Here is a 57,671-nt window from a genome sequence, read left to right as displayed (position 1 = left end):
CCCGCGCAAGCAGCAGGCCGCCTGCGGCACTCGTGGTAATGAGGCTGCCGTCCCGGACGATTTTCTCATTGCGGTAATAGTCCGCGCCCCGATAGTCCCCACCGAACTGCTTCAAATATTCAAGCGAGTTGCTGGTATGGGGACGGTCATTCAAGAGCCCCTCTGCCGCCAGGGCTGCCGTCGCTGCGCAAATGGCTCCCACCGTAATCCCCCTCGCCAACCAATCTCTCGTCAACTCCAGTACGGGCTTATGCCGGACTTCTCTCCAAGTATCCGCACCAGGCAGAAGGAGAACCGCCGCTTGGTCGTGAGTCAGCTCGTCCACGGTAAGGTCGGGAACGATCGTTACACCTCCCTTGGTGACAATCCTCTCCTTGGAGATGCCAACCGTACGGACCGGAAAGGCCTCTCCCCTCTTCTTAAAATATTGGCCGGAGCCGAGTTCAGCCGTCACATGCCCGAGCTCCCAATCCGCCATGGTATCCAGCACATAAACGTACGTATAGGTCATGCCGTTCCTCCTTACGCGGGTAAGCCGCTTTCCTCCCTAACGGGGTCTATCCGAATGCTTACCCCGAACTTCTTAAGCAAAAACCTCCCAGAAATAAGTGGAATCTTTTACTGGTTGTGGAAATGTGTTGGTGGACCCGATTAAATCTCTCATTTTTGGTTGAAAATAGATGATATAACTTGAGAAGGCGAAAAGGTGGGACCCATGGAAAATAAAATAACTTTCAAGGCTTTGGCTCTCACGAATGAGATCGATCTAAACAAAATCGCCATCCAATGCGGTATCCCCAAAAAATATACGTGGGAACAGCCTCTCATCTTGAGAAACAAAACACTGGAAAAGATTTATCGCACCAAACTAGAGGATGATCTGCAGCAGGTCATGATCTTTTCTTTTGGTAGTGCGGTCTTTGTCAATCATGCACGCTCCGACCAAATCAAGGTCTGTCTGAATTTTATTCAAACCTTTGAGCCTGAGATCGATCTGGTAAACGTAAATCGGTATTCGGATGATTATAGTCTTCATATCGGAGAAATCGATAGGATAAACCTGACAGACGAGTATGTGGTCGTGAAGGAATATGAATATTTTTTCCCCGAATTAATCTCTACGGTCCTGGCTAAATCGGTAGCACTCGAGAGGACGGAAGAGCAGCTCGGGGTCATTCAAGATAGCCTTGAACACATGATAGACCGGCTGGAAAAAGGAAAGCTTCGGATCGGTAACAAAGAATTGGCCCAAACGACGGCCAAGGTGGTTCGCCATGAATATAATACGCTAGCCTATATTATGATTCTGGATAAACCGGAATTGACCTGGACGCATAGCTCCGCAAGCGAGTTCTATGATAAGATGGTGGATTTCTTCGAATTGAACGATCGCTATAAAATACTAAAAAGCAAAACGGATATTTTGTATCACATCTTAGAAGGGTTCTCCAACATCAGTCATTCCATCCGGGGGCTTTTTGTCGAGTGGATTGTCGTGATTCTGATTGTGATCGAAGTGCTCCTGACCCTCCTACAAATCTTGGGATGGCTTCCCTCTCATTGATAAAGGAAACAAAAAAAATGACTTGATCCACCGGGCTTCCCCTTTTCCGAGGGTAACATCCCGTCATTTCAAGTCATTTTTTGGGTTGGTAAATGGATGAATCCAATGGCGTCAATCTCCGACCCGGATCACTTCCACCTGCTTCTCTCTCAGCCGGGCAAGGAAGGATTCTTCCGTCCGGGAATCCGTAATGACCGTGTGAAGGCTCTCCCAGCCGGCGATCCGGGTGAAGGCTTGAACGCCGAACTTGCTGTAGTCGGCGAGCAGGAAGGCCCGGTCGGCAATGGCGACCATCTTCCTTTTGACGATGGCATGAAGCTCGCTGCTCTCGCTTATTCCCTGCTCATGAACGCCTTTGGAGGAGAGAAAGGCTTTGTTGACGTGATAAGGATCCAGCGCCCTCTCGGCCTGCGGGCCAATGTAAGAGAGCGTTTTGGAGGAAAGCGTCCCTCCGGTGGAGATCACCTCGATCTTCTCCTTGGCGCTGAGCTCCATGGCCACCTTGATGGAATTGGTCAGGACGGTCAGAGGGAAGTCCGGCAGGAAGCGGGCCATGTACCAAGCAGTGGTGCTTGCGTCCAGAACAATCCGGTCGCCTGGCCGCACGTGCTGAACGGCTTCCTCCGCAATCCGGATTTTCTCCTGGGCGTTCGTGGCTTCCCGGACCGGAAACGGAACATCCGGCTGGCTTTCCTTGATGCTTACCGCGCCTCCATGGCTGCGGGCCAGCTTGTTCTCCCCTTCGAGCTTATCCAGATCCCGGCGGATCGTTTCTTCCGTCACCTCGAACAGCTCACTGAGCTCGGATACCCGGATGCTCCCTCTCTCGTTGACGAGGGTGACGATTTTCTGAAGCCTCTCCGCTGCCAGCATGGCCTACTCTCTCCTTCGGTTCAGTTAATGATGGTTTCGGCAAACCGGCGGTAAGCTTCCTCCCAGACTGCCGGCTCCTCCGGCAAGTACGTGTCGACGGGAAAGGACCGTCGGATGATGTCCCGGGCTTCCTGGATCCCGCTTATTTTCCCAAGCGAGATCAGCTGGACGGCCGCGTTGCCGATGGCGCTGCCCTCCGCCGGACCGGCCCACACGGGACGGCCGATAGCGTTGGCCGTATATTGGCACAATACGGTGTTGTGGATGCCTCCGCCCACCATATGCAGGCCGTTGAAGCTCCGGCCGGACAGCTCCTCCGTCCGCTGCAGCACGGAACGGTATTGAAGAGCGAGGCTCTCCATGACGCAGCGGATGATCTCTTCCTTCGACTCGGGCACCGGCTGTCCCGTCTCCCGGCAGAAGCTTTGGATCTGCTTGGGCATATGGGCCGGGTGGATAAACATCCGGTGATCGGGGTCTATCAGACTCCGGAAAGGCTTTGCCTGCGCAGCCGCCTGCACGAGCTCGGCGAACGAACGGGAGTCCCCTTCCTTCTCCCAGGCGCTTCGGCATTCCTGTATGAGCCACAGCCCCATAATATTTTTGAGCAGGCGGAAGGTGCCGTTCACGCCGCCCTCATTCGTAAAGTTCCACTCGAGCGCCTGCGGGGTAAGCACCGGCCGGTTTAGCTCGGTGCCCATGAGGGACCAGGTCCCGCAGCTCAAGTAAGCGAATTCCTCGCTCTCGGCCGGAACGGCCGCAACAGCGGAGGCCGTATCGTGCTCCGCTACCGCAATGACCGGAAGCGGCGGCACGCCGAGCTCCTCCGCAACGGAGGCCTGCAGCGTACCGGCTGGGGTACCCGGCTGAACCGGAGGAAGGAAGAGGCTCGCCGGAAGCCCGATCGCCTCCAGCAGCTTCAGCTCCCATTCTCCGCTAGCCGGATTCAGCAGCTGGGTGGTGGAGGCGTTCGTGAATTCGGATTTCATCTCCCCGGTCAGGAAATACCGGAGCAGATCCGGAATCATCAGGAGCTTCGACGCCTGCTTCAGAGAGGAGGAATCCGTTTTTCTCGCGGCATAGAGCTGATAAATCGTGTTGAAAGGAAGAAACTGAATCCCCGTCAGACCGAATATCGTGTCCTTCCCCAGAAGATCGCCCAGCTCTTCCATGCAGCCGTCCGTCCGGGAATCCCGGTAATGGTAAGGATTGCCGAGCAGCTCGCCGTCCGGGCCGATCAGGCCGTAGTCCACGGCCCAGGAATCGATGCCCAGGCTTAAGATCCCCGGCTCTTCCCGAAGAGCTTTCCCGATCCCTAGCTTGATTTCATGATACAACCGAAGAATATCCCAGTAAACCCCGCCGCCGGCTTGAACCCGGTCGTTCGGGAAGCGGTGGATCTCCGTCAGGCTGAGGGTACCGTTCACCAACCGGCCCAGCATGGCCCGGCCGCTGCTGGCCCCCAGGTCAAAGGCCAGGACACAGGACGATTCCGTCACCAGCTGGCCCCTCCCTTACCCCGGGAAAGGATGCTCTGGCCGTACCCGCTCTCCAGGTAAGTCTTCATGGGATCAACCGGCACGCCAATCTCTTCCCGAACGGCCCTAAGCAGAGGAGCGACATCGAATTCGAAAGCCCGGCGCACCGCATCCTCGGCGCCCAGCACGTCCTGCCGGTCCTGGGCTTCCTTCACTTCGTCCAGGTTAATCAGCAGAGCCTTGGCATATTGGGTATGAACGTTCAGCACGGAACGGAGCATGGCCGGAATTTTGGGCTCGATGGCATGACTCTGGTCGATCATGTAGGCAATATTCGCGGCATTGTTCCGGACGCCCTCCGAACCCGTCGCTTCCGCATCCAGAATCTGGTAGAAGATAAGGAAAAGTTCATAAGGATTAACGGAGCCGACGATCAAGTCGTCGTCCGCATATTTGCGGGAGTTGAAGTGGAACCCGCCCAGCTTCTCCTCATCAAGCAGATACGCCACGATATGCTCGACATTCGTGCCCTGGGCATGGTGGCCGGTGTCCACCAGCACCTCCGCCTGCGGTCCTAGCTTGTTCGCCAGATTGAACGCCATTCCCCAATCCGCCAGATCGGTATGATAGAAGGCCGGCTCGAAGAACTTATACTCGATGAGCATTCTCATCTCAGGCGTCATGGCCCGGTACATGCGGGTAAGGGATTCCTGCATCCAGTGCTTGCGCTTGCGGATGTCCGCCTGCCCCGGATAATTCGTTCCGTCGGCGAACCACAGGCTGAGCACATCGGAGCCGACGGTCTTCGCAATATCCACGCATTCGAGCAGATGCTCCTCCGCCTTCTGACGAATGGCCGGGTCGGAGTTGGTTACACTGCCGAAGATGTATTCGTCCTCCTGGAAGAGGTTGGGGTTGACCGCCCCGATGGACACGCCCAGATTGGCCGCGTGCTCCTTCAGCTTGTCGTAATCGTCCGTTTTGTCCCAAGGAATGTGGATGGCGACGCTTGGGCAGATGCCCGTCAGCTTATGGACCTGGGCGGCGTCCTCGAACTTCTCAAAAGGATTCCGCGGCACGCCCTGCTGCTTGAACACCTTGAAACGGGTTCCGGAATCCCCGTACCCCCAGGAGGGGGTCTCTACCTTCAAGGCCTTCAGCTTCTCCTTCACCTTCTCCAAATCGATGCCTCTTGCCTTCTGCTGCTCCTCGAATACCTGATACGCGCGGTCGCTCATGTGTACACCTGTCCCTTCCTCGGTATGGTTGGCCGCTGTGCGGCCGGTTGCCTTTCCAATACGGGTGTTACCGGGTGAAAGCCGCCGGAACGCCGCCGTCGATCGTCAGCATGCAGCCGGTCGTCTTGGAGGCTTTCGATGAAGCGAAATACACGATGCCGTCGGCGATATCCTGCGGATAAATGTTGACGAGCAGCGTGGTTCTCTTGCGGTAGTACTCTTCGAGCTGATCCGGCTCGATTCCGTAAGCCGCCGCCCGCTCGTTGCGCCAGCTGGAGTTCCAGATCTGGGAGCCTTGAAGAATGGCGTCCGGCAGCACGGTGTTCACGCGGATGCCGAACTCCCCGCCCTCTGCCGCGATACAGCGGGCCAGATGGGCCTCCGCCGCCTTGGCAGTGCTGTAAGCGGAAGCGTTCTTGCCGGCATAGACGGAATTTTTGGAGCCTACGAATACCATGCTGCCTCCGGTGGCCTGGGCCTTCATCTGCTTGAACGCTTCGCGGGCTACGAGGAAATAGCCGGTCCCGAGCACGTTCATATTCAGATTCCATTCCTTCAGGGAAGTCTCGTCAAATGGGCTGGAGGTGGCAAGGCCGGCATTGTTGACGAGAATATCGACGCCGCCGTAGGCCAGCGCCGCTTCGCGGAACGCCTCCTCCACCTGGGCCTCGTCCGTCACATCCATCTTAACTGCAACCGCCCGGCCTTCGCCAAACTGTTCGTTGATTTCGGCGGCCGTCTTCTGTGCCCCTTCCAGGTTAAGGTCGGCGATGACCACGTGGGCTCCCTGGGCGGCAAAGGTCCGGCACGTAACGCTGCCGATTCCGCCCGCTCCCCCGGTGACGAACACCGTTTGACGCGAGAATTCCGCTTCCTTAGGGGCGAGGGTAAGCTTATACAGCTCAAGCGGCCAATATTCCACGTTATAGGACTCGTTCTCGGACAGCGAGACGAATTCGCCAAGTGCCGTCGCTCCCCGCATAACGGCAATGGCGCGGTGGTAGAGGGCTCCGCTTACACGCGACATGGCGTGGCTCTTGCCCGTGTTGACCATTCCAAGACCCGGGATCAGGATAACGCGGGGAGCCGGCTCGAACATCTTGTCCCCAACATTCCGGTTGCGCTCGAAGTATTCGGTGTAAGACGCTTTAAACTTCTCCATTCCTTGACGGATGCCTTCGATCAGGGCTTGCACATCGCCGGTGGACGGATCCCACTCCACGAACAGCGGTGTCATCTTCGTGTGAACGAGGTGATCCGGACAGGCCGCCCCTACCTGGGACAGCTTAGGGGAATTCTCCCCGTTGACGAAGGCCAGCACGTCGTCGGAGTCATCATAGGTGAGAATCGTCCGGCTGTCCTTGCCGGCTTCCCCGCGGATGACGGGGAGGATAGCGGCGAAAAGGCTGCGGCGCTGCTCGGGCGTCAGGGACTGGTACCTTGCTCCTCCGAACAGCTTCTCCGGGTTAACCCGGGCCTCAATGAAGCGCTCCGCCTCACCAATGATCTCGAGCGTTTTCTGGTAGCTTTCCGCGGACGTCTCCCCCCAGGTGACGAGCCCGTGCTTCTCCATCAGCACCAGCTCGGCCTTCGGGTTGTTCCGCACCCCTTCGGCGATCATCTTGGACAAGGTAAAGCCGGGACGCACGTAAGGCACCCAGACGTACCGGTCGCCGTAGATTTCGTCCGCCAGCTGCCGGCCGTTATCGGCACAGCAAAGGCTGATGATGGCGTCGGGATGAGTATGGTCCACATGCTTAAACGGCAGGAAGGCATGCAGCAGCGTTTCGATCGAAGCGCGGGGATGGCGGGAATCGATCATGCAGTGTGCCAGATACGCGACCATCTCCTCGTCCGACATCGACTCCCGCTCCATCAAGGGACGGATGTCCTCCAGGCGAAGCCCCGTAAAGTTCCCCGCCTTCATCGTTCCAAGATCGGAACCGCTTCCTTTTACCCACATGACTTCGACATCACGTCCGCGGAAATCCTTCTCCACCGTCTTCATGGAAGTGTTTCCTCCGCCCCAGTTCGCTACGGACCGGTCGGTTCCGAGCAGGTTGGAGCGGTAAACGAGCTCCCCCAGCCCTTTCTCTACTGCGTTGGCCTTATCCTTGTCCCACAAATTCGCCGGCATGCCAAATTCCTCCCATATGTTTGTTTGCCTTCAGTTTATCACCTTTGATTATTTTTGTATATCTTTATTTATGTCTGTTTACAAAGAAAAATGCCGGGAACGGACCTATAGACAAGCTCTTATACGAACGTTACTAAGGACGGGAAAACGCTCTCTTGGCGTTTTTTCCTTGCCTGCCCCTATGGACGGGTATCCGGATGGCCCCATCCAGCCTCCGGCCGCCTTATTCCAGACAGCCAATCCCGCGGTAGTCTACAACCAGAGGAGGTAAAACGTAAATCCATGAAGAAAGTACCTGTCTTATTGTCTGTTTGTGCCTGTGCCCTCGGTATTCTCGGTACGGCTGCCCCGGCATCCGCCCAATCCGTCGGCTACGGCTCCCAAAGCGCCGACGCAGCCGCTGTTCAGGACAGTCTGCGCAGCCTCGGTTACCTGAAAGTCGGAACAACGGGTTATTACGGGACCCTGACGACGGAAGCGGTCCGCAGCTTCCAGCGGGCCTATGGCCTTCCGGCGGACGGGGAAGCCGATTCGGTTACGTTCTCGAAGCTTAAACAAGCGGCTCCGAATCAATCCGTTTCCCTCGGGCAGCTGGCCCGGATCATTCATGCGGAAGCCCGCGGAGAGTCCTTCCAGGGCCAGGTCGCGGTAGGCGCGGTGGTCCTGAACCGGGTGCAGTCGAATTCCTTCCCGGATTCCATTTCCGGCGTGATCTTCCAGCCGGGGCAGTTCTCCGCCGTTAGAGACGGGCAATACCAGCTCGCTCCGGACAGCTCTGCCTACGAAGCCGCCCGGACGGCCCTTAACGGCTACGATCCGACCGGCGGTGCGTTGTTCTACTATAACCCGGCTATCGCCACATCCTCCTGGATGAAAGCAAGACCGGCCAAGCTGACCATCGGCAATCATGTCTTCACGAATTAAGACCGGAACGGGCTCAAATGAGTTCGTCTTCTCCTAAAGAAGTAAGAAAGCCCTCCTGAAGCTCGCAAGAGCTCAAGAGGGCTTTTTGGTTGGAGTTGTGATCGTTTTTGATAGAGTCGGGACAGGTACCTCCGCTTATGGCAAGCCCCTTCCCGCCTCATCGACGGATCAAAAACCAGGTTCCAGGGAGCCTGGACTCCCGTTTATCCGACTTGTTAACGGCTGCCGGCGTACTTCTTCTCGGCTCCGGAGGAGGCGTTGGGATCAGGCTTGCCCAAGAACTTCCAGAACGAGCCCCCGAACAGATCCGCGCAGTCGCGCGCGATTTCCTCCCGGGTGATCTTCCAGCCCGTATCCATCACGTCGCTGTATTTGTCATACAGCACCTTCGCAATGATGATGCGGGAGTGGTCCCATTTGTAGAGGAGCTGATCGAGCACCCGGCAGTCCGAATGCTGGGGAGTGACGCTTGCTCCAAGCAGCTCGAAGCGCATCCGCGTCATTTCTTCGATGATGCTCGGGTTGTTCAGGAACCACCAGCATCCGAATACATGAAGGTTGCGGAATTTACGCGCGGCCACGGTCAGCTCATGCTGGTCGTCCCGGGAGAGGATGGTGCACAGGAATTTGTTGTCCGGGTTCTGCGCGCAGATGTTCTCCACGGCGCTTACGTCGGATTTGCCCACGCTGTCCCCTGCATCCCCAAGGGCGGGATTTACTTTTTTGCGCACCCCGATCATCATGGCAAAAGGAATTCCGGCCTCACGGGCCACCGGAAGGATGCATTCGTCGATCAGCCGTCCTCTGACGGAAGCTTCCGGATAAGCGAAGGTCGGTGGCAGCGAAACCGCCATATAGAGCGGATTCATGCGCTCAATCCAGTCCTTCAGGAAAGAGCGGATGCTCTTCAGCGTAGTCTCCGTCAGCTCCTGCTCCACCTCATAGCCCCACTCCTTCAGCCGGGCCCAGGTCGTTTCCCATTGGTTAAGCAGCGGATCGATCCGAAGGGCGGTATGGAACCTCGGGTCGGCCTCCGTCCCCTTTTCCCAAACGGCTCGCTCGGCGTCGGCGAACGGATCATTGGTCATGCATACGTTGGTGACCCCGCTCAGCTCGAACACCTTGTCGATGTATTCCCCTGTCGTCAATTTCTTGAAATACTCCCGGTAAGAAGCCAGGTCGCGGCTTTCCACGTCCAGCCCAAGGCGGTTAAGCACGGTCAATACCCCGCGGCAAGCTTCGCTGTAAGGCGTATGGTCGAGGAACAGCGTCTGCCAGATGAGATCGGCCTGCTCCGTTTTGCTCATAGCCCAGAACGCATCGTAGGAGAGCTCCGGGTGGAAACGGAAGGTTTCCGCCACCAGGTAGTGATACGTCAGAAGCTCGTCGATGCCCCACAGCAGAATCGAACCGAAATCTTCTGTGAACAGATGGGTATGGATATCCGAAATCGGGGTGGTGTTTACCGTTTCCTGAACGACTTGGCGAAGCTCTTCCTTGGTTTGAATCGGCATGGTTGGTCCTCCCTGTTCTATTATTTGCCCAGCAAATCCAGATGCTTGCCGATATGGCCGATGAGCGAACGCTTGTAGTCGTCTTCATGTTCGCTCAGCGTGCGGTAAAATTCGTCCTTAAAGAGGAATTTCCCCTCCCCGTCCTTCGCTTGAAGAAGCAGCCCGTACGTAATGTGCAGCAGCTGGCGGGCATTGTCCTCGTTCATGTAGGTATCCGCCAACGCTTCATCCGATACTTCGTTCAGGGGAACGATCTTGGACAAATCCGTCGTCACGTGATAATACGCCGCCGCCTCGTGGAAATGCTCCAGGGCGAACGCGTGCATACGCCGGTAGAGAGAAGGATTCACCTGGGCCACCGTGCGGACGGCCTCCAGCCAGTTGGTACCGGCCGTCTTGACGTGGAAGCGGCCTTTCGTATACTTGGCGATGATCGGGAATACGCTGAATTTATCACTGCCGGAGTGAATGCTGAGCTTATAGCCAAAATCGTCCGCGATCCGGGCATGAAGGGCGAGTTCCTGTTCAAACTGGCCAATATCGCCGATATAGTCGATTCCCTTCTGGAACTCACCGCAGAACCGGGGAGCCATGCTGAAAATCTCCACACCGCGGGAGTAGAGCTCCTTGGCCACCAGATAGTGAGATGCCGGATCGGTCGGGGTTTCCGTTTCGTCGATGGAAATCTCAAAATCTACCGGGCGTTCCGCTTTCTGAATATAGGTGTTGTAAATGGTCTCCATGAAATCGATCGCGGCGGAATAGATCAGCACATTGCGGATCAGGGTATCGCGGTCGAAGCGGATGCTCGTATCTCCGATCGAGAACGATTGGTCGAGGTAGCGCTCTTCATAATGACGGCGCAGCTCCTCCGGCAGTTGGGAATACTTCTCTTCCCGTTCTTCAGCCGACGCCTTCTCCACCGTGTTGTCGATTTTCTCTGAACAATCGAGCGTCAACATCGTGAAGCCGAGACGAAGAGCCATTTCGATATCGGGCTCGACTTTCAGGTGATCACCGTCCGCCCCGAACCCGTCCTTGTAGCCTTCCTGAAAAGCGGCGAAGCAGGCGGCGTCGAGCACTTCCTTATAGTCCCGGCCGGTGAGATTCAGCTCCCGGATGCTCTGCTGGGCAAGAATCGGACGCACGTCGCGGCCGCGGATCGTCTCCAGATGACCCGGGGATGCGAGTCCCAGCCGGTCGCCAAGCCCGAAGGTGGCGATCTGGGTACCGAACGCTTGTGGTGCCGTATACTCAAAGTAGCGGTTAAGCACCAGCCGGTTCTCATGCGTGAGCGGGCACCACTTGAACTCCTCCTTCACGTTCCCCTGCAGATCCTCGAATAAAGGGCCGGAGCCTGCTGCTACCAAATACTTGGTGTGATCTTTCTTCACCATGACAAGCCGGGTGCCGCCGGTCTCGTTATAGGAGCGGGGATAGATGCGGTCTTCGGGCCCGAGGCCCGGTATCGATAAAGCGCTTTCTTTATGTCCAGTCTGAATATCCATATGGATCCCTCCGTCGTCATTAATCTCCGGCCATTTCTTACCTTTCGGTCAGAGCGCCGGGGCTCTCTACTTCTTTATACAACAAAATAAAGCGATCATCTTCGCGTTTATTGCCGATTTTGCCCTAAAGTATGCATATTTTGCTGTTGAACCGCTTGCAGGTTTGCTACAATGAAGGCAAGGACAGGTGAAGCCTATGAAAGAGCAGGTATGGCTCCGTTACGGCAAAGAAGAGGAAGATTTCCACTTCGATCATGTTACCCGGACGGAACCGTTCGGAAGAAACAATCATTTTCACAGTACCTATGAGATTTATTATCTGATAGCCGGCCATAGGGCCTACTTCATCAAAGACCGATCGTACCTTGTCACCCCGGGAAGCCTTGTCTTCATCAACAAGCAGGAGGTTCACAAAACCTCGGATGTTGAGGTGCCCGGCCACGAGCGCATCGTCGTCAACTTCAGCGACCGCATGCTGGAGGGAGGCTCTCCTCCTCCCCGGCTGCTTCTCTCGGCCTTTCACTCCGTTTCCCGCGTCCTGCCGCTCAAGCTTGCCGAGCAGGGCTTCGTTCAGTCCCTCATGGCCAAGCTCTCCAGGGAGCTGTCCCTTCAGAAGGAAGGCTATGACTTGTACATCCGCCTTATGCTTGCCGAGCTGCTGCTCTTTGCGGGCCGTCTTGCCGATGAGACGGGAAGCCCCGAGGAACCGGTCGAAATCGACAATCCCGTTCACCGCAAAATCACAGAGGTCGTCCGTCACCTGAACACAAGATTCCACGAACCGATCCGTCTGTCGGACCTTTCGGACCAGTTCTATGTAAGTCCTTATTACCTGAGCCGGATGTTCCGCAAGGTAACCGGCTTTACGCTGATCGAATACGTGCATACGATGCGCATCAAGGAAGCCCAGAAGCTTCTTGCTGAAACGCCGCTTAAGGTGATCGAAATTTCGGAAGCGGTCGGCTTTGACAACCTTGCTCACTTCGGGCGGGTGTTCAAGAAGCTTAACAAGGTTCCTCCCCACCAGTATCGGAAGCGGCATAGGGCGGACAAGCTATTGGAATAAAGGACAAGGGGGCGGCAGATATGGAGTGGAGAACGACGAAGGTCTGGGACGAATCGTTATGGAACGACGTGGAAACCATTTACCACCGGTCCTTCGAAGCAGGCGGCCGCAAGAAGGACAGCATTCTGCGCGGCGTTCTGAGGGAAGGGTTGGGCTATTTGCATGCGGGATACCGGGAGGGAACGCCTGCCGCCATGGCCTTCAGCGGACGGACGCAGGATCCAACCGTCCTCGTGGTGGACTATTTGGCCGTCCGGGAAGACCTCCGCGGCCAAGGGGCGGGAATGGAATTTGCCCGCCTCCTGGCCGGATGGGCGGGCAAACAAGGGTACAGTCTTCTCGTTATCGAGGTGGAGGCCGAGGAAACGCCGGTTAACCGCAGCCGGATCCGCTTCTGGGAGAGGTGCGGCTACCGGCCCACCGGCTATGTTCACCAGTACATCTGGGTACCGGAGCCTTACCGGGCCATGTATCTTCCGCTTCGGCCGGAAGCGGACCGGCCCTACGAAGGGGAAGACTTGTTCCGGTTCATCAACCAGTTTCACCGGAAGGCTTACCGCCTCCGGTAGCCTTCGTCACAACACGGGGCGCACGGTTTCTTCCCTGTCCGCCGCTTTGGCAGCCCCCGACTCCTCATGGACGTCCTCCGTTCGGAGATCCGCCAATTCCTTCAAGCCCTTGCGGATGATCTTCAAGGCGATGGCCCAGGAAAGGACCGTCAGCCCGATCTGCACATAGGGAAGAGCGAAGCCGTTCGCGATTGGAAGATCCCAAGCCGCGTGGAGCAGGACCACGACGACGAACATGCGGACGAAGCGGGTATCCCGCAGCATCGTCCACTCAAAGGGGCGGCTGCCTTTTACCTGACACAGCACCGCTCCCGCGAGAGCCGCCCATACGATATGCCCGCCCGGGGCGAGCACCCCGCGCCAGAAAATGGTCGACAGCATGGAGACCAGGTCGCTCGTAAGCGCCACCCGAAGAGCGTAACCGGCCGTCTCAAAGGCCGCGAAGCCCGTTCCTACCGCCGCGCCGATTAGGAGGCCGTTCAGCATATAGCGGTATTTGCGGTTGCGGAGAAACCAGACGACGGCGAGAACCTTCGCCACCTCTTCCGCTATCCCCGTCACGAGCACGCTGTCCTGGTCCCCGAAGCCCTGGTACAGAAAGAGAGCCAGGATGAGAGACAGGATCCCTCCCAGAAAGACCACATTGACCACCTTGTAGATGGCTATATTTTGCGGAGCGTTCATTTCCCAGAAGAAGACCAGAATGGTAAAAGGAACGATAAACGCCCCCATCACGATCAAGCCGGGCAGGAAATTCAGATTCCCGAACAGAAGCAGGCCGGCGATCAGCATAAGGTAGGACAAGGCCGCTACGAGAAACACCCGGGCGAACAGCCAAGGCTTCGGCCAGGTAGCCGCCACTTCCTCGAGGCTTGGCGTGGTCAGTGCCGTTCCAACGATGAATACCTTCTCCGCTTCCTCCTGCGTATGCCGGCGGAAAACCTCCGAAAAAAGATTGGTTCTCTTCAGCTCCTCGGTCTCCCGATGGCTTACGCCTTCTTCGTCCCGATGGGTCATCCGGTAAAAAGCACTGTGCCGCTCCCGTTCCTTCGTCTCCATGCCCTTCTCCTCCCTGCCCGCTTGCTGCGGACGCCCGTGCTATTGAGCTTAGTTCCTTTTACCCAGCCCGATTTCCTTTCAATCTCAGGGGGTTGGGTTTGGGCCGTTGCGGGGGACCCCTGCCTTTCATCAACGTGCTTGACTGACGGCTATAGTAAAGCCCCGCTTGAAGCCTCCGGCTGTCCCCATCATACGAAAAGCTGCCCTCCGGGTAGAGTCTTCTACCGGAGGACAGCTTCAATGGGGGGATCTTATTCATTTTGATTCTGGTGCTAATGAATCATGAACTTCTTATGACGCGGAACAAGGGCCTTTTAGGATCTTCACGAACCGGGGTAATGCTAACCGGTACTCCGTTCATAGGGTCAGCGGAGATCGGCCCAGTCCACCCGGGGGACCAGTCCCTCTTCGGCCGCACGGCTAAGGAGAGCGTACACGGCCTGGTAGCCGCTTTCGCCTAAGTCCTCCGTATACTCGTTTACGTACAGACCGATGTGCGAGCGGGTCACCTCGGGCGACATTTCCTGCGCATGGGCTTGTACATAACCGGCGGATTCCTCGGGATGGGCCCAGGCGTACCGGACGGAGTCGCGGATCCAGCCTGCAATGGCTTCCCGGTCCAGATGGCGGCGGACCACGATAGCCCCGAGCGGGATCGGCAGGCCGGTGTCGCTTTCCCACCAGGCGCCCATGTCGGCGAGCATCGTCAAGCCGTAGGACGGGTAAGTGAAGCGGGCCTCGTGAATGACCAGCCCGGCGTCGATCCGGCCGTCCCGAACGGCCGGCATGATCTCGTGGAACGGCATCACGACGATCTCTCCCACGCCGTCCGGCACCTGCTGGGCCGCCCACAACCGGAAGAGCAGATAGGCCGTCGACCGCTCGCTCGGGACGGCCACCCGTTTGCCGCTCAGCACGGCCGGGCCCCGGCTGGCCGCCTCTGCGTCGGCCGTCAGGACGAGCGGTCCGCAGCCCCGGCCGAGCGCTCCGCCACATGGCAGAAGCGCATACTCCTTAAGCGCCCAAGGAAGCGCGGCATAGGAAATCTTCATGACGTCCAGCCCTTCGGGGCGGACGGCAAGCCCGTTGGTCACGTCGATGTCCGCATACGTGACCTCCCAATCGGGCGCCCCGGCCATACGGCCGTGGACCAGGGCATGAAACACGAACGTGTCATTAGGACATGGGGAAAAAGCAATTTGCATTCGCTGCATTCACAGTACCTCCCTTAACACCGCAAAGGCTTGCTCCAATGCGGCCAAAGCTTCTTTCATCCGCCAGGCGGAGCGGTCCCGTGGACCGACCGCATTCGAGACGGCGCGGATCTCGAGCACCGGCACGCCGCGGAGGGCGGCCGCCACGGCGACGCCGTAGCCCTCCATCGCCTCCGCCGCCGCTCCCGGGAAGCGCGCCGCCAGCTCCATTGCCGTTGCGGCGGTCCCGGTGACGGTGGATACCGTCAGCACGGGACCCAGCCGCACCGGCAGCCCCGCAGCCTGCAGCGCCCTGGCGGCGCGGGCGGCAAGCGCCGCGTCGACGGCCGCGAGGCTCTCGCCGAAGCCGAGCTCGTCCACGCGGCGGAAGCCGTCGGGCGTCTCGGCGCCGAGGTCCGCGGCGATGACCGCGTCGGCCACGACGAGCGTCTCGACCGCGGCCGCTCCGGCGAAGCCGCCGGCGATGCCGGCGCTGACGACGAGGCGGCAGGGCGGGCCGTCCGCCAGCGCGGCCATCGTGCGGGCCGCGGCGGTGGCGGGGCCGACCCCCGCGAGGGCGGCGGCGAAGCGGGGATCGCCCGCTAAGCCTCTCAGCACGGCCTGCCGCTCGGCGTCCACGGCCGTCATAATAAGCACCCGGGGCTCCGCCCCGGATGGAGTCGTATGTAAATCTCCCATCGTTCGTTCTTCTCCTGCTCCCGACATATTCGGCCCGAAGGCCGATTCCTTACCGATGGTATCACGTTTCCCCCCTCCCCTCAACCGAAACGTCATCGGGAGATTGCCGGCGGAAACGTTCAAAAGCCCCTCAGCATAGGAAAAACGGCACCTCCAAAGGGTAACCTTGCTTTACCCAAGGGGTGCCGTTCCAGACCGGCGGTATCACTTATGAAGATCCGTTCTTAAGGATAGAACGTGCTGGCCGGTGTCGTCGCCGGGCACCAGCGGGCCTTAAACAGATGCTGAATCAGCGCATCCTTGGCCTCTTCCGTGCCGATGTAGCGGAGCGCCTCCGCCGCATGAGCGCTTACATAGCGGTTCTCATCGTCGAGCGCGGCTTCGAGAGCCGGAACCGCGGCTTCCGCCGCGCGGCCTACCCGGATAAGCGAAAGCCCGGCGGTAAAGCGCACCTGGACGTCTTCGTCCTGCAGGCACCGGATCAGCGCGGCCGTTACGTCCTCGGCCGGAGCAGCAATCATGCCGAGCGACTCCGTTACCGTACGGCGTACCTCCGCCGACGGAAGGTCCAGCAGGCTTACTAGGGCCGGAACAGCCGGCGCAGCCGCGTCTCTCAGCTCACCCAGCGCGAAGGCCGCGTGGTTAACGGTCTCCTCCCGCTCGCTCCGCAGGGCCTCGATGAGCCCGGGTATGGCGTCCGGCCCGGCAGCCGACAATCCGTAAGCGGCGAGCTTCGAAATCTTTTTCTCGCCATTATTCAGCTTATCCAGCAGAACGGATAGCCCCTGCTCGCCGCAGCCGGCCAGCTCATAAGCCGCGTTGATGGCGTGAGGCTCAAAGGAATCCTCGATTCCGGCCGTCAGCTGCTGAAGCCTGCCGGCATCCGCCGATTCGGTTCCCGCGAGGCTGCCCACCCGGCCGGACAGCCAGTTCCAGGTTTCCTTCCAAAGGGCGTCATGCTGGATGATCGGCACATGGAAAGCCGCCGGACTCACCCACTCCTTTTCCCTGTTGTCCCAGCTCGGGGCTTGGGGAGCCTGGGTGCGCATGAATTCGAACTTAAGCATAAAGCGGTTGGCCCCTTTAAGGTTCGGGGTGGAACGGTGCCAGATGTCATAGTGGATCAGCGCGAACGTGCCGGCTTTTCCGCTCGCCAGCGCCTCTCCTTCCGTTTCATCGGACTCGAAGATACGGGAATCGTAGTTTTGCGTGCCGGGCATTACCCCCGTCGGGCCGAGCTCAACCGGCGTATCCTGCGGGAAATACATGATCATCGCCCACCAGGGATGATGGTTGCGTATTTTGCCGTAGCCCCAGTAGCTGTCCTTGTGCCAGCCCCCCGCTTTCGGGGAAGCGTTGAAATGCCCGTGCCGGTGGGCGTGAAGCATATAATCAGGTCCGAGCACACTGGTCAGCGCTCCCGTAATGACAGGATGATCGAATACCTTTTGCAGCTCCCGGATGCGGGGAAGCAGGTTGTTCCCCGGGTTGCCTTCCTTCTCATACACGGTCTCCAGCTGGGTGACCAGCGCTTGATGGAACTCCTCCGGAAAATCCGTATTCAGAATCAAGAATCCTTCGGTAATGAACTTTCTCATCTGCTCATCGTTCAGAAGCAGTGGCGCATTGCGGCTCATGAAGGAACCCTCCTTAATAGGATCAAGAATGAAAGCGTTATTCGCTTACCCTTATTATAGAAAAGAAAAAGCACCTTCTATATAGAAGATGCTAACGAACATTTGCACAAAAATAACTTAGCCTGATACCTATCGGGGCTCTGCGACCTTCACCAGCTGCTTGCCCACATTCTCCCCGCTGAACAACCCAAGGAAGGCCTCTATCGTATTCTCAAAGCCGTCTACGATGTTTTCGGCATACTTCAGCTTGTCCTCCTTCAGCCAGCCGGCCAGCTCCCGGACACCGTCGCCAAAACGGGCCGCATACTCCCCGACGATGAATCCTTTCATAAGCGCGCTGTTGATGAGGAGCTGGGGTTGAATGCGCGGGCCGATATCCGGCTTCTCCAAGTTGTACATGGAAATTTGGCCGCACAGCGGAATGCGCGCGCCTTTGTTGAGATGCGCGAGTACCGCATCTGAAACCTCCCCTCCGACATTGTCAAAGTAAACGTCGACGCCTTGGGGACAGGCTTTCTCCAGCTCTTCCCGGAAATTATCGTTCTTGTAGTTCACGGCCGCGTCAAATCCCAGTTCCCGGATCAGGTATTCGGTCTTCTCCGCCGAGCCGGCGATGCCGACGGCCCGGGCTCCCTTGATCCGGGCGATCTGACCCACGATCATACCCACCGCCCCCGCGGCTCCCGAGACGACTACCGTCTCTCCTTCCTTTGGCCGGCCAATGTCCAGCAGGCCGAAATACGCCGTCAGGCCCGTCATTCCGAGCACGCCGAGGGCGGTGGAGATCGGAGCAAGCGTCGGGTCCACCTTCGTCACCTGCCCGGGCGTCACCGCGGCATAGCGCTGCCAGCCCAGATGGCCGGTGACGATATCCCCTCGAGCCAGGGATGGAGTGCGCGACTCCTCCACTTGGCCGACGATGCCGCCGGAAAGCATTTTTCCCACTTCAAAAGGGGCCACATACGATTTCTTGTCGCTCATCCTTCCTCTCAAATAGGGATCCACGGATAAATATAGGGTGCGGACCAGCGCCTGCCCTTCGCCGATCTCTGGCATCTGCGCCTCTACGAATGAGAAATCGCCGGCCTGCGGCATTCCCTGCGGCCTCCTGGTTAAATGAATCTGCTGATTGTCGGACATCTCCATCCTCCTCATCTGTTCCTCACTTCCCTAGTAGTATACCCCTAGCGAACGAACCGAAACTTTCCAGAAGCCGGCTGGAAGCGGTGACCCTTTTAATAGAAGAGCCGGTATAGTAAGATGCATCGGCAGCAGGTCATCGGCGGGGCTTGTCTATGGTATACTTAAGCCAAAATCTAATCAGGGAGAGAACCAATGAAGCTGGTATCATGGAACGTCAACGGGCTGCGGGCCTGCGTAAACAAAGGATTTCACGATTATTTTCACGAGACCCAAGCCGACCTTTTCTGTGTCCAGGAAACGAAGCTGCAGGAAGGGCAGATCTCAATGGAATGCGGGGAGGGCTACAAGGAATATTGGAACTATGCGGAGAAGAAGGGATACTCCGGAACGGCCGTTTTCACGAAGCGGGAGCCCCTCTCAGTTCGTTACGGGATGGAAGAAGACCGGGAGCCCGAAGGGCGGATCCTTACGCTGGAGTTTGAGACTTTCCAGCTCGTCAACGTGTACACGCCGAATGCCAAGCGGGACCTGTCCCGGCTTGACTACCGGTTGGACTGGGAGGAACGCTTCCGTCACTACTTGCTGCAGCTTGACAAGAAGAAGCCGGTGATTGTGTGCGGCGACTTGAACGTTGCTCATCAGGAAATTGACCTGAAGAACGCCAAATCCAACAAGAACAACTCCGGCTTCACCCCGGAGGAACGGGAGAAGATGACCGTCCTGCTTGAGGCGGGATTCGTCGATTCGTTCCGCTCCCTCTACCCCGACCGGACGGATGCCTATACGTGGTGGTCCAATATGCCGAAAGTCCGGGAACGGAATGTCGGCTGGCGGATCGACTACTTCCTCGTCTCCTCCCGGCTGGTGCCGGCTCTTACGGAGGCTGGGATGGATCCCCACATTCTCGGCAGTGATCACTGCCCGGTTTACGTGGTTTTGGATGAGGAAAAGATTCCAGTGTCTTGAGGGGTTGTAATCTTCATGGTTGGAGTGTCGATCACTGTTATTGAAAGAAATAGCAAGGAGGGGCGAGGCCCCTCTTTTTTTTAAAAATAAATGATTTTAATCCGTTAACTTAATCAGTTTTGTAAAATAATTAAGTCCGTTATGGTCCATATCACTTCTTCCATAAGCATCTAAAAAGATCTCCCTGTATTTATCAGTCTTCAAGTTATAATTTAGTGTCCATATTCCCCAATAGATATCGTAATGCCTGTCGCCTACCCCACCATACCCTAAATCAATAAATCCTTTGAATGAAAAGTTATCCATTATAATATTAGGTAAACAGTAATCCCCATGTATTATCACATTGTCGATAGCTGAATAGCCGTACTCCTTCAGAATACTAAGGTCTATCCCCTTACTATTCGCTTCATTCAACAATTCCGTAGTTCTATTGCTATATGGACAGCCTTCAGTAGGCAGCGAGTGCAATATTTTTAGATATTCGCCAAACGCAGATGCCAATTTACTAGGATTCTCAATGTGTGGCCCTGCCGTTCCATCCTCACCCCTTACTGCTTCTGTGAATAAATAGTCATACTTTAATTCTGATTCATAGGCTATGGCATTCGGTGCGACGTTATGTTTATGTAAAAATTTTGTCATTTTGTATTCACGTTCAAGCGAACCTCTTTTGCTTATCTTTAGAAAAGCAGGTTCTGCACCTGAAACAAAAAGGGTCCTTGCATTTTCGGAGCAACTACTATCATAAAAAGTTGCCCCTTTCATGTACTGCCTAATGGTTAATGGTACGGTCTCCCTATCAAAAGATACTTCCGTTCGTTTCAATGTATTTCCACTCCTCCCACACTATTAGTTTCCATGGTAAATTCAACACCGACACTCCTTTTTTGGAGCAGTTATTCTTTTGTTTATAAAAAACTTATCTATCATTTTACGATAGAAACACGGATAAAAATTCCTCGTCCTGCCATACATCGGCAAACTCCGTTTGTTCTGAAAACATCTGTTTATATCTTGAACGCAAGCCACCATTTCCTTTGACCTTTAATTCAGCTAACGTTAGGTGTTTTAATGTTGTAGGTCTATCCTTTTGTGCTGCCCAAACACATATAGCATAAAAATAATGCGTTATTCCTGCTCCTTGGTGCTGTATAGAATATTCAAATAAAGGCATGGCTTGGTTATATCGCCTTTCCCACATTAGACAGGTACCAATTTCGTGAGCCATATCACAGATGTCATCAAGCGAAACGGAACCATCGTTGTTATGTTTGTTTATACTATTAATTATTTCCAAAATCGATTCATTAACCGTCTTCTCGTAATTCAGCCAATCAACTTCAGCACTATATAACCCTAATTGATAGGATTTAAGCCTAATAGAAAATTTGATATGTTCATCCCATGAGACATCCTCATAAATGATATTATGGTATCGTTCGATTTCATCGACTGCCTCAGCATAATTTTTCAGATGGTATATCAAAACTCCCGCAGCCGTTTCAACATATAAAACACGAGCATGACGGTTCGATGGGGTTGGTTTAGTGCGCTTTATTATATCGTGATAAATATCAAACCATTCTTCAGACTGCCCTTCTTCTACCCAACCAAGTGCTTGTGTACTATCGAACATAACTTTCAATAAATGATCAGCGGACGTCTTTTCTCTTGCCCAGGCTAAAAATAATTTTTGTTCTTCGATCATTACTTTGTACTTTTTTAAAAGTGCTAGATTATCTACAAGCTCCCACTGCGCCCAAAATTGATCTTCAAGCGTTTTGAGTTGCTCTGATTTTAAATATTTTCGCATTGTTTCTATTCTCTCATTTAAGCCTTTGTCGCCTAAGTATCCGAATATTTTATGGGCAAGCCGAACACTTTCTATGGAATAGCTTGTTTCCAGAAGTTCTTTTTTAACTAATTCATAAGCATCTACTAATAATGCCTCGTCTTGTCCTGATGGACAGGATTCATTTTGACTAATGAATTCTTTGAGAAAGACAGCAGCTTCCATAATTTATCCCTCCCCGAAATAATCTACGAACAATATTATTCAATATCTTTATTGGAAAATCCTTCCTATAAATTTGATTGGAGGTTGATTATGTGATAAATTCTGCCGAAGAGTTTGTAAAATTGAGAACAAGCGAAAATCCTAACGAGCATCTTAGAGCGGCTTGGGACGAAGCGCCAACAGATGTATGGCTTGAAATTATTGTTACATATTTAGATATGAAATTTTGGGTAGCACAAAACAAAACCGTGCCCTTGGAGATACTTGAAATTTTGTCTGATGATTCTGAATGGAGAGTTAGGCACATGGTTGCTTCAAAAAATAAATTGTCTGAAAAACTTCAACTAAAGTTAGCAAGTGATAAAGATCCTATTATAAGAAGTGCAGTTGCAAGGAATAAAAAGGCTACGTTAAACGTTTTACAGTTTTTATCAGCTGATAAGGATGAAGAAGTCAAGGCGTTAGCGCAGAAGAGAATAGCTGAAAGGAAATAACGAAATACGTTGGAGGGCATATGTCTTATTCGTTTGAGCAGTTAATTTATCGGATTTGGTATTAGGACTTGAACTACACTTCGAGTACAACGGAAAAAAGTAGTCCATTAGCAATAACAACTTCGGGTGGTATTTGTCAGAGTTTTATGGGAAATATCAATCTTTTAAAGACCACTATGAATTGCTTGAACATGGAACAATTGAAGGTAATAACTTAAAGGACATTTGGGCTAATGTAACAGATGTTTTTTGAACAATGAGAAGAGTTTGGTCAATTGTGAAAGTTAAAATTAACACTTAGGAAGAACAATATGGAGAACCGTTTCTTTGACAAAGCCCAGCTCCGAATATCAAGACGAATACCTTGCTTTCTACGAGGAATGGAAGACCTTTACAACTTTTAGTCGGCAACTTATAATAGGTCCAAGTGTGGTTAAAGGGGATATTCTAATGAACCGTTTGGTATGTCGGACAACAAAATCCTATAACCATCATCATAGTTAGGCGTTTGTTTCACGGATTGTTTTCCGTAGGGACAAACGCTTATTGGCGTTAGACCTACGGACTTGAAGCATAAGAGTCATGTAGGTATTTTTTATACCACATGGCTCTTTTTGTTTATTAAAAAATTGGAGATAAATGAGATGGAAAGTCAAAGCATTGTATACCAAATCCCCAAACAGAAGGAGCTGCTTACAGAGCGGTATAAAACACACAAAACACTTCTCAACCGGGACGTCCTTAACGGAGTCCTCTCCATTTTCGATGAGGTGGCCATAAAGGGCGATGAAGCCATCCGAAGTCTTACCAAGAAGTTTGATGAGGTTGATTTGGAGGGATTGATTCTTTCAGATGATTATGTGGAAGGATGCCTATCCTCGCTTACCCCTTCTTTACGGTCAGCTATAGAACAAGCTATTGGAAATGATGTGCAGACCGCTAATTTAGCTATGTTACCGAAAACATGGGAAAAAGAGATTAGACCTGGAACGGTAATCGGGGAAAAGGTGGTTCCCTTGGATTCCGTAGGAATATGGATACCGGCAAGGAAAGGACCGCTAATTTCTACTGCGATCATGCTGGTGGCAGCGGCCAAAACAGCAGGTGTTGGGAGAATTATGGTGGGGATGCCTCCGTTGGCAAATGGGCTTGGAGACCAAGGAACGGTAGCGGCGGCAAAACTTGCGGGAGCGGATCAATTTGTGATCGGAAACGGAGTGGGTATCATTGCCGGTTTTGCCCAAGGAACAAATTCCATTCCTAATGTGGATGGGATTTATGGACCAGGACCAGGTGGAATTGCAGCGGCCATGAGTGTAGCCATGACTTATGGTAAAAAGAGTGTGCTGGGGATCGGTCCAACCGAATGTGTCATTCTCGCAGACGAAACGGCCGATCCGCTAAAAATAGCTTATGACTTAATCAATGAAGGCGAGCATGGTCCTGACTCCTCTTCTATTCTGGTCACCACCTCTGCGATCCTTGCTCGTCAAGGAGGAGGCTGACATAAAACGAAGACCCTTCTTGCAAAATGTCTTTGGTTCAAACGGTAAGGGTGCCATCGTTGCAGCATCCGATCTGGGCGAAGCTTTTGATTTTATTAATTGGTTTGCACCCGAACATTTGATGATTATTTGTGATAAAGAAACAGAGGTTCATGCCCTAACTCGTATAAGCCATGCAGGTGAAATCCTTATCGGCCCATTTACCCCTTTTTCGGCGGCTAACTACGGGATTGGAATTACGGCGGTATTGCCGACTAATCATTTTGCTAGAGCTTTTTCCTGCGTGACCTCTAAAGATATGGTGAAGTATTCAACCATCGGTAAGCTCAGCAAGGAGGCGTTACAGGAGATATATCCCATCATCAAAGAGATGGGGAACTACGAACAATTGCCGTGTCATGTAAAAGCGGCTGATATAAGGTTGTTTGAATAGCTGCCTGCATCGTTGCTTGATTCCCCACCCTTCGGGTGGGGTTATGTCTTGCTGACAACTCCCATTTTCGTCAGATAGATCAATTTGAGAAGGGGCTGCCACTCTTATGATAAAACGATGTGATCTGTTTAGGTTAATTTGTAATCCGAAAATCAGTATCAATCTTGAGTTTTGTTACGGAAGTGGCGTGCTTAAGGACTTCCATGATTGTTAAAAGATTTTCGTTATTTAATTGAAATTGCCCTGATAAATAAGTCTTCATATAGTTATTTTCTATGTAAAAGGAATTTGATATGGAATAGGAAATAACCAAGTCTCCTTTACGGTTTATTCGCTTGACATAGTAAATTCCTCTGGAGACATCGCACTTAGACTACATTTTGTATTGATCCCAAATCCTTTTTGAAGCTCGTCAATAAATTGCAATAATTCCTCGATTGAAAACCAAACATCTACATTCCAGCCGGAAAATTTATTATTTATGACTTCAATAGTACAAGAGATGCTTGGATATCGACCCTGAATATATTGCTCTAAGGTAAAGGAAATATGAGAATGTTTGTCGTTGGAACATATCTTAAAGTCGTAATCTGTCACAGGATTAATCACACACCCAACTCCGAATTACTTAACGATACATTTGCACAAACCACATCTTAAAACCGTGCTTTTCGTAGAACCCCACGATTTTCTGCCATTGCTTACTCGCGGAATACACTATGGAACGAGTAATGCCATTGCTTTCTGCGGTTTGGAGCAGTTTATCGACCAACGCATGTCCGATATTGACGCTTCGAAAGTCGGGATGAACATAAACCTCATCGACTTCCAGGTAAAGCTCGCCTTTTTCAACGACAGCCAAACCATCGCTCTCGTGAACGGTGCCCATAATGTAGCCTACAACCTTTAAATCCATTTCGGCCACCCAAAAATAATCACCTATATACTTTCTCAGCAGTCCTTCGGTGTTAACACCCAGCCCATAGGTGATCGATTCAGAACCCATAATTCCGATAGCTCAATAACCTTTAGGAGGTCATTTCCCCTCGCTTTTCTCACCGTAACCATAAAAAATCCACCACCATTTATAGTTATGCTCCCGGTTGAGCGGCGTGGCAAGCAACGGAAAAGCAAACAAAGCGCTTGACGCTGCACATTTGAACGTATAACCCTTAATCGCCAGCCCCCCTACCCGCTAGACTCCTCCCTCACCCCCTGCTTCCGGAAATCGTTCGGCGTCACCCCGTTCGCTTTCTTGAAGCTCCGGTAGAAATAAGACGAGCTCGTATAGCCCGTCTTCTCCGCAATGTCGGCCACCGGGTCCTCGGTCGTCAGGAGCAGCTGCTTGGCCGCGTTCATGCGAATTTCCTGGATCGCGTCCGTCAAGGTACGATAGGTCACCTGCTTATAAAGCCGGCTAACATAGATCGGCGACATCTCCAGCTCTTCCGCAATCGAGTTCAGGCACAGGTTGGGGTCCGGGTAATCCCGCTCCAGAATCTCTCCGATTCTTCGCACGGTCTCTTCCTGCTTGTCGTTCTTTCTTCCCGTCAACCGCCCCCCCACCTCGTCAAAGATCCGGTGAATGGTTTCCGACAGCTCCTCGAGCGTCTCCGCCTCTCCGATAAGGGCAAGGGCCGCATCGTGCTCGCCCTCCGGCTCCAGTCCGTTGTTCTTCCGGATCGTATGAAGAACCCCGCTTACCGTACAGGCCAGCCGGGAGATCGTCATCTGCACCACCGGGTAAGGGTAATCGGAGGTATCCCGTACCATTTCCGAGAAGATTTCCATCGCTTTCTCCGTTTTGCCGGCCATCAAGCCATCCACCAGCAGCTTCTCCTTCTGAAGAGGAAACGCATAATCCTTATCCCCATGGGCCAAAATGTCTTCGGCAAACAACAGGCAGCCATGCCCGTAAAAAAGCCGGTGCAGCGAGGCTTCCCTCACCTGCTTGTAAAGGGAGACCGCTTCGGGAAGGGTCTCCCTTACCGGACCGGCCGTAACCGAGACGGATACGCCGAGATGGCGGATGATCTCCGCTTGAGCCGCTTTCAGCGGGTCGGTCAGCGAGGCGTCCTCCAAGCGGCTCCTCTCCTCATGGGAGAAGACGAGCAGAACGTGATCCTCCGCCACGTCCGCCCCCTCCACCCGAACAAGCGGGGAAACGACTTCCGTGCTTATGTTCAGCACCGCGAATTTGACCAGCTTGATCTCCTCCCGGTACCTCTCCGTGCACTCCGGAAAGCGGTCGAGCTTGAGCATGACGAGCCGGGAGTACTCCTGCACCTGAAGCTTGGACCCACAGGCGCTCAGCTTCTCCTGCAGAATAGCCGGGGAGCCGGTTTCCCGGCCGAGCAGGAAATTGCGGATGAACTCCTCCCGAATGATGAACAGGTCGTTGCGGCGCTCGGTTTCGAGCGTCTTCAGCCGGCGGAGCACTTGGTCGATCGGCCCGTTCATCCGCCGCGAGGCCAGTACCGAAGCCACTCCTCCCAGCAGAAGAAGACCTAGGCAGATGGCGATCGTCTTCACCCGCATGGACGAAATTTCCCGTGTGATTTCCCCGTACGGCGTAACCCGGACATACCTCCAGCCCAAAGCGTCCGCCGAGGTATAGGACACAAGCGACCGGACCTCGTCCACATCCCCAACGAAGTAGGCAGCGGAAGAGCCGTTGTCCAGAATCTCGGAAATGTAGGGCAGGCCGGAATAATCCGTGCGGATCGGGTCTTCCCCGTTTCTCGACAGAAGCTGTCCTTCCTTGTTAAGGATGAAGGTCTGGGCCGACGTCTCCCCGGTTCCGCTGAAATCGCGGTTCATCCAGTCCTCCGCAATGTTGATGACGACCGCAGCGCTAAGCTGCTTCTCCAACGCATCGAAGGACAGGTAGGTATAGCTGCTGACCCGTTTGGAATCCCCTATGGTGTAGGTTCTCGGAATCGGCTGATAAGGCAGCACGCCTTCTTGGTGATCCAGAACGTTGAGGATACCCTGGTCATCGAGCTCTTCCCGGGTCTGGGTCCCGTTTCGCAAGGTGTCCGAGCTTATGTAGAAAACACCGGCATTCGAATTGTACACATAGACGGATTCGATGAAAGGCATGGACATGCGGTAATTGTCCAGCTGCTGCATGGCGAGCGTAACGTCGTAAATATCCGGCTTCGGATAGTAGATAAGCTTCGCGATGGACGGGTCGCGGTATATTTGGAACGAAAGCGTTTTGGCCGTATCGGTCATTTTGGCGATTTCCCGGCTCGTTTGCTGCAGGCTTTTCAGGTCCGATTGGGAAACAAGCCCCAGGGCGATCCGTTCAAAAAAGAAAAAAAGCAAGGTCGAGGAAACCAGCAAAGCCGTGGTAACGCTTACAAGCAGGCGGACGAAGATCGACTTGTAAATATTCCGGTTTTCCAATGACATGGGATCGCTCCTTTCCTTTTTCGAAGCCGGATGGAAAAACATATTCTAAGTAGTATACACGGAATAGAGTCAAGGTACCAGATAGATACCACAAAAAGTATAGAAATGACACCCCCGTGCCCAGAGTTCACCCTCATTTCCACCCCCTAATGGCAAGAAAATTCACGAAAGGGAGCAAGGTAAACTTTATCTTCCTTCCTGACGGGGGTTACAATCAAACGCAACCGGGAAGCCGTTTACGCTGTGGCTGAGGCGGCTTCCCAACCAACAGACAGCCATTGAGGAGGTAACAAACCGGTGTTGCGCAAACGCGGATTTCTGTATGAACTGAACAAAAACAAGCTCCTGTTCCTGATGCTTGTTCCCACCCTGCTTTTCTTTCTGATCAATTCCTATATCCCGATGGTCGGAATCTATTTTGCCTTTACCCGGTTCGATTTTAACGGAGGGTTATTCGGAAGCCAATTCATCGGCCTCGAGAATTTCTCCTTCCTATGGAAATCCGGGAAGCTGGTGGAGCTCACGCTCAACACCATCGGCTACAATCTGGCGTTTATCTTTTTTAAGAACATTCTCGCCATTCTGTTTGCAGTGCTGCTGAGTGAAATTCATGGCAAATGGTTCAAGAAGATCACCCAGTCCGTCCTGTTCCTTCCCTATTTCGTCTCGTTCGTTCTATTGAGCGCCATTTCCTACAACATGTTCAACTATGAAACCGGCTTCGTGAACACGATGCTGAAATCGTTCGATATCGCTCCGGTCAACTTTTACAACACGCCCTGGATTTGGATCTTTCTGCTGATCGCCTTCTATCTCTGGAAGCAAATCGGCTACAGCATGGTCATTTACCTGGCTTCCATCACGGGGATCAGCGACGAGTATTATGAAGCGGCCCGCATCGACGGCGCCACCATCCTGCAGAGAATCCGCTACATTACCATTCCTATGCTTATGCCTGCCTTCTTCTTGCTTCTGCTGTTCTCCATCGGCAGTATCATGAAGGGCCAGTTCGACCTCTTCTACCAGTTGATCGGGAACAACGGCCTGTTATTCAGCACGACGGACATCATCGACACCTACGTCTTCCGCTCGCTGAAGGAAACCTTTGACATCGGCATGGCGACGGCGGCCGGTCTGTACCAGTCTCTCTTCGGCTTCATTCTAATCCTTACCGTGAACTACCTAATCAAAAAATCGAACGAAGACTATGCTTTGTTCTAGACCTATCCAGGAGGTGACCCTGCCGTGAATACCCGCAAATCGGAAAAATCCGTTATCTTCACATTCTCGGCCTACACGCTCGTTACCATAGCTTCCCTAATCTGCTTGATTCCGTTCCTGCTGATCCTGTCCGGATCGCTTACCTCGAACGAGTCGATCATCCGGGACGGCTACCGTCTCTTTCCTAAGGAATTCTCCTCGGCGGCTTATAAAGCCATTTTCGCCGCTCCCTCTCCCATCGTCCGCGCCTATGGGGTGACCACCTTTGTAACTATCGTCGGAACCGCAATCGGCCTCTTTCTGATGACCATGGCGGGCTACGTCCTTCAAAGAAAAGATTTCCGTTACCGCAACCGCTGCATGTTCTTCATCTACTTTACCACCTTGTTCAGCGGCGGCCTGGTTCCGTGGTACATCATGATGACCTCCTATCTTAACCTGACCGACACGTACACGGCGCTCATTTTCCCGGGGCTCATGTCCCCTTTTCTAATCATCCTGATGAGAAGCTTTATCCGGACCACCATTCCCGACGAAATCGTGGAATCGGCGAAGATCGACGGGGCCAACGACTTCCGCATCTACTACCAGGTGGTCGTTCCGCTCGCCATGCCGGGCATCGCCACCGTGGGCCTGTTCCTGGCCCTGGGGTATTGGAACGGCTGGTTCCACTCTTCCCTGTTCATCAACGATCCTCACAAGTATGAGCTGCAGTATTACCTGTACAACATCATCAACACCATGTCTTTCCTGGCCGACCTCGGAGCAAGCACAGGAGTGACGGTTGCCGTCGACATTCCGATGGAATCCACGAAGCTCGCGATGGCGCTTATCGTCACCGGCCCGATCCTTCTTCTTTACCCGTTCGTCCAGCGTTTCTTCGTTAAGGGCTTGACAGTCGGGGCGGTAAAAGGTTAGTACGGAAAGAGGGAGCCTTCCGGCCGCTTTTTCCGCTGACATATTAGAACAAGAAAACAAGGGAGGCAAACTATGAGCAGCAAAGCAGTAAAATGGGGAGCACTTGGAGCAAGTTTGGCATTATTCTCCGGCCTGATGGCCGGATGCGGCGGCTCGGAACCCAAAGCCGGGGCCACGACAGCCCCAACCGCAAACGGAGGCTTGGATACATCCGAGAAGGTCGAGCTTCAACTGTACATGCTCGGCGAAGCGCCGAAGGATCTGCCGGTGATTGAAGGCAAGATCAACGAGATGGCCCTTAAGGACCTGAACGCAACCGTCAAATTCAACTACATTCCCTGGACCGACAACACCACCAAGTACAAGCTCCTTCTGACCTCAGGCCAAAACATTGACTTAATCTACACGGCCAACTGGTTCGGCTACCAGCAGTACGCGAAGAAGGGTGCCTTCCAGCCGCTCGATGAGCTCGTTCCGAAGTATGCCCCTAAGCTGAACAGCTTCGTGCCGAAGGACATGTGGGAAACGGCCCGCATCGACGGCAAGATTTATACCGTTCCGTCCACGTACAAGGAGTATACGACCGGCGGCTTCATTTACCGGGAGGACCTGCGCCAGAAGTACAACCTGCCTAAGCCCGATTCCATCGAAACCTTCGGGGCTTACCTCGACGGAATCAAGAAGAACGAGAAGGACTTGTTCCCGCTCGCTTCCGGTTTCAACATGAACAACTACAAAGAACTGAAGGTCAATCCGGCCGGTTCCTTTCCTTACGGTGTAACCGCGCCATACACCAAGCCTCAGGAAATGACTTCGTTCTGGGGATCTCCCGAGCATCTGGCCGGCTTGAAGGTCGCCAAGGAGTGGGCGGACAAAGGCTTCTGGTCCAAAAACGTCCTGAACGAGAAGGAGCTCGCCAACAACCTGGTTATCAACGGCAAATCCGCCGCACTCATGTCCCACAACCCGTCCATGTTTAACGACATGAACACGAAGACCCAAGCGGGTCATCCGGATTGGAAGCTGGCTTACTCCCCGTTCCCGTTCATTAAAGGGTATGCGACTCCCGTCAATCCGATCGGAAACGGATTCGCCATTCCGAAGAGCAGCAAGCACGCCGACCGCGCGATCGCTTTCTACGAGAAGCTCGTCACCGACAAGCGGTACAACCAGCTGACCGAGTACGGCATCGAGGGAACCAACTATAAGGTCGAGAACGGTTACTATCAGATGATTGGCGACGCCAAGACGAACGGTTTCCCTCGCGAGGCCATGAACGGCTGGTCGTGGAGAAACCCCGAATACATGCTGTTCGACAAAGGCTATGACGGCGTGAAGGAAATTTTCAGCCAGCTGGACAAAATCTCCAAACCGGACATCTACTCCGGCTTCGCGGAAGATTATACGTCCTACCAAGCCGAGAAGGCCGCCCTGGAGCAAGTCGAGAAGCAATATTTGAAACCGCTTGAAATGGGTCTCGTCGACGATGTGGAAGGCGGACTGAAGATCTTCATGGAGAAAGCGAAAGCGGCCGGCCTAGAGAAGATCCAAGCCGAATACAAGAAGCAGTGGCTCCAATACCTGGATGAAAAGAAAATCAAGTAACAAAAGAAAAAGTCAACCCGTGACGGGTTGACTTTTCTTATGGGCAGGCCGACCGGAGGTCTCCGGTTGGCCTTTTGGGAATGCGGCTGTGCCCTGCGCCAAATCAGCGGGACCGGTTCCCCGCCTGCCGGGTGAGCCCGTCAAAGGCACACTCGATTCCCATGGCCTTCAAGGTCCGGCAGGTTTCCTCGTACGGCTCCACGCTCTGATGGGAAAAATGGGTAGCGATTCGGACCGTTTCCCTCCCGATGGCCCCTATCTTCTCCAGTCGCTCCATCATGCGGCCGAGGTCGCCGAAATTCAGGTGCTCCCTGCCGGAGGATCGGAAACCGAGCGTTCCCTCCATAATCACGGTATCGAACCGGTACCCCTCCAATTCCTTCCACACCTCTTCTTCGTAATAACCGGTATCCGAGGCGTACAGCAGAGTGGCCGTTCCGTCGTCTATCACGTAGTTCATTGCGTCCCCGGTGCGAAGCTGGTGCACGGCCGGCAGGGAACGGATCCGGTAGGCACCCAGCTCGAAACGGCTCCCGGGCAGGACCGGCCGTCTCCGAATGCCGGCCTCCCGGTCGGACCCGCCCGATTCCTCCCATTTCATCCATACGGAAGGAGGACCGGCGGCATCAATCTCGGGAAGCTCGGTCTCAAGCCGGAACCCGCGGGCTCTCAGCTTCAGGTTATCCGGACTGAAATGGTCCAGGTGGCTGTGCGTGATAAGCACATGGCGCAGGCCCGTTAAGCTTATTCCGAAGGCAGCGCACGAGGCGAACACGTCCGGTCCCAGATCAACCAGCAGATCGTCGTTTATGAGAACACTCTGCCTCCTCCGCACATTCTTACCTCCCGTTAACCGGGCGTCGGTACAGGCAGGGCAGGAGCAGAACGGAGAGGGAATCCCCTCTGCCGCCCCTGTCCCGAGAAAAGTAAACCGCATGGCTTAACCTCTCCTTTTCTTTTCAGCGTGCACAAGCCAAGCTTATGTCCCCGATGCGGTAGTTAGAAACCGGAAGTTATCGAAATAGAGCACCTTGGCCGCAGGCTGCTGCCACATCCAGATCTCGATTCCCTTCATCTGCGTCAAATCCAGGGCAATATCGGACAGATCAATGTGAACGGTTTTGCTCCGGTCCGGCCGGACAAACTGGATGAACGTATCATCCGTCTTCCCGTTCGTCTGATGGAATTTCACATAGAAATTGGCCGTCTCTCCTACGTTATGGACATCGAATTCCAGGGCTTTATACGGAGACCAATCCCCTGTCGGGATCCCTTTGCCTGCGTCCATCAGACGGAAGTTGGGAAATTTCACTCCCCCTCGGAACTCCGCCTTCAAGGAATGCTGTCCGTTGGTCACATATTCATCAGACAGGCTTAAGTTGACGGTGGACGAGGTCAGCTTCTGAAGATCCGCCGGCGTTTCGGCATTTTGGAAAACAACGGGAACCGTCGGCTCCTCCCCGTTAACCTGAATGATTTTGGTTAGGGTACGGGACACTCCGTCACGGGTTATGGTGAGAACTGCTTCATTCGGCCCGTTGTGGACGGCTACCTCTGCTGTGAACTTGTCATAGGAAGCGCCCTTCTCCGAAGGGGCCAGCACCCGGTCTCCCAGCCGTACTTCCGCCCCCGGCTCGGTATGGATGGTCAGCTGCCGGGTTCCGCCGGTGCCCGTCACTCCAACCAGAGCGAGAGGACCTTTGTCCGTGGAGGTGATTTCCTCTGCAACGTCTGCACGGACGTCCAGAAGATTAGCCGGATCGTCCGCAAAGCTCCGAATGTTCTTGTACAGGCGGTCGTAGTAGAACTGCAGAGAATCGTGCACCGGATAATCCTTTACGCCAAGACGAGCGGCCGTTTCTTTGATGTGCTGCTCCAGCTGCCACAGGTATTCATAGTCCTCCATCCCTTCCCGGATGGCTTCCAGACGGATGGTGCCGACCGGTCCGTCTATACCTAGCTGCGTTCCCGGGTAGAACAGATACCCGTCCCCGTTTGCACCCGGAAAAGCCAAAGGATCCGTCCAGACGTCTCTCGGCACGTACTGCTTGCCGTCGTATTTCTTGAAGATGGTCGTGGACCAGAAGAGATTGCCTTCCACGCCGTAATCCTTCTGCATCCACGAAAGCAGCCGGGCGCTCAGCAGCTCATCGTCAATATGATAGGACGGAAACGGATGCTTCGGATTCACACTAGTGTACCACCAGACGTGATCTCCCGCCGCCTGCCTTTCCTGCGCGTAATCCTTGTCGTATTTGTTGATCAGGGCGATCCAGTTGTTCACATCGGGAACAAGCTCATCCGTAGGCTGCGTCGTAACGAAGTGGCGGACGTCCGGCGCGATTTCCTTCATCTTCTGGGCATAGTCCCGGACTTTCGGGAAAACGGCGGGAGCCGGCTCATCGATTTGCCCGCCCAGGTAGAAGAACGCCTTCGCGAGAAGCCCTTTCTCCCGCAGCCGGTCGACGAGAAGCTTTGTTTTGGCCCAATCCGGCTGGCTCTGGGCATCCAGATACAGCGGAAGCCGGTAGGAGGTTACCTTCGGATTGAGGATATACGGTTCGGCCAGCTGGATGAACTGGTCGATGTCTCCCGTTGGGACCGGCAGATAGCTTGGGACGATGCGGCTGTCAACGGAAGCCCAGTAGTACTTGTCGAGGAGCTTCCAGAACTCCTCCCCCTGCACCCCGTTATGGGCATAGGAGATCTGATCCCCCCATAGCGTGAAGGCCGTCTCGGAGTGACTCTCATCCGTAAGCTCGAAATCCCATACCGTCAGCCGGACGGGAATCACGATCGGGTTGCCCGTTTCGTGAAGCGTCACGGTCCCGGTATAGTCTCCCGGCTCCTGTCCCTTCGGGACTTTGACCTTGATCCAAATGCCTTGGTTCTGGTTGGCGGGCACATCCAGAAATCCGTCCAGCGGGATCAAGGCGTCCGGGTACCAGCCGGCCGGGAAAGCCCCGGTGGTCGGCTTGGTCACCTGGATATAATGCTCCCGGAACAGCTGGATGTCTTCGCTTCGGATTTTGGCGCTGCCGTTCGTTTGTTTAAGCTCGCTTACCGATACTTGCAGCTTCCGAAGCGGAGTGTCTCCCGCTTTTACGATGACCTGCCCGCTCTCGTATTCGTTGCGGGCGGCTCCCATCTCCAGGTGCTGGGAGCCCGCCTCGGCCCCGGCCGGGAAGGCTTGATCGCGCAGCACTTTCTCGGAATTGGTCGGTACCCAGACCGAGAAATCCGGCGAGGTATCCGCCTTCGTAACCGGGGCAAGCAGAGCGGCCAGAAGGACGGCGGACGACAGTACGCTTAAGGGTTTGCGCAGCATAAGGGCATGATTCCTCCTAAATGGTTTTGGATAATGCGGCTGCAGGTCCTAAGGGGCTTCCGGCGGATGGTCATTCCGTTGGAGCGTTACTTTTTGTAGCGTTCGTAGGCGGCCGTGTAAATTTTCATGTAATCGTCCAGCCCCATCTTCTTAAGCGTAGCCAGATAATTGTCCCACTCGGAGAACGGAGCGTTGCCCATGATGAATTTTACGGTCATCTCATCCACGTACTTGTTGATGTCGTTCGTCAGCGGAGTAAACCGGGCCAATTCTTCTTGGGTATACGTGAAGGCCGGCCATACTTCCTTCGGGTAGTAAGGATCGATCTTCTTCACGGCTTCCTGGTTCTCCGGGAAGCTTTCGCCGCCGAAATACGTTTTCTTGGTCAGCATGGCCGGATAGAAACCGCCTGCGAACGTGACGTATTTCTTCTGGGCTTCTTTGTCCTTCTTGAGCTCGTCGCTGTAATCGAGCGTGCCGTCCGGCTTCTCCACGTAGCTCTTGTCCTTGATGCCCATGAAGAACATCTTGCTGCCTTCTTCGCTGTAGAAGTAATCGACCCAGCGAATCGTCGCTTCCGGGTATTTGTTCTTGTTGGAGATGGCGAAGGCGCCAATGTCGATCAGCGGAGAGCGGGCGCGGGAGAATACCTGGTCCCCGTGAGGACCCTTCAGGGCCGTCATGCCGACATAGCTGTTCGTGTCGGTGCCGAAGCTCGACTTCTCGTTAATGTGGACGAAGGAACCGTACAGCCCTTCCTTCCCTTTGGCGAGCATTTCCGGCCCTTTGATCGTCATGATATCCGGAATGAACAGATCTTCCTTATACAGCCGGTTCAAGTATTCCAGGAGCTCCTTATAGCCCGGGTCGGCCGGCTCGAAGCGGAGCTTGTTCGTCTTGGGATCCATATCCACCCGGCCGTGGGTATTGCCGTGGTTGCCCAGTCCCCAGGCTCCCTTAAGCGCATCCACAATGCCGATTCCGCCCAGCACACCGCTAGCCGCGAAAGGAATTTCATCATTCTTGCCGTTCTTGTTCGGATCCTGGGTTTTGACCGCCTTCAAGTATTGATAATACTCCTCGGTTGTCGTCGGCTCTTTCATGCCGAGAGCATCGAGGAACTTCTTGTTGATCCAGAATTCGGAGCCGATGACGACCGAGCGGAAGGAAGGGTCGTAGAAGGTCGGAAGGGAATAGATTTTGCCGTCCGGCATCGTCAATCCCTTCTTCACCTCCGGGTTGGTTTCGAACAGCTTTTTGACATTCGGGGCGTACTTGTCGATCAGATCGTTAAGCGGAATGAGCAGGCCCTGGCTGCCGTAGTTGGCGATATCCGTGGTCGAGAACCTCGCCGTGTGGAAGAAATCCGGCAGATCTCCGCTGGCCATAAGGACATTCCGCTTCTGGGTCAGAGCGGCCGCGTCGGACGCGGGAGAGAGCTGCCAGTCGACCGTGACGTTGGTCATCTTCGCGTATTCCTTCCAGATCTCCACTTCGTTCCAATTGACGGGAGCCGAGTCCGCCCTTGCGGCGAAGACCGTCAGCTTGATCGGCTCCTTGACGATCGGGAATCCCGTCGTATTGACATCCTTGGCTCTCTCTCCCGTTTTCGGAGTGGCTCCCGCCTCTCCGCCCTTGTCCGAGCACCCGGCCGCCAAACTGGCCGCCATCACCGCAGCCAGAACCGGCGGCAACGCTTTTCTTGCTTTCATACCCCAAGACCTCCCATAATTCAAAGAATATTGTGAATAAGGGATGGGTTATCCCTTAATGGCACCGATGAGAACCCCTTTGACGAAGTACTTCTGCAGGAACGGATAGAGAAGCAGCATAGGCAGATTCGCCACGATAACCATGGCATATTTGATCGTTTCCCCTTCCAGCACCCGCTGGATGGAGAATTCGCCCGTCTGCAGCTCGTTAAATTCTCCCCGGACGAGAATATCCCGCAGGAACAGCTGAAGGGGGAATTTCTCCCGGTCGTTCAAGTAGATCATGGCATTGAAGTAGGTGTTCCAGTTCCAGACGGCGTAATAAAGCACCATAACAGCCAGAATGGGCAGGGACAAGGGAAGCACGATCCGGAAAAGCATCCGAAGGTCGCCGCAGCCGTCCATCGAGGCGGACTCGATAAGCTCATTCGGAATCCCATGCTCGAGAGAGGTTCTCATGATGACAATATTCAGCACCGATACGGCCGTAGGGATGATGATCGCCCAGAAGGTGTTGACCATATGTAAGCTCTTGATCAGCAGATAGGTTGGGATCAGGCCTCCGCTGAAGAACAAGGTGAAAGCAAAGAACGCGGTGATGGCCCCTCGGCCGACGAAATCTCGGCGCGACAGCGGGTAAGCAGCCAATACCGTCATGACCACGTTGACGAGGGTACCGGCCGAGACGTAGAACAGCGTGTTCCGGTAGCCCAGCAGCACATCCTTGTCCTGAAGCAGTTTGGTGTACCCGACGGAGGTGAAATCCATCGGAATGAGCCACATTTTGCCCGTCACGACGTGCTCGGGATTGCTGATGGAAGCGCTGAATACATAGACGAGCGGATACAGCACCAGCATGGCGACGAAGATCAGCCACACGTAGATGAAGAGATCGAGAACCCGGTCGCCGGCGGATTGCCTGATCCGTCCGCCTGATTTAAGAGTCGTCTGGGTTACCATAGGCTTGTTTCCCCCGCTTTCCGGGCTATGTAGTTGACAGACACGAGCAGCAGGAAGTTAACGGCCGAGTTAAAAAGCCCTACCGCCGCCGCAAAGCTATATTCCGCCCCGCCGATCCCTGTCCGGAACACATAGGTCGATATGACGTCGGAGCTTTCCAGGTTAAGGTCATGCTGCATGAGCAGGAGCTTCTCCAGGCTTCCTCCGCCCATCAAATTCCCCATGTTGAGGATGAACAGAATGGCGACGGTCGGCATGATGGCCGGCACATTGATATGCCAGATCCGTCTTAACCGGCTGGCTCCGTCAATGGTCGCGGCTTCGTGCTGCTGGGGATCCACTCCGCTTAGGGCGGCGAGGTATATGATCGACCCCCACCCCATCTGCTGCCAGATGTCGGAGAGGACATAGACCGTTTTGAACCAGTGCGGGTCGGTCATGAAGGCAATCGGCTCCAGCCCGAGCCCGCGCAGGGCGTGGTTGACGATCCCTTTTTGGGTGGATAGCAGGGCGAACAGAATTCCGACGACAACGGTTAAGGATAGAAAGTGGGGGGCATAGGTGATGGTCTGGACAAAGCTGCGGAACCACTTGGTCCGGACTTCATTGATCATGAGGGCGAGGAGGATAGGGACCGGGAATCCGATGACGAGGGAATAAAGGCTGATCTGCAGAGTGTTAAGGATGACCCTCGAGAAGTAATACCCTTTAAAAAACCGTTCGAAATGAACGAAGCCGACCCACGGGCTGTCCCAAATTCCTTTCGCCGCCGTGAAGTTCTTGAAAGCGATCTGGACTCCGTACATGGGAAAGTAACAAAAGATAATGAAATAGGCGATAACCGGAGCGATGAGCAAATATAGAACCCAATGCCGGCGTATGGCTTTGACCAGAGAGCTGCGGCTCCGGATGCCGGCCCTGCTCTTGCCCGAGGCGGTCTGCCTCACTAGTTGTTCCAACCTTAGTCCCTCCTAACCATCTTTATCTGGATAGCGAAAGCCAGTTAACGTATAACTTGCGCGTATGGCTTATCGCCGACTTGCTAGTTAAGGCATTACGGCATTCGTCGCGCAGGAGGCTTCTGCCGGCCGGCGGTAAGGCTCAATGGTCAAGAGCCGCCCCCCCGTTCTCATCGATTCGGCGGCCGCGCAGCCTACCGCCACACTCATGCGTCCGTCCAGCGGAGAGGCTACCGGCTCCTTGCCGTATAGAACCAAGTCGATAAATTCCTTACAGATCCGGGGATCGGCCCCGTTATGCGACCCTTCCTCCTGCTTGATCGCATAAGTCTGATCGGAGAGGCTTCTCCAGGAAGCGGATTGGCGTGTATGTACGTAAACCTTTCCTTCCGGCTCCGAATTCTCCAACCGCCCTTTCGTCCCGATAACGGTATAGTTCCGCTGGTAATCCGGCGTGAAATGGCATTGAAGATAAGAAGCCTTCACTCCATTATCCATCTCCATCATCACCATGCTGTTGTCCTCCACATCGATCTCCTTGCGGAAGGCACAGCGCTGCAGGACCCCGAAGCGCGCTTCCGGGCAGGTCGTGTTGTCCGGACAGGCGGAGCAGGTAAGATCATCCGGCTTATCGCCGCCGAAATAATCCAAGGAACCGAAAGCGGAAACTTTGCGCGTGTACGAGCCGGCCAGCCAGTGGATGATGTCCAGATCATGGGAGCCCTTCTGCAGAAGCAGCGAAGTCGTATTCCGGGAGCTGCCGTGCCAGCTGTGATAATAATAATCGCCTCCAAGCCCTACAAAGTGCCGGACCCAGACCGCCTTCACCTCTCCGATCTCACCGGCGTCGATAATTTCCTTCATGGTCCGGTACATGCTCATGTACCTCATGTTAAAGCCGATCATGAAGTGCTTGCCGGACGCCTGCCAAGCTTCCAGAATCCGGTCGCAGCCTGCCGTTGTGATCGCAAGCGGCTTCTCGCTGTAAACATGCTTTCCCGCCTGAAGCGCCGCGATCGTATGCTCCTCATGGCAATAATCCGGGGTCAGCACGATGACGGCATCCACATCCGGGCGCGCCAGCAGCTCCCGGTAGTCCGAGGTCACCCACAGATCCGGGTTAATCCGCTGACGGTACTTCTCCCGGTTATCGGCTGACAGATCGCAGCCCGCCACGACAAGCGATCTTCCATCGGGCTGGTGCCAATACTTCGTCACACCCGACCTCCATCCCAAACCAATAACCCCCAGCCTGACTTGCTCCATCTTTCAACCTCCTGTGTAACATATTTGGGCCCAAATTTTGGCCAAAGATCGCAGAGATAACCCGCTCCCTGTTAACGGATGGAGCGCAAGCAGTTATCCTATTGCCCCACAGCTATCCTCGGATTGGAGAATCGCCTGCCGGAAGAGCGGCTTTTAAGAATCGGGTGTCCTTACCGAAGAAGGGCGGAGAATCATTTCGAAAGGCATAACAAGCTTAAATGGGAGCGGTGACCGTTCGGCGCATTGGTCGATCAGCACTTTGGCGGCCATCATGCCGATCTCATACTTCGGCACGTGTACGGTAGACAGCGGAGGCATGGTGAACTGGGACACCTCAATATTGTCGTGTCCCACGAACGCCATATCCTCCGGGATGCGCAGCCCTTGCTCGGCCGCCGCTCTCATCGCGGAGATGGCAAGCATGTCGCTTGCCGCGAACACGGCCGTCGGGCGTTCCGGCCCGGCTTTCCCCAACCGCTCGGCCATCAGCCGGTAGCTTTCGTTTACATCCCAGCCGGTATTGAGAATCCATTCGGGATCAACAGCAAGCCCGGCTTCCTCCATCGCATAGCGGTACCCGCGGTATCTCTTCTCCCGCTCCATCTCACCCGTCAGTCCGTTCCCGCCGATGAAAGCAATGCGTTCATGGCCTTCCGCTATCAGGTGGCGGACCGCCGTTTTGGCTGCCTGCACCCGGTCATAGGTGATGACGGGAACGGTAGAGTCCGAAATATCGATTCCGACGACGGCTGGCACGCTTTTCTTGATTTTTTCATAGAGGGTGGAAGGAATTCCTTCTATTATAATGATTCCGTCCAGCCGCGTTTCCTGCAGGAGACGGCCCAAGGCCGATTCGCCCTGAATTTCCTCCAGCGTCAGCACGTAGGCGAGCGAGCTGTTCTGTTCGGTCAGCTTCCTTTCGATCCCTTCCAGAATAGGAGAGAAATAGGGATGGTTGTATTTGTTCTGGGGAGCCGACACGATGCACCCGATCTGCAAACCTTCCCGGCCCGAATTCCGTTCGTTCTTGCGGTTCTGCTTCTTTCCAAGCCCTGCCGTTTCGTAGCCCAGCTCCTCTACCGCCTTCCAGACGCGGGTCTTGGTCTCCTGGTTGATATGACGGCTTGAATCGTTGTTGATCACGCGGGAAACGGTGGAGATAGAGACTCCCACATGCTCGGCGATATCCTTCAATTTAGGCAAGGCGCATAAACTCCTTTATCCCTGACGGTTCAGGCTGATCTTGAATGGCGGTCCGGAAGCCCACGAGCCTCCTTATCTGTTCCTCATTTTACCAGCGCGCCGCCCAAACCGTCAATCATTTTCCTGGATATTTTCCAAAAATTCATAATATTTGGGCCCAAATATCATCACAATAAAAACGGCTTTCTCCCCTTGGAGAAAACCGCTTTATGGTAGGAATTAAGCGAAGCCAGGATAACTGAGCAGGGTCTCCACGAACACCTTCGGCTCGTCGATGGCAAACCGGCGGATTCCCATATCAAGCAGAGCATGCATCGATTCCGTGGTAAACCGGAAAGGGAGCACCTCGAGCTCAATGCCCGCCGCTGCTGTTTCTTCCAATGTGGCCCGCAGGAAATCCGGCTGAACGGCGTAGCGCCAGCCATCGGCCGATTCGGAGGCGGCATCCTTCAGATGGATCTGGATAATATCCAGCCCCTCATAACCGGATTCGGCGGCTTCCTTGACGACCTTGGAGATCCCTTCCGGGGTTCCCCCGCCGGATACCCACTGCATCGTGCGGATTTCGGGAGCGAGCCGCTTGACGGTACGGCAGTTGGCCGGATCGTTATGGGCGAAAATAATCTGGCTTCCCACCCCGTAACGCGCTACGAGCTCCGCCAGCTTCTCCAGGTCCACCTGCTTGAAGTCGAGATAGAGCTCCCGTTCCGGATGGGCCGCGAGCACTTCCAGAATATCGGAAAGGGCCGGAACCTTCTCTCCCTTGAACGCTTCCCCGAAACGAATGCCCGTATCCCAGTCTTTCATTTCGGCGTAGGTGACTTCGGCTACCGGCTTGTTCTCCATTCCCTCCGGAACCGAGGCGGTTCTCGCCGGGGTGGCGTCGTGAATGCCAATGATGACTCCGTCCGCCGTCTGCCGGATATCAAGCTCGGGGATTCCTCCCAAGCTCCAGACATATTCCAGTGCAGACATTGTATTCTCGGGCACCTCGGCATTCGAATTCTGATGAGCCTGCCATTGAACCGGTGACTTGTTCCCCCGTACCGTTGAAGGGTTGTTCATCCTTTCCCACTCCCACTCATTTGTATTCACTTTATGTTCATTTGTGCTTATTTAAGCATAGGAAAGGCCGGTCTCTCTGTCAAGATGTTTCCTCCCCCGGAAACGAAAAAAGATGAAATGGTTTTAATTATTTTGCATCTTTTTCTTCCCGGGGGAGCCGATATAATGGGACTATGTCGTTTATAACCACCAGGAGGCTGTCATGCGCAAGAAATTAACTACCTTTTACCACAATTACGATACGGCCATATGGATCAGGGTGATCGGAACGATCCTTACCTCCCTCACCAATTTCATGGTAAGGCCATTCCTTGTCCTCTATCTGTATGACAAGCTGAACTCGTCTCTTCTGCTTCCCATGATCATTATCGGACTGCAGCCGCTCTGCGGGCTGCTGGTGAATCTTTTTGCCGGAAATATAAGCGACCGGTTTGGGCGCAAGCCCGTTCTGATCGTTTCCCTGCTGATCCAGACCGTAACCTTGAGCGGATATATCTTTGCGGAAAGCGTATGGGAATACGCGGTCATTTCCATCCTGAACGGAATAGGCGCCGCCCTCTTCATGCCGGCGGCCAACGCCCAGATCGCCGACGTTGTCCCCGAGAACAAGCGCGCGGAAGTGTTCGCTCTGCTGCATACCGCCCTGAACGTGGGATCGGCAGGCGGTCCGCTGATCGGGGTGGTGCTTTTTGCCTGGAGCTCCCGGATTGTGTTCCTGATTTGTGCCCTTTCCGTCCTGGCCTATCTGATTCTCGTTTGGATCAAGGTTCCCGAAACCCTGCCCGCCTCCAGCCGGTCGGCCGCTCCCGAAACCGGACGAGCCAAGGCCGCGTTCCGGCCTGGGGAGCATAAAGCGATCTATACCCTGACGGTGCTTGCCCTGCCGGTGTCCCTGCTCTATGCCCAAGTGGAATCTACCCTGCCGCTGCATCTCCAAACCCATTTTCTGGATTTCAAAACCGTCTACGCCGCCATGCTGACCTTTAACGGGCTTACGGTCATCCTTCTGCAGCTTTGGCTCGCCAAACGGACGGAAGGGCTTCCCCCCTATCATGTGGTCGCGGCTGCCTACGGAATGTTCTCTCTCGTCGCCCTTGGCTACGGCTTCTCCCCTTACGTGATTCTTCTGTTCGCGGTAGAGTTCCTGTTCACCATCGGTGAGATGCTGTTCGGTCCTCATATCCAGAAGGTCATTGCCCGGATCGCCCCGGTAGAGCAACGAGGTCAATACTTCTCTATCTACGGGATGAATTGGCAGATCGGGCGGGCCATCGGACCGGTAGCCGGCGGATGGATGCTGGAGAAAGCCAACGGGGAAGTCATGTTCTTCGTCTTCGCCCTCCTGCTGATGGCGTCTGGGATCCTGCAGGTTATCCAAGTGCGCAGCCTTTACGGCAGAGCGGCACGGGCCTTGGAGAAAGCGGTCTAACCCCGTGGTCCCGCTTAGGCCCCCATTAATCAGAAAGAACCAGCTCCGCTGCCTGGATCAAGGGGCGGACGCTGGTTCTTTTGCTGTTACTTCAAGCTCGTTCGATCTCGAGAGCTGAGTATTTTTCAGATCGGTGATCCGTACCTGTACCTTCCCGTGACCGGCTTCCTTTCGGTCCTCCTCCGGAACCCAGGCCACGAGCCTTTGGCTGCTCTCCCTTCGGGTCTCCAGCTTCCTCCCGTTCAGCCAGACGGCCGATTCCCCGGATAATCCCTCCCCGACTACCTCAAGCCGGCCGTTCCCGTCCAGCACGGCTGCGGCAAGATGGGGCTCACCGAAGCCCAGAGAGAACGAAGGCGCATGGATAGCGTCCCGTATTCCCGTTACGCGGTAGCCCTCTTGAGCGCCGTACAGAATATCGTCTTGCAGCCTCCGGTAATCGAGCAGCTCCGCTTCGTCGATCGGATGATCCTTTCGCAGCGAGCGGGGGGCGAACAGGGGCAGCCGGCGGTAGAGCTCATAGAGATAATCGGTGTAGTAAGTGCCGGGCGTTCCGAGATAATGAAGCAGATAGGCTCCGAGGAAGCTCGCGTTCATCCGCAAGCTGTCCTTGCCGGGAGCGGCCGCATTGCTCCAGATGACAAAGGGGGTGTAGTGCATCTTCTCCATATAAGACGGATCCTCGGCCCCGGTAATATAACCGGTATCCCGGTAGACCTTGTAGGCATTCCCGAGCTGCGCCATATGGTCACCGAAGCAGAGGATCACCGTGGGCTCCGCGGATTCCCGGTAGTGGTCGGTCAGCTTCTTCAAAGCCTGGTCGAAAGCTCGCTCCCCTTCGGCATAATTTCGGAGAATGGCCAGCGACTCCTCACTGACCTCACCGCTTACCTCGATCTCCGTCCTGTAAAATTTATCTTTATAAGGTCCATGATTCTCCATCGTATTGGCAAAAACAAAATCCGGCCCCGGCGACTCCTCCGTCGCCCGGATGATCGTATCCATCACCTGGCTGTCCTTCAGGAAGGGACCGTGAAACTCCTGGTCCATGTACTCGCTCGGAACGAAGCGGGAGAACCCGAGATGGCGGTACACGTTGCGGGAGTTGAAGAACCAGTTGTAGAACGGGTTGACCGCCGTCGCCGTATAGCCCTTGCGGGAATAAATGGAGGCAAGGGAATCCACGGGCCGGTTAACATGGCTGATATAGGCTACCGTACTGTCGGGCAGAAACCGGACGGAGTTCCCCGTCAGCACCTCGAATTCCACGTTCGCAGTCGTTCCTCCGAATTGGGGGGAAAGGATCCATCCCGAAGGATAGCCGTTCATCAGGGAATGAAAGTAGGGAATCGGGTCCTCGCTGAATCGGACCTTCGGAAGCAGCGTCGGATCCCAGAAGCTCTCCGAGAGGAGGACGATGACATTAGGCTTCGTCCCTTCCGGCCATAGGGGGGTTCCGGCCGATGCCCGTTCCTTCTCCCCTGGCGCGACGACCTTCACCAATTTCCGGATTTCCGCGGGACTTGAGCCGGAGGGCCGGAAGCGCTTAAGAAATTCAACCGAATCTCCCCACGAATAAAGCAGCCCGTTGCGGGTCGCCTGGAAATCCGTCTCGTAATAGTATGGGAAGACCGGGAATTCCATCCGGAGGGAAAAAGGAACCCCCAGCCATACGCTGGAGACCAGCACCAGTCCGGCCGCCGCTCCCAGGAGGCGTCCTATCCCGGAAAGCGGCTTTATGCGTATTAGCAGCAGCAGGAGGAGGGCTCCCGCGGCTAGGGCTGCGGTAATGAGAAGCCCGCGGTGCAGAGGCGGATTGAGCGGGAGGAAGGGATCCCGGCCTTCCTGGGGAAGAAACCAGGTCCACAGGGACAGGGGAGCCCCCGTCCGGTTCCGGGTTACCGCGCTTATGAAGCCGGCGGTCCCCGCCGCCAGCAGCAGAGCGGCAAAGGCAAGCCGGGTGCGGCCCACCGCTCCGGCAAGCAGAAGGGATAGTCCGAGAGCCGCGAAATAATTCATCCACCATTCGTTCGGCCGTTCGAGCATCCAGGCCCAGGCAGCCGGAAACGAGGAATGCGCGACTCCTTCCAGCACCGCGACAAGAACAGCCGGGAACACCAAATAAACCGCTGCGGCCCCGAGCCGGGGCAGAACAGAGCGCCAAGTTCGCAGATGCTTAAGTAACGGAAAAAGGGAAACGGGACGCAGGCCTTTCATTTACGAATCCTCCAAGTTCCTGATCCTTCGGCCGGCAGCGTCCTTCGGGAAAAGGGTCTCCTCCGGCTTGCTACGGGTTACAGCCAGTGTAACACGGGTATGGCCCTTGCGGCTATTCTCTGCGGGGAAACCAGCTTTCCGAGCAGTGTTTCATTTAGGAGGATAATAGGGTAATATGTAGGTAACTTGAGGAAACGACATGGAGGGATTGCTTTCATGGAGAGAAAGCCGATCAGCTCCTTCGTCTCTTCCAGCAAGCCCAGCGCGTTAAGCTCGTCCGAGAGATTGGTTTACGACTGCTTGCAGGCGGAGAACGAAGAGCTGGACAAGACAGACATCAACCAGATCGCCAAGGCCGTCGGCATGTCCGCCATGCAGGTTAGAGCCGCCATGTTTCTGCTGCTTCACAAAGGTTTGATCAAAAGCGAAGAAGTGATTGAGGAGGCTTAACCGTACTTCTCTCATCCTCCCCCTATCCGTAAAAGCCGCCCCGATGCGGCTTTTTTTGTTGAACAAAAAGCTGTCCCTCAACCGGAAGAACCTCCTTCCGGGACGGGACAGCTTGGTTTGTCGTGTTCTTTTTGGGAAAGGAGGTTAGCGGACCAGCTTGGCCGGACCCAGGCGGACGAGGGCCCGGTTGTCCTGGAAAGGAGCCGGCTCCGGCTCCATCATGGCGAAGAAGCCCTTTCCGATCCTCTCCATATCATCGGCGGTGGCCGGTTTGACGACGAACGCTTTTCCTTGAATCCAGACGATTTCTTCTTTCTCGGAGTCCAGCAAATAATCCTCGAACGGAAAGTTTATGGTTTTGATAACGATCGCTCCCTCTGCCTCCCTTCGTTCAAAGCGCTTGTACGCTTAGGCGGGTCAGGCTTATGGTGCAGCGCCGTGCGGCACGGGGTTCGCTGCCTCCTCCGGTCATTTGGAGGGTAAGCCCCAGTATAAGGCATGCGGCCGGGAAAGATTGTTGAACACTGTCAGGGAAACCCGTCTTTTTTCCGCTAAAAGCCGCCTTATTTCTCCACCCAATTTCCTTTGCGGAACACCGGCTCCCACGCGCCGTCCTCCCGCTCTCCGTCAATATCAAGCTCGGCTGAGCCGATCATGAAATCGACATGGGTCAGGCTGACGTTGGCCCCCCTGGCGGCCAGCTCCTCCTTGCTTAGCCGGGTTCCTCCCTCCAGATTAACCGGATAGGCGTTGCCGAGCGCCAGGTGGCAGGAAGCATTCTCGTCGACTCCCGTGTTGTAGAAGATCCGGTTCAGCCGGGAGATGGGGGAATCGTGGGGCACGAGAGCGACTTCGCCAAGGTACCGTGCTCCTTCATCCGTATCGAGAAGGGCCTGCAGGGCCTCATAGCCCTTTCCCGCCGTAAAATCGGTTACCCTCCCGTCCCGGAAAGTAAGCGCGAAGTCCTCCACCAGGCTGCCGTTGAGATTAAGCGGCATCGTGCTTCGAACCGTTCCGTTCGTTCCGCCTCGGGCAGGCATCGTAAAGACCTCCTCCGTCGGCATATTCGCCACGAAATAGACGCCGTCCTCGTTCGATTCACCGCCCCCGAGCCAGATATGGCCCTCGGGAAGCTCCAGCGTCAAATCCGTTCCCGGCGCCCTATACCGCAGCTTCCGGTAGCGCTTCGCATTCAGTCTGTCCGACACCGTATGCAGGGTCTGAATGTGCTCCCTCCAAGCCTGGACGGGATCCTCCCGGTCCACCCGGTTCATCCGAAAGATCGTCTCCCACATGGCGGGAATGCGTTCCGCTTCGGGCAGCTCGGCAAACACTTTATCGGCCCAGGCGCGGGTCGGGGCCTTCACCAGGCACCAGGTAAACTTATTGGTTCGCACATAGTGGAGGAACTTCTGTCTCGCCTCTGCGGCTGCCTTCGTGGAGGCTTTCACCTTGGAAGGGTCCACGCCTTCCAGGAGATCGGGATTCGGCACCTTGATGTTCAGCAGAGCTCCGCCCGCTTCCGCCAGCTGCTCCATGGAAGAGGCGATCCAGCGCGGATAATACGAGAGAGCCTCATCGGAAGCCGACTGGTATCGAATCCGGGTGACCTCCTCATCGTCCCAGGCCACCTGGACATATTTCGCCCCGGCCTCATACGCTTTACGGACCACAAGACGGGTCAGCTCCGCCGCTTCCATCGGCGCTTCTATGTACAGCACTTGGCCGGGCTGAAGGTTTACGCCTACCCGGATAAGCAGATCGGCATATTTCCCCAGCATATTCTCCAGTCGGATCGGTTCATTCAAGATCGTTTCGTTCCCTTCTTCATCGTTTGGTTTTTCTATTCTTTTTCCTGCTTTGCGGGCAAACGTCATGCCGTTCGCCTGCATAAAGTATAGCAGATTTTATTCTCCTCCCGGAGGTGTGTTATGGGCATTGAGCTAACTGCCCTTCACTGGGCTTACGCGGCGGTCATCGTGATGCTGATCGGATGCATGCTGTTCAAAAGAGACACGACCCTGCTGTGCACAGCCGGAATTCTGGTCATCGCCCTGCTCGCCACCCACTCGGTATCCGCTTCGGTCAGCGGCATTTTCAACAGCTTCCTGTATGCCCTCAAGGAACTCTTGTCCACTATTCTCATCATTTCCGTCATTGTCGCCATGAGCCGGGTTCTCTCCCGTACCGGGATCAACGAAGTGATGGTTTCCCCTTTTACCCGCCTGATGAGGACGCCTGCGATGGCGTACTGGACGGTAGGGCTTGTGATGATGATCATCTCCTGGTTCTTCTGGCCTTCCCCTGCCGTGGCGCTCATCGGGGTCGTCCTCCTGCCCGCGGCCGTCCGGGTCGGGCTCCCGCCCCTTGCGGTAGCCGTTGCGATGAACCTGTTCGGGCACGGGATCGCTCTGTCCGGCGATTATGTGATTCAAGCCGCCCCCAAGCTTACGGCGGATGCGGCCGGCATTCCGGTCGGCGATGTCATCAGCGCCAGCGTTCCGCTCGTCGTGATCATGGGAGCGGTGACCACCGTAACGGCCTTTTGGATGATTCGCCGGGATTTGAGCTCCGGCCGACTTTCCCCCGAATCCGCTTCCCCGGCTACCATATCCGAAACGGAGAAGACGGGCGAAGCAGGCTCCTATCCGCTATCCCTCCCGGTTCGGCGGGTGATGGCTGCGGTCGTGGCCCTGCTCTTCTTGATCGACCTGATCGTGATGTTCGTTCTGAAGCTGCAGGGAGGGGAAGCCACCGCTCTGCTTGGAGGGACGGCCCTGCTTCTCTTGATTCTCCTCACCATGCAATCGCATCGCGGCCAAGGGCTGGAGAAGATAACGGAATACCTCGTCGACGGCTTCCAGTTCGGCTTGAAGGTGTTCGGTCCCGTCATTCCCATTGCGGCGTTCTTCTATCTGGGCGATTCGGCCTTTACGGAGCTGTTCGGCAAAGTCCTGCCCGCCGCTTCCGCCGGGATTGTGAATGACTGGGGAGCCGCCCTCGCCCACAGCGTGCCGATCAACGCTCCCCTCGGCTCCCTCACCCTCGCTGCCGCAGGGGCCATCACCGGACTGGACGGCTCCGGCTTCTCCGGCATCTCCCTGGTCGGCTCTGTTGCCCACCTGGTCTCCGCCGCCATCGGCTCGGGGATTGCCACTCTGACGGCCCTCGGGCAAATCGCCGCCATCTGGGTAGGCGGCGGAACCCTCGTGCCGTGGGCGCTTATCCCCGCCGCGGCCATATGCGGAGTCAGCCCGTTCGAAGTGGCCCGCCGGAACCTCATTCCCGTTCTCACGGGGCTGGCGGTTACCACGATCGCGGCCATGTTCCTCCTCTCTTAAAGAGGAGCGATGGAGTACCGGTCCACGTAGGATCGGAGGTCTTCGACGCGGGGAGCGTCAAGCGCAAGGCCGACATAGCCGTCAGGGCGGACCAGAAAGAGGGCGTCCCTCGGTATTCCCGCAGCCCCGGCCGCAGGCGTCCAATCGAAGCTGAAGAGCGGGAAGGAAGCGGAACGCGCAAAGTCCCGGATCTCCGGCGCGGCCTCTCCATAAACATGGAGCTGCCAATTGCACTGCTGCAGAGGCTCGTAGTTATCGCCGCCCGGCGTTCGAACCCAGGGCAAGCGGTCTCCCCCTTGAATTCTTCCCGCTGTTCCCCGGTTTAACCCGCTTTCCCGGTAATGAATACGCGTTTGGGAAACGGTCTGGAAGGCCATTCGGCGGAGGAAGGGTAACCGGAGAAGCAGCGGGGCCAGGGTCGGGAGGAAGAACAGGCGCATAAAGCGGTTGAAGGCTTTCCTTCCCACAATGAGCTGGAAGGCTCTGTCCGTGGTGGCAACCAGCGTCCGGGCAAAAGGAAGCCGCTCCGCTTCATAGGTTTCCAGCAGAGAAGGCTGGGCCTTGCCTTGTAGAACGGCGGCGAGCTTCCAGGCCAGATTGACCGCGTCCCCGATCCCGGTATTCATGCCTTGCCCTCCCGCCGGACTATGGATATGACCCGCGTCCCCGGCCAGGAAGACACGGTCCTTGCCGAAATGCTCGCTAACGCGGTGATGAACCTGGTAGGTAGAGAACCAGTTGACCCGGCGGACGGTAAGACCGGTCTGTTTATGCACATAGGGCCGGATGATGTCGAAGGTCACCGTGGAAGGATCGGCTTCCTCGGGTACGATGCCGATCAGACGGACCATACCCGTGCTTCGGACCGGCAAAAAGATGCAGAAGCCGGAGTCGTCCAGATAAACGTTCAACGCCCCCTCTCCCATCCCGTCCGCCTCCACATCCGCGACATAAAAGACCTGGCGGTACGTTCCGCCGGCAAAAGAAAGCTCCAGCCCTTTGCGTACGAGGCTGTGAGCCCCATCACAGCCGCACACATAGCCAAAGGTGTGCGGTTCTTCTATGCCATCCTTTCTCAGAACGGTCTCCACCCGCTCCGGGTCCTGACGGAAAGAAACCAGCTCCGTTCCCCACTCGACCGTCAGGCCCTGCCGATGAAGATGATCGACAAGCAGCCGTTCATGATCATCCTGCGGATAGCTGAGCACGAACGGATAGGGGCTCAGCCCTTTTCCCAGTTCGCCCAGAGGAAGCCGCACCTTCTTCTCCTTCCCTGTTCGCCATTGTACGGAATCCACCGGGATCCCTCCGGCCACCACCTCGTCCGCCAGGCCGAGCTGCCGGTACAGCTCCAGCGTCCGGGCATGGACGGCGATCGCCCGGGAGGCCTCTCCGGGACCGGTATGCTTGTCGATCAGGCGGAAGGGCACTCCCTGTTTGGCCAGACAGAGGGCAAGAACAAGCCCCGTGGGGCCGGCTCCTACAATTAGTACCTGCGGTTTCATCGTCATCCTCCTTTGTTTCTTCCCTTTTTACCGCCGCAACGGTTTCAATACGGTGGAGGGGAAGGGCTCCTTCCGGATATTCGGATCGTACTCTCCTCCACGGTACCACAAGGAAACAAGGGTCTAGAATCCCATTGACTTCCCTGTGAATTGCCCCTATCATATAAACCACATGGATACCACAGCAGCTAGATGGTCATCGTTTCCAGGTATACATATCCGGGAGAGGAGGGAAGCGGCAGGAATTGCTTGTAGTTTGACACCGCTTACATATTATCCATCAAGGAGGTCGCAAAGCGATGCAAAAAATGATGAAGCGGGCTATCCCCCTTCTGACCAGCGCTATGCTCGTCGTCACCGGCTGGACCGGTGCCGCATCTGCCGCCGAAGGCAGCCGGTTGTCCCAGAAAACGTACGGAGCTCCGGAAGAACTTCTCGTTCCTAATAATTATACCGTAGCCGTGTTCAACGGAACAGCGGGCAAAGAAGACGGCCACAATGTCCTCTACGCCACAAGCAAAGGCAAGCCCGGCCATCTTAACGTTATCGATCTGGACGATTATAAGCTTCTGCGCAGCATCCCGATCGGTCCTTCGGAAAGCTCCTGGGCCCATACGATTGCCCCCGACGGATCCTTATATCTCGCCGCTGATGGAGGAGGAGCCCGGCTGTGGCATTACTCTCCCGTCACGAAGACGCCTGAACAGGTAGCCCAATTTGACGGGCAGTCGGTTCCGAACAGCATTACGACCGATGAGAAGGGACGCGTCTATGTCGGAACTTACCCGGGAGGAAAGGTCTTCCAATACGATCCCGCTACCCGCCAGGTGAAGGATTACGGACGGATGATCGGCGAGGGCGATCAGGAATACGTACGCTCCATCGCCTACCAGGGCGGTAATGTTTACGCCGGAACGGCCCACAAGCAGATCGTTCGCGTCAACCTGGCCACGGGAGAGAAAACCGACATTGCCGGCTCCCTTCCCGTTAAAGAAGATACGGTATACGACCTGGATACGATCGACGACCGTTATCTGTTTGCCCGTTATACGGACGGAAGCGGAATCCCGGGAGAAGCCTTCCTTTATGACACGCAAACCGAGCAGTGGCTCGATGTCGTGCTGGAGAATGTAACCGGCCTTCACGAAACCGATTCGCTGAACGGTAAAATTTACTACATGTCGGACAAGAAGCTGAAAACCTTCGACCTGGCCACCCACAAGGTGGAAGAATCCGGCTTGGAGTATGGGACCGGCCTGCGGGGAGCGGATTGGGTAGAGTTCCCTAACAATCCCGACCTGCCGGGCAAGAACCTCGTAACCGTCCGGTATGACGGCGGCGCCACGATCATGAATATCGAGAAGAAGCTGGTTCTGCAATTGCCTCCGGTCATTCCGGGAGTGCCTGGCGTTGTCAACCGGGTCGCCGCTGTGTCCGAGAACCAGCTGATCACGACCGGTTCTCAGGCTCGTTCTTCTCTCGTCAACCTGACGGACAAGACCGCCACTCCTTTCAGCATCGGCCAAGCCGACAGCGTGTTCCCTATTGGGGACAAAGTGTACATGGGCGTTTATCCGGAAGGGGCTCTTTTTGAGTTCGACCTTAAGCAGCCCCCAAGCTTGACCAACCCTAAGAAGCTCTCTGTGCTGGGCAATGACCAAGAGCGCCTGGTTAACATCACGAGCGCCAAAGGGAAGCTGTACATTTCTACCATTTCCGGCTACGGAACACTGGGCGGCTCGCTGACCGTCTATGATCCGGCTACCGGGGAAACCACCGTCAACCGCAATGTCGTTAAGAACCAGAGTGTTCTGAGCTCGACTTATGCCAACGGTAAAATCTTCGGATCGACCACCATCCGCGGGGGACTCGGTTCCGTTCCTACGGAAGAGGAAGCCAAAATCTTCGTCTGGGATGTCGACAAGCAGGAGAAGATTACTGAATTCCCGCTGCGTATTCCCGGCTTGGATAAGCCGATCTTCATCGGCGATCTTTCCGCAGGTCCGGACGGACTCATCTGGGGAGCGGCCTATGAGTATATCTTTGCAATCGACCCTAACACCTACGAAGTCGTCAAGAGCAAAAAAGTGCACTCCAAGCTCAGCTTCAGCCAATGGGCTCATCATCCGCTGCGCTGGTCCGAAGACGGCTTGCTCTACGTCCTCTTCAACGACAAGCTGACGGTAATCGACCCGGAAACGCTGGAATCCCGGATCCTGGCCAATACGTCCCGCTTTGATCTCGGCTGGGACGGAAACCTGTACCTGACGGATATGCAGACCAACACGATTTTGTATCGGATCGAGGTAGACGGAGAGGTTATCGAGGAACCGCCTCATCTCCCTGTTCCTGTACGTAACCCGGGCTTTGAAGAAGGCCTGGCCGGCTGGACCCCCCTGTTTGCAACGGGAGCCGGTTATAACTATGAAGTCAGCACGGCGAAGACCTTCAGCGGGTCCAAGAGCCTGAAGATTACCGATACGCTGCGCACGGCATCCGTCGCTCTTCAGAGCGACAAAGTTCCAGTTGTTGCCGGAGAGGAATACCAAGCGAACGTAAACGTTTATATTGAATCGGGGCAGCCGGGCTTCATGTTCCGCTACTTCGACAAGAACAACGCTACGATTTCTACGCTCGAAATCCATCTGGACGAATCCCGGCTGGCCCAATGGCAGAAAGTGACCCTGAGGGGCAAAGCGCCGGAAGGTGCCGTGTATGCCAAGCTGATTGCTGTTACGTCCCGCTATAACATTTCGTCCGCTTATTACGACGATTTCACCGTAACGAAGAAGGATCAGCAAATTCCGGTCGTTTCCGCCAGCCTGACTCCTGCCGCCAATGAGAACGGCTGGAACAATGGCGACACCGTCCTGAATCTGGCTGCCGACCATGCGTGGTCGTTGACCTATTCGTCCGAAGGTGCGCAGCCGGCTGCGAAAACCACGGTAAAAGGCTCGTCCCTCCAGCTGCCGATCACGAAGGAAGGCGTAACGACGGTGACCTATTCCGCCACCAACTTCTCGGGCCTTGCCACTGACCCGCAGAAGATGGAGGTCCGCATTGACCGGACGGCGCCGACGGTACAGTTCACAGGCAAATCGGATTATACCGTTTCCGAGAATGTCTATATCGGCTGCACCGCCGTTGACGCCCTGTCGGGCCTCGCGGACAATCCATGCTCCGCTCCGCTTGTTCAAGCTCCGGCTTATACGTTCGAGCCCGGCGAGCATACGGTTTCCGTTACCGCCAAAGACAAGGCCGGCAATACGGTTACGTCCGATTTCACCTTCCGGATCGCCGTAACATACGACGGGGTGACGGAGCTGGTTCGTTCCTTCACCTCCGAGGATCCGGGCATTACCGAAGCCCTCACCTCCAAGCTGCAGAATGCAGCGGCCGCTGAGGAACGGGGGAACGCCCAAGCCGAAGCCGGCATGCTTAATGCCTTCACCAATCAGGTGAATGCCTTGACCGGCAAGAAGCTGACCGCCGAACAGGCCCAGGTTCTTCTGAAGCTGGCCGGCAAGCTGTAATACCATAAAAGGGGCGCAAGTCCGCTAGCCATCCGGTGAAGGGACCGCTGCCCTCCTCTATCATGCAAAAACAGCCCGAGCTGCTCGGGCTGTTTTTTTTGGCGTTATAACGGATTTCTGCTTATCCGCCAGGATAGCTTCTTTTCGAATCAGGCGAAATAGGACAGACGCTGGTTGAGCGCGCCTTATGGTAACAAGCGGCTTCAGCCCGTCAAGACAAGCTCGCCGCCACGGCATTGTGGTAACAGACACGGAGGCGCACCACGGATTTGTCCCTTCCGTAATGAACCCGGTTCGTAAGCAGAACCGCGAAAACGTCCCGCTGCGGGTCAATCCAGAGGCTTGTTCCGGTGAAGCCCGTGTGGCCGTACGAGCGTTCGGAGAACAGATCCCCGGACGCGTCCCACGGATCGCCCTTCAGCGTCCAGCCGAGCCCCCGGTTCGCCGGGAGGGTCCCCGTCCAAGACCGGGCTGCGGCTTCCACAGAGGCTGGCGACAGGACTCGCGTCCCATCGAGCTCTCCTCCCCCCAGCCACATGCGGGCGTATTTGGCGAGATCCCCGGCTGTGGAGAACAGGCCGGCATGTCCGCTCACGCCCCCAAAGGCATAGGCATTCTCATCGTGAACCTCTCCAAGCTTCGGCCGTCCAAGCTTCTCATCGAACTCCGTGGGAGCCAGGCGGGCGTGGAGCTCCGGCCCTGGACAGAAGCCCGTATCCGTCATCCCAAGCGGCTGAAAAAGTCTCTCCCGGGCCGCCTGATCAAGCGGCTTCTTCATGAGGACGGCGATCAGCCGACCGAGTACGATAAAGCCGATGTCGCTGTATACCATCCGGCTGCCGGGCACGTCCTCCAGCCTGAGTTCGGCGATCTCCTGCCACATTCTCTCCGGCGGCCAGCCGTTGCCGTGCAGGTTAAAGAAAGCGGGAAGCCCCGAGGTGTGCGACAGCAGCTGCCTGACCGTCACGCTCTCCTTGCCGTTGGCCCCGAATTCGGGAAGAAACCGGCAGACCGGCTCATTCAAATGGAGCTTTCCTTCCTCAAGCAGCATAAGGACAAGGGGCAGGGTGACCACTACCTTCGTCAAAGAGGCACAATCGTAAATGGTCTCCGGAACGACCGGTCTTCCCGCTTCCGTCCCCCCTCCAACCGATCCTGCGGCATACAGTCCGTAAATGGCGGTCCGGCTTCCTGCCGCTGCGGTTCCTCCCGGTGTCTGTCCGTTCCGGATTTCCCCGTCCAAAAGACGGAAGGCCGTTAGGAGCTTCCCTGAATCGGGCAGCCCATCAACCGATTCTCCCATGTGAAACGCCTCCTGTTTGGTTTCTTTAGAATCCTTCCTACAGAAGAACGTCTTTCCGCTCTTCTTCCCGGTCCTTGCGTTCCTCCCCCATTCCGCTGGCAGTCCCGATGGTCCGCCCGGACGGGGCATCTAATAATATCAATTTTATTCTACCATTTCCCTTGCACCGGTTCACTCTGCTGACACGCTAATGGCAAAAGGCAGCGGATTCCTTTCCACAGCCTTCGCTGCAAGCCTTGAGATTTATTTTGTTCCGGTTGCAGCCTCCCGAGGAATCTGCTTTTTCCTTCGAAGACCGGCAAAGGGCCAATACAGCAGAAGAAAAAGAACGAGAGCAAGCATTTCCTCTGCAAGCAAATAGTAGGGATACGGCCCGAACCAATCCAGAACCGAGGCGTTCTCGGGCTTTCTCGCCAGGAACATGTAATTGGCCCCCAGCCACCGGTCGATCCCCCACACCAGGACGGCCAGCCCGTTCAGGAAGAGCATGACCCGCAGAATCGAGCGCGGGACCGGCCGGTAGCCCTCCACCAACGTCATATAAAGGGCGGCCAGAATGATTCCCGCATGCGCGATGAAAAATTGAAAAAACCGGAAATGAGGGAACGGATAGCCCAGCTCAGGAGTGAGGATCGCCTGCAGGGCGCCGGCGATACCGGCGAAATAGACGATTTCGTACAGGATCCTGCTTCTCGTTACGAGCATGACGATAGACAGAAGAAGCGTTATGCTGCACAGCTCAAGCGGCAGGGTGGATTGGACGGACCAGATTCCCTGTTCCCTATACCACAGATTCAAGGCGGCTTCTGTGCCAAGAAGAACTCCCGCGAGCGTGAGACGGACCGGTCTTTTGGCGAGCCTCGACCGCAAAGCCGCCATCAGGGCGATAGCGAGGAATAAAGCCGCAACCGCCAGCAGATGAGAAAGCGAGAACGCCGTAAAAGTGCCCTCATAACGCGCATCAAAATACATCCCTTGCATGCCCCCTTTTCTCTTGATCCCTTCCTGCCTTACAGGTAGTAAACGGATGACGAGGCATTCCTCTGACGATGGGCCGCCTCCCGTTCAGATGGTGATATACAACTCGTCCAAGATAAGGTTAAATGAAAGGGTCAGATTCGTATAGAGGAGGAACGCTCATGACTATTATTCCCTCATACCGGTGCGCGGCTGCCGCCGCTTTCCTGGCATGAAGCCGGTCACTTTTTCCCCCTGCGGTTCCCTGTCCCCCTTTGTGGAATGCTTCTGGTCCCTTCAGGACTACCGCTCCGCCCACTCCCGGGAGATTTCCATTCCCGACGGCTCCGCAGAGTTGGTGTTCGACCTTGGAGGAGGGCCTATTCGGCTGTTCAACCGGAACGAGGAAAGCCTGCTCTTCGGTGCTTCCGTGCTTTGTGGCCCCCATACGGAGTATTTTGGAATCGATACGTCCGGGCAAACGGATGTGATGGGGATCCATTTCCGCCCTGGAGGGTTGTTTCCGTTTCTGCCAGCTCCCCTCCACGAGCTGTTGAATCGGCACGTCCCGCTCAGCGCTTACTGGCCCCATGAGGCAAGGCTTATCCGGCGATTGGCGGCCGGTTCTACGCTGGAGGAACGGTTCCGCACGCTGGAGGAAGAGCTGCTGGCCTCCTCCTGCCGTCCCCCGGAGCGCCACCCCGCCGTTGTTTATGCCCTGGAGGAGCTGCGCCGCTCATCAGTCGCCAAGGTGCTGGAGCAGACGGGCTTGAGCCACCGACGGTTTAACGAGCGGTTTAAGGCGCAGGTAGGCATGACCCCGAAGCAGCTTAGCCGCCTGTACCGTTTTCAGGAGGTCTTGTCTGCTCTCAACCAAGGGGAGCAGCCCGATTGGGCGTCTATCGCCGAGGCTTGCGGCTACTGCGACCAGGCTCATCTGATCCGGGATTTCCAAGCCTTTTCCGGTATGCCGCCGAGCCGCTACCGCCGCATTCCGGAACGGCATCCGAACCACTCCCCTTATCCCCGCTAAGGTCAGAAATATCCAATACATCCGGAGAGACCCGCGCTATAATGAAAGCCTAGTCCCTAGTCAAGGAGGCATTACGATGACCCATTCCTATACGCCAAAAGGATTTCAGACGGCCACCCCCTATTTCATCGTTCAGGATGCGGCCAAGCTGGCGGAGTTTCTGACTCAAGCGTTCGGCGCGGTGGAAGAGAACCTCATGCGCAGCGAGGAGGGAAAGATCACGCATGCG

At 55.5% G+C, this 57,671-nt stretch carries 47 protein-coding genes (2 of these 47 cut by a window edge); 17 read left to right on the top strand and 30 right to left on the bottom strand.

The annotated features are described in order from the left end of the window. Positions 1–511: the 5' portion of a DJ-1/PfpI family protein gene (locus MJA45_RS10310; RefSeq protein ID WP_315607169.1), read on the bottom strand. It extends 146 nt beyond the left edge of the window; the window shows 511 of its 657 coding nt (coding positions 1–511); it begins with the start codon at positions 509–511; the stop codon falls past the left edge of the window. A gap of 204 nt (positions 512–715) precedes the next feature. On the opposite strand from MJA45_RS10310, the gene MJA45_RS10305 reads away from it, so the two are divergent. Next, positions 716–1,564, top strand: coding sequence for an RMD1 family protein (locus tag MJA45_RS10305; protein WP_315607168.1), 849 nt, complete (start codon positions 716–718; stop codon positions 1,562–1,564). A gap of 111 nt (positions 1,565–1,675) precedes the next feature. Here MJA45_RS10305 and MJA45_RS10300 read toward each other — a convergent pair whose 3' ends face one another. The 4 genes from MJA45_RS10300 to MJA45_RS10285 all read right to left on the bottom strand — a co-directional run bounded on the left by MJA45_RS10300 (position 1,676) and on the right by MJA45_RS10285 (position 7,290). Then, complete coding sequence (locus tag MJA45_RS10300) at positions 1,676–2,437, bottom strand: DeoR/GlpR family DNA-binding transcription regulator (RefSeq protein WP_315607167.1); 762 nt, start codon at positions 2,435–2,437, stop codon at positions 1,676–1,678. Between the two features lie 20 nt (positions 2,438–2,457). Next, the gene (gene rhaB / locus MJA45_RS10295; protein WP_407083151.1) at positions 2,458–3,939 is read right to left on the bottom strand and encodes a rhamnulokinase; all 1,482 of its coding nucleotides are present in this window, start codon (positions 3,937–3,939) and stop codon (positions 2,458–2,460) included. Beyond that, positions 3,933–5,153, bottom strand: a complete 1,221-nt coding sequence (rhaI, locus tag MJA45_RS10290; RefSeq protein WP_315607166.1) for an L-rhamnose isomerase — start codon at positions 5,151–5,153, stop codon at positions 3,933–3,935. Before rhaI ends, rhaB begins: the two co-directional genes overlap by 7 nt. A 67-nt stretch (positions 5,154–5,220) precedes the next feature. Further along, a complete protein-coding gene (locus MJA45_RS10285) occupies positions 5,221–7,290 on the bottom strand; it encodes a bifunctional aldolase/short-chain dehydrogenase (protein ID WP_315607165.1) in 2,070 nt (689 codons plus the stop codon). Between the two features lie 282 nt (positions 7,291–7,572). Here MJA45_RS10285 and MJA45_RS10280 point away from each other — a divergent pair, with 282 nt between their 5' ends. Continuing rightward, on the top strand, positions 7,573–8,214 hold the full coding sequence (locus tag MJA45_RS10280) for a cell wall hydrolase (RefSeq protein ID WP_315607164.1): 642 nt from the start codon (positions 7,573–7,575) through the stop codon (positions 8,212–8,214). A gap of 215 nt (positions 8,215–8,429) precedes the next feature. On the opposite strand, the gene MJA45_RS10275 is transcribed toward MJA45_RS10280, so the two are convergent. After that, positions 8,430–9,728, bottom strand: a complete 1,299-nt coding sequence (locus MJA45_RS10275) for a glucuronate isomerase (protein WP_315607163.1) — start codon at positions 9,726–9,728, stop codon at positions 8,430–8,432. A gap of 20 nt (positions 9,729–9,748) precedes the next feature. Continuing rightward, entirely contained in the window at positions 9,749–11,236 is a 1,488-nt protein-coding gene (locus MJA45_RS10270; protein ID WP_315607162.1) for a tagaturonate epimerase family protein, read from the bottom strand. Between the two features lie 196 nt (positions 11,237–11,432). On the opposite strand from MJA45_RS10270, the gene MJA45_RS10265 reads away from it, so the two are divergent. Together MJA45_RS10265 and MJA45_RS10260 are read left to right on the top strand one after the other, a co-directional pair. Further along, positions 11,433–12,302, top strand: coding sequence for an AraC family transcriptional regulator (locus tag MJA45_RS10265; protein ID WP_315607985.1), 870 nt, complete (start codon positions 11,433–11,435; stop codon positions 12,300–12,302). A gap of 20 nt (positions 12,303–12,322) precedes the next feature. Continuing rightward, positions 12,323–12,871: a GNAT family N-acetyltransferase gene (locus MJA45_RS10260; protein ID WP_315607161.1), complete on the top strand. Its 549-nt coding sequence runs from the start codon at positions 12,323–12,325 to the stop codon at positions 12,869–12,871. 6 nt (positions 12,872–12,877) lie between these two features. Here the strand turns inward: MJA45_RS10260 and MJA45_RS10255 are convergent, their stop codons facing one another. The 5 genes from MJA45_RS10255 to MJA45_RS10235 form a co-directional block, all read right to left on the bottom strand. After that, positions 12,878–13,930 (bottom strand): PrsW family intramembrane metalloprotease, encoded by a 1,053-nt coding sequence (locus tag MJA45_RS10255; protein WP_315607160.1) that lies wholly within the window; start codon positions 13,928–13,930, stop codon positions 12,878–12,880. A 365-nt stretch (positions 13,931–14,295) separates the two neighbouring features. Continuing rightward, positions 14,296–15,135 (bottom strand): 1,4-dihydroxy-6-naphtoate synthase, encoded by an 840-nt coding sequence (locus tag MJA45_RS10250; RefSeq protein ID WP_315607984.1) that lies wholly within the window; start codon positions 15,133–15,135, stop codon positions 14,296–14,298. A gap of 9 nt (positions 15,136–15,144) precedes the next feature. Next, positions 15,145–15,822 carry a futalosine hydrolase gene (locus MJA45_RS10245; RefSeq protein WP_315607159.1) on the bottom strand — a complete coding sequence of 226 codons (678 nt, stop codon included), beginning with the start codon at positions 15,820–15,822 and terminating at the stop codon, positions 15,145–15,147. Between the two features lie 224 nt (positions 15,823–16,046). Then, positions 16,047–17,459, bottom strand: coding sequence for a HEAT repeat domain-containing protein (locus MJA45_RS10240; protein WP_315607158.1), 1,413 nt, complete (start codon positions 17,457–17,459; stop codon positions 16,047–16,049). Between the two features lie 129 nt (positions 17,460–17,588). Beyond that, positions 17,589–18,599, bottom strand: coding sequence for an NADP-dependent oxidoreductase (locus MJA45_RS10235; RefSeq protein ID WP_315607157.1), 1,011 nt, complete (start codon positions 18,597–18,599; stop codon positions 17,589–17,591). A 195-nt stretch (positions 18,600–18,794) separates the two neighbouring features. Here MJA45_RS10235 and MJA45_RS10230 point away from each other — a divergent pair, with 195 nt between their 5' ends. Further along, positions 18,795–19,568, top strand: coding sequence for an exodeoxyribonuclease III (locus MJA45_RS10230; RefSeq protein ID WP_315607156.1), 774 nt, complete (start codon positions 18,795–18,797; stop codon positions 19,566–19,568). A 96-nt stretch (positions 19,569–19,664) separates the two neighbouring features. Here the strand turns inward: MJA45_RS10230 and MJA45_RS10225 are convergent, their stop codons facing one another. Both MJA45_RS10225 and MJA45_RS10220 read right to left on the bottom strand, forming a co-directional pair. Then, the gene (locus tag MJA45_RS10225; RefSeq protein WP_315607155.1) at positions 19,665–20,396 is read right to left on the bottom strand and encodes an aminoglycoside 3'-phosphotransferase; all 732 of its coding nucleotides are present in this window, start codon (positions 20,394–20,396) and stop codon (positions 19,665–19,667) included. A gap of 106 nt (positions 20,397–20,502) precedes the next feature. After that, positions 20,503–21,588 (bottom strand): hypothetical protein, encoded by a 1,086-nt coding sequence (locus tag MJA45_RS10220; RefSeq protein WP_315607154.1) that lies wholly within the window; start codon positions 21,586–21,588, stop codon positions 20,503–20,505. Positions 21,589–21,680: 92 nt separating this feature from the next. Here MJA45_RS10220 and MJA45_RS10215 point away from each other — a divergent pair, with 92 nt between their 5' ends. The 3 genes from MJA45_RS10215 to MJA45_RS10205 all read left to right on the top strand — a co-directional run bounded on the left by MJA45_RS10215 (position 21,681) and on the right by MJA45_RS10205 (position 24,020). After that, on the top strand, positions 21,681–22,082 hold the full coding sequence (locus MJA45_RS10215; RefSeq protein WP_315607153.1) for a hypothetical protein: 402 nt from the start codon (positions 21,681–21,683) through the stop codon (positions 22,080–22,082). A 566-nt stretch (positions 22,083–22,648) separates the two neighbouring features. Beyond that, complete coding sequence (locus MJA45_RS10210) at positions 22,649–23,587, top strand: histidinol dehydrogenase (RefSeq protein ID WP_315607152.1); 939 nt, start codon at positions 22,649–22,651, stop codon at positions 23,585–23,587. 19 nt (positions 23,588–23,606) lie between these two features. Continuing rightward, positions 23,607–24,020 carry a histidinol dehydrogenase gene (locus tag MJA45_RS10205; protein ID WP_315607151.1) on the top strand — a complete coding sequence of 138 codons (414 nt, stop codon included), beginning with the start codon at positions 23,607–23,609 and terminating at the stop codon, positions 24,018–24,020. A gap of 628 nt (positions 24,021–24,648) precedes the next feature. Here MJA45_RS10205 and MJA45_RS10200 read toward each other — a convergent pair. Next, positions 24,649–25,026, bottom strand: coding sequence for a GNAT family N-acetyltransferase (locus MJA45_RS10200; RefSeq protein ID WP_315607150.1), 378 nt, complete (start codon positions 25,024–25,026; stop codon positions 24,649–24,651). A 182-nt stretch (positions 25,027–25,208) separates the two neighbouring features. Then, positions 25,209–27,437 (bottom strand): AraC family transcriptional regulator, encoded by a 2,229-nt coding sequence (locus MJA45_RS10195; RefSeq protein ID WP_315607149.1) that lies wholly within the window; start codon positions 27,435–27,437, stop codon positions 25,209–25,211. Between the two features lie 354 nt (positions 27,438–27,791). Between MJA45_RS10195 and MJA45_RS10190 the strand changes: the two genes are divergently transcribed. The 3 genes from MJA45_RS10190 (at position 27,792) to MJA45_RS10180 (ending at position 31,181) form a co-directional block, all read left to right on the top strand. Further along, positions 27,792–28,658, top strand: coding sequence for an ABC transporter permease (locus MJA45_RS10190; RefSeq protein WP_315607983.1), 867 nt, complete (start codon positions 27,792–27,794; stop codon positions 28,656–28,658). A 24-nt stretch (positions 28,659–28,682) separates the two neighbouring features. Next, a complete protein-coding gene (locus tag MJA45_RS10185) occupies positions 28,683–29,576 on the top strand; it encodes a carbohydrate ABC transporter permease (RefSeq protein ID WP_315607148.1) in 894 nt (297 codons plus the stop codon). A gap of 72 nt (positions 29,577–29,648) precedes the next feature. Continuing rightward, on the top strand, positions 29,649–31,181 hold the full coding sequence (locus tag MJA45_RS10180; RefSeq protein WP_407083120.1) for an extracellular solute-binding protein: 1,533 nt from the start codon (positions 29,649–29,651) through the stop codon (positions 31,179–31,181). 103 nt (positions 31,182–31,284) lie between these two features. Here the strand turns inward: MJA45_RS10180 and MJA45_RS10175 are convergent, their stop codons facing one another. The 8 genes from MJA45_RS10175 to MJA45_RS10140 all read right to left on the bottom strand — a co-directional run bounded on the left by MJA45_RS10175 (position 31,285) and on the right by MJA45_RS10140 (position 41,674). Continuing rightward, on the bottom strand, positions 31,285–32,118 hold the full coding sequence (locus MJA45_RS10175) for an MBL fold metallo-hydrolase (protein ID WP_315607147.1): 834 nt from the start codon (positions 32,116–32,118) through the stop codon (positions 31,285–31,287). A 42-nt stretch (positions 32,119–32,160) separates the two neighbouring features. Continuing rightward, positions 32,161–34,509 (bottom strand): DUF4091 domain-containing protein, encoded by a 2,349-nt coding sequence (locus MJA45_RS10170; RefSeq protein WP_315607146.1) that lies wholly within the window; start codon positions 34,507–34,509, stop codon positions 32,161–32,163. 86 nt (positions 34,510–34,595) lie between these two features. Beyond that, entirely contained in the window at positions 34,596–36,221 is a 1,626-nt protein-coding gene (locus tag MJA45_RS10165; RefSeq protein ID WP_315607145.1) for a type 2 periplasmic-binding domain-containing protein, read from the bottom strand. 48 nt (positions 36,222–36,269) lie between these two features. Further along, positions 36,270–37,181 (bottom strand): carbohydrate ABC transporter permease, encoded by a 912-nt coding sequence (locus MJA45_RS10160; protein WP_315607144.1) that lies wholly within the window; start codon positions 37,179–37,181, stop codon positions 36,270–36,272. Further along, the gene (locus tag MJA45_RS10155; RefSeq protein ID WP_315607981.1) at positions 37,175–38,092 is read right to left on the bottom strand and encodes an ABC transporter permease; all 918 of its coding nucleotides are present in this window, start codon (positions 38,090–38,092) and stop codon (positions 37,175–37,177) included. The genes MJA45_RS10160 and MJA45_RS10155 overlap by 7 nt, the downstream gene beginning before the upstream one ends. 135 nt (positions 38,093–38,227) lie before the next feature. After that, complete coding sequence (locus tag MJA45_RS10150; protein ID WP_315607143.1) at positions 38,228–39,406, bottom strand: Gfo/Idh/MocA family protein; 1,179 nt, start codon at positions 39,404–39,406, stop codon at positions 38,228–38,230. A gap of 153 nt (positions 39,407–39,559) precedes the next feature. Continuing rightward, the gene (locus MJA45_RS10145) at positions 39,560–40,609 is read right to left on the bottom strand and encodes a LacI family DNA-binding transcriptional regulator (protein ID WP_315607142.1); all 1,050 of its coding nucleotides are present in this window, start codon (positions 40,607–40,609) and stop codon (positions 39,560–39,562) included. Between the two features lie 219 nt (positions 40,610–40,828). Beyond that, complete coding sequence (locus tag MJA45_RS10140; protein ID WP_315607141.1) at positions 40,829–41,674, bottom strand: glycerophosphodiester phosphodiesterase; 846 nt, start codon at positions 41,672–41,674, stop codon at positions 40,829–40,831. A gap of 202 nt (positions 41,675–41,876) precedes the next feature. On the opposite strand from MJA45_RS10140, the gene MJA45_RS10135 reads away from it, so the two are divergent. Then, positions 41,877–43,103 (top strand): MDR family MFS transporter, encoded by a 1,227-nt coding sequence (locus tag MJA45_RS10135; RefSeq protein ID WP_315607140.1) that lies wholly within the window; start codon positions 41,877–41,879, stop codon positions 43,101–43,103. A gap of 57 nt (positions 43,104–43,160) precedes the next feature. Here MJA45_RS10135 and MJA45_RS10130 read toward each other — a convergent pair whose 3' ends face one another. Continuing rightward, a complete protein-coding gene (locus MJA45_RS10130) occupies positions 43,161–45,320 on the bottom strand; it encodes an LTA synthase family protein (RefSeq protein WP_315607139.1) in 2,160 nt (719 codons plus the stop codon). Positions 45,321–45,536: 216 nt separating this feature from the next. On the opposite strand from MJA45_RS10130, the gene MJA45_RS10125 reads away from it, so the two are divergent. After that, positions 45,537–45,770: a hypothetical protein gene (locus MJA45_RS10125; protein WP_315607138.1), complete on the top strand. Its 234-nt coding sequence runs from the start codon at positions 45,537–45,539 to the stop codon at positions 45,768–45,770. A 144-nt stretch (positions 45,771–45,914) separates the two neighbouring features. Here the strand turns inward: MJA45_RS10125 and MJA45_RS10120 are convergent, their stop codons facing one another. Both MJA45_RS10120 and MJA45_RS10115 read right to left on the bottom strand, forming a co-directional pair. Beyond that, positions 45,915–46,100, bottom strand: a complete 186-nt coding sequence (locus MJA45_RS10120; protein WP_315607137.1) for a hypothetical protein — start codon at positions 46,098–46,100, stop codon at positions 45,915–45,917. 233 nt (positions 46,101–46,333) lie between these two features. Next, positions 46,334–47,551: an aminopeptidase gene (locus tag MJA45_RS10115; RefSeq protein WP_315607980.1), complete on the bottom strand. Its 1,218-nt coding sequence runs from the start codon at positions 47,549–47,551 to the stop codon at positions 46,334–46,336. Between the two features lie 150 nt (positions 47,552–47,701). On the opposite strand from MJA45_RS10115, the gene MJA45_RS10110 reads away from it, so the two are divergent. Further along, positions 47,702–49,111 (top strand): hypothetical protein, encoded by a 1,410-nt coding sequence (locus MJA45_RS10110; RefSeq protein ID WP_315607136.1) that lies wholly within the window; start codon positions 47,702–47,704, stop codon positions 49,109–49,111. Here MJA45_RS10110 and MJA45_RS10105 read toward each other — a convergent pair. Next, positions 49,108–50,616, bottom strand: coding sequence for an FAD-dependent monooxygenase (locus MJA45_RS10105; protein WP_315607135.1), 1,509 nt, complete (start codon positions 50,614–50,616; stop codon positions 49,108–49,110). The two genes, MJA45_RS10110 and MJA45_RS10105, sit on opposite strands and share 4 nt — an antisense overlap. 299 nt (positions 50,617–50,915) lie before the next feature. On the opposite strand from MJA45_RS10105, the gene MJA45_RS10100 reads away from it, so the two are divergent. Then, positions 50,916–54,149, top strand: coding sequence for a carbohydrate binding domain-containing protein (locus tag MJA45_RS10100; protein ID WP_315607134.1), 3,234 nt, complete (start codon positions 50,916–50,918; stop codon positions 54,147–54,149). A gap of 211 nt (positions 54,150–54,360) precedes the next feature. Here the strand turns inward: MJA45_RS10100 and MJA45_RS10095 are convergent, their stop codons facing one another. Together MJA45_RS10095 and MJA45_RS10090 are read right to left on the bottom strand one after the other, a co-directional pair. Continuing rightward, positions 54,361–55,452 (bottom strand): serine hydrolase domain-containing protein, encoded by a 1,092-nt coding sequence (locus MJA45_RS10095; protein WP_315607133.1) that lies wholly within the window; start codon positions 55,450–55,452, stop codon positions 54,361–54,363. A gap of 243 nt (positions 55,453–55,695) precedes the next feature. Further along, positions 55,696–56,424: a YwaF family protein gene (locus MJA45_RS10090; protein ID WP_315607132.1), complete on the bottom strand. Its 729-nt coding sequence runs from the start codon at positions 56,422–56,424 to the stop codon at positions 55,696–55,698. 217 nt (positions 56,425–56,641) lie between these two features. On the opposite strand from MJA45_RS10090, the gene MJA45_RS10085 reads away from it, so the two are divergent. Further along, positions 56,642–57,442, top strand: a complete 801-nt coding sequence (locus MJA45_RS10085; protein WP_315607131.1) for a DUF6597 domain-containing transcriptional factor — start codon at positions 56,642–56,644, stop codon at positions 57,440–57,442. Positions 57,443–57,518: 76 nt separating this feature from the next. After that, positions 57,519–57,671, top strand: the start of a protein-coding gene (locus MJA45_RS10080; RefSeq protein WP_315607130.1) for a VOC family protein. 261 nt of this gene lie beyond the right edge of the window; the window shows 153 of its 414 coding nt (coding positions 1–153); its start codon is at positions 57,519–57,521; the stop codon falls past the right edge of the window.

The sequence above is a fragment of the Paenibacillus aurantius genome (genome assembly GCF_032268605.1).
In the GTDB taxonomy this organism is placed as follows: Bacteria; Bacillota; Bacilli; order Paenibacillales; family NBRC-103111; genus Paenibacillus_AO; species Paenibacillus_AO aurantius.
This window is presented reverse-complemented; position numbering and strand designations above follow the sequence as displayed.

What these genes read in the sequence shown, in the direction of transcription:
- MJA45_RS10305 (WP_315607168.1), top strand. Translation starts at nt 716, where the DNA reads ATGGAAAATAAAATAACTTTCAAGGCTTTGGCTCTCACGAATGAGATC.
- MJA45_RS10300 (WP_315607167.1), bottom strand. Translation starts at nt 2,437, where the DNA reads ATGCTGGCAGCGGAGAGGCTTCAGAAAATCGTCACCCTCGTCAACGAG.
- rhaI (WP_315607166.1), bottom strand. Translation starts at nt 5,153, where the DNA reads ATGAGCGACCGCGCGTATCAGGTATTCGAGGAGCAGCAGAAGGCAAGA.
- MJA45_RS10285 (WP_315607165.1), bottom strand. Translation starts at nt 7,290, where the DNA reads ATGCCGGCGAATTTGTGGGACAAGGATAAGGCCAACGCAGTAGAGAAA.
- MJA45_RS10280 (WP_315607164.1), top strand. Translation starts at nt 7,573, where the DNA reads ATGAAGAAAGTACCTGTCTTATTGTCTGTTTGTGCCTGTGCCCTCGGT.
- MJA45_RS10275 (WP_315607163.1), bottom strand. Translation starts at nt 9,728, where the DNA reads ATGCCGATTCAAACCAAGGAAGAGCTTCGCCAAGTCGTTCAGGAAACG.
- MJA45_RS10270 (WP_315607162.1), bottom strand. Translation starts at nt 11,236, where the DNA reads ATGGATATTCAGACTGGACATAAAGAAAGCGCTTTATCGATACCGGGC.
- MJA45_RS10265 (WP_315607985.1), top strand. Translation starts at nt 11,433, where the DNA reads ATGAAAGAGCAGGTATGGCTCCGTTACGGCAAAGAAGAGGAAGATTTC.
- MJA45_RS10260 (WP_315607161.1), top strand. Translation starts at nt 12,323, where the DNA reads ATGGAGTGGAGAACGACGAAGGTCTGGGACGAATCGTTATGGAACGAC.
- MJA45_RS10255 (WP_315607160.1), bottom strand. Translation starts at nt 13,930, where the DNA reads ATGGAGACGAAGGAACGGGAGCGGCACAGTGCTTTTTACCGGATGACC.
- MJA45_RS10250 (WP_315607984.1), bottom strand. Translation starts at nt 15,135, where the DNA reads ATGCAAATTGCTTTTTCCCCATGTCCTAATGACACGTTCGTGTTTCAT.
- MJA45_RS10245 (WP_315607159.1), bottom strand. Translation starts at nt 15,822, where the DNA reads ATGGGAGATTTACATACGACTCCATCCGGGGCGGAGCCCCGGGTGCTT.
- MJA45_RS10240 (WP_315607158.1), bottom strand. Translation starts at nt 17,459, where the DNA reads ATGAGCCGCAATGCGCCACTGCTTCTGAACGATGAGCAGATGAGAAAG.
- MJA45_RS10235 (WP_315607157.1), bottom strand. Translation starts at nt 18,599, where the DNA reads ATGTCCGACAATCAGCAGATTCATTTAACCAGGAGGCCGCAGGGAATG.
- MJA45_RS10230 (WP_315607156.1), top strand. Translation starts at nt 18,795, where the DNA reads ATGAAGCTGGTATCATGGAACGTCAACGGGCTGCGGGCCTGCGTAAAC.
- MJA45_RS10220 (WP_315607154.1), bottom strand. Translation starts at nt 21,588, where the DNA reads ATGGAAGCTGCTGTCTTTCTCAAAGAATTCATTAGTCAAAATGAATCC.
- MJA45_RS10200 (WP_315607150.1), bottom strand. Translation starts at nt 25,026, where the DNA reads ATGGGTTCTGAATCGATCACCTATGGGCTGGGTGTTAACACCGAAGGA.
- MJA45_RS10195 (WP_315607149.1), bottom strand. Translation starts at nt 27,437, where the DNA reads ATGTCATTGGAAAACCGGAATATTTACAAGTCGATCTTCGTCCGCCTG.
- MJA45_RS10190 (WP_315607983.1), top strand. Translation starts at nt 27,792, where the DNA reads ATGCTTGTTCCCACCCTGCTTTTCTTTCTGATCAATTCCTATATCCCG.
- MJA45_RS10180 (WP_407083120.1), top strand. Translation starts at nt 29,649, where the DNA reads ATGAGCAGCAAAGCAGTAAAATGGGGAGCACTTGGAGCAAGTTTGGCA.
- MJA45_RS10175 (WP_315607147.1), bottom strand. Translation starts at nt 32,118, where the DNA reads ATGCGGTTTACTTTTCTCGGGACAGGGGCGGCAGAGGGGATTCCCTCT.
- MJA45_RS10170 (WP_315607146.1), bottom strand. Translation starts at nt 34,509, where the DNA reads ATGCTGCGCAAACCCTTAAGCGTACTGTCGTCCGCCGTCCTTCTGGCC.
- MJA45_RS10165 (WP_315607145.1), bottom strand. Translation starts at nt 36,221, where the DNA reads ATGAAAGCAAGAAAAGCGTTGCCGCCGGTTCTGGCTGCGGTGATGGCG.
- MJA45_RS10160 (WP_315607144.1), bottom strand. Translation starts at nt 37,181, where the DNA reads ATGGTAACCCAGACGACTCTTAAATCAGGCGGACGGATCAGGCAATCC.
- MJA45_RS10150 (WP_315607143.1), bottom strand. Translation starts at nt 39,406, where the DNA reads ATGGAGCAAGTCAGGCTGGGGGTTATTGGTTTGGGATGGAGGTCGGGT.
- MJA45_RS10140 (WP_315607141.1), bottom strand. Translation starts at nt 41,674, where the DNA reads ATGAACAACCCTTCAACGGTACGGGGGAACAAGTCACCGGTTCAATGG.
- MJA45_RS10135 (WP_315607140.1), top strand. Translation starts at nt 41,877, where the DNA reads ATGCGCAAGAAATTAACTACCTTTTACCACAATTACGATACGGCCATA.
- MJA45_RS10130 (WP_315607139.1), bottom strand. Translation starts at nt 45,320, where the DNA reads ATGAAAGGCCTGCGTCCCGTTTCCCTTTTTCCGTTACTTAAGCATCTG.
- MJA45_RS10125 (WP_315607138.1), top strand. Translation starts at nt 45,537, where the DNA reads ATGGAGAGAAAGCCGATCAGCTCCTTCGTCTCTTCCAGCAAGCCCAGC.
- MJA45_RS10115 (WP_315607980.1), bottom strand. Translation starts at nt 47,551, where the DNA reads ATGCTGGGGAAATATGCCGATCTGCTTATCCGGGTAGGCGTAAACCTT.
- MJA45_RS10110 (WP_315607136.1), top strand. Translation starts at nt 47,702, where the DNA reads ATGGGCATTGAGCTAACTGCCCTTCACTGGGCTTACGCGGCGGTCATC.
- MJA45_RS10105 (WP_315607135.1), bottom strand. Translation starts at nt 50,616, where the DNA reads ATGAAACCGCAGGTACTAATTGTAGGAGCCGGCCCCACGGGGCTTGTT.
- MJA45_RS10100 (WP_315607134.1), top strand. Translation starts at nt 50,916, where the DNA reads ATGCAAAAAATGATGAAGCGGGCTATCCCCCTTCTGACCAGCGCTATG.
- MJA45_RS10095 (WP_315607133.1), bottom strand. Translation starts at nt 55,452, where the DNA reads ATGGGAGAATCGGTTGATGGGCTGCCCGATTCAGGGAAGCTCCTAACG.
- MJA45_RS10090 (WP_315607132.1), bottom strand. Translation starts at nt 56,424, where the DNA reads ATGTATTTTGATGCGCGTTATGAGGGCACTTTTACGGCGTTCTCGCTT.
- MJA45_RS10085 (WP_315607131.1), top strand. Translation starts at nt 56,642, where the DNA reads ATGAAGCCGGTCACTTTTTCCCCCTGCGGTTCCCTGTCCCCCTTTGTG.